The organism is Chitinophaga hostae (genome assembly GCF_018224885.1).
Taxonomy (GTDB): domain Bacteria; phylum Bacteroidota; class Bacteroidia; order Chitinophagales; family Chitinophagaceae; genus Chitinophaga; species Chitinophaga hostae.
This window is the reverse complement of the sequence record NZ_JAGTXB010000022.1, coordinates 1-57,671: the sequence shown is the minus strand read 5'-3', so window position 1 is coordinate 57,671 and position 57,671 is coordinate 1. Positions and strand designations below refer to the sequence as shown.

The window sequence follows — 57,671 nt, the reverse complement described above, 5'->3', positions numbered from 1 at the left end:
GGTTATACGCTGGAGATACCGGCCAAGGCTTTACAGGCCAATCCTGCCTTGCATCCCCTGGGTCTTGAAGCCAGGATACCTTATTAAATAACCAACAACCGCTTCTTCCAGGGAAAATTTAAATTGCAGCAGCAGTAATGCTGCCGCCTCTGTTATCAACCATATTCGTGATTTATGATGAAGCCACATGCATCTCCGGCAGTTACTGCCGGAGAAGTATTTCCTCATTAACACGATCCGCGCCGGCGGAATTGGTATAAAATGTTTTTATGTATATGCGCCCGCTTGCCGGGTCATAAGATTGGTCCAGTATTTTAAAGGAGCCTTCCTTTATCTGGCTCTGCATCACTGCATTGATAGTAATGGTGACGTCTTTAGTTGTGTTGTCTTTCACAAAAATGTTATACTGCCAGCCGGAGCCGCCAAGATCGCTGTAATCAATACTCACAGTACCTGCAAATTTCAGGGGATTGGCTGCTTTAACGTCGTCGAACTTCCAGGTATTGGCGATTATTCCCGCAGCTTGTGTTGTTTTGTACCCGGTACGTACTGAAGTTGACTTATAATTACCCGCCAGCAGATACCCGGGAAGAACGATGGCGCCGGAGGTATCTTTTGCTGCAGCCCGTGACATGGTGATATCAGATCCGTTATATTTCCCTTTTAACACAAAGCTGTCTGCGCTGCCGGAAATAATTTCAAGTTCAAAATCTGATTTCAGTCCTGTGCCAAGTTGTGCGCCGGGTACTTTTTGCTCCGGATCAGCCAACAGGTGCAGATAGGTATAAGTATCAAATATTAACTCGGGTTGCTGTAATGCTTTAAGCCGGTAACTGCTGCTTAAAGACGGCTGATTTTGCCAGCGGGAAACTACCCGGTTGCTATCATTGAACTTAAACCAGAATGCATACACATTGTTATTTTGTTCGGGATTGGGCACTACCTTTGCGACCCAGCCGTATGGCGCTGCTACCAGGATAGATTGATAATCTGCCAGGACTTTATTCAGCCGTTGGTCAGCAGATTGATCAAAAACGGATGAATGGAGATCCTTTTTACAAGAAGTAACGACCATCGCAACCAATAATATATATACCAGATATTTAATCATCTCTGTAAAATTTATAGTGTAAAAACTAACTGCCTATCGATGCAACACATTATAGATCTGTTGCTGTACGGCGGTTTGCAAACTATAGAAATCAAGGTTATAGGCATCTCTGAAATAATCCACTACAATCTTCTCCTTTGCTCTTAATAAACTGATGCCGGTTGGATTATTAAGGCTGTCGGGATATTCCGGGAAGGGGTGATAAAGCGTATAATCGTAACGCGCACGCCCCATTACCAACATGGTTGATACCAGTTCAGCAATATCTTCCCCGGGTTCTTTCCGGGCGTAGTTGGTCACAAATCCCCGTGTCCAGGAGTTATCCTCCGGAGGCAAAGCACTCCAGTTACCGGTATAACCATCCGGTGTTACCTTGTTAAACGCTATCGGGTAATTTTTCTTTTGATTTAAGATATGCGTGTATTCATGGTGGATCAGGTGCGCCATATCAGCCACTCTTCCGCTATCTTTACGGCTATATGAATTAATACCAAACAACAGGATTTTGAGTCCACCTTCAGCCAGTCCGGCTACGGCATTGCCGTTACTCTGCAAGGCAATACTTCCGGACAGCATGATCTGCTTCGGTGTATTTATTTTCATGAAGGTACTGTCGCCGGAAGTTTTGTTGTACGGAGTAATCCAAATACTGATGATATCCTGTGTTACCGGGATCACGGTATTCTCCGTGGGTGGCACCAGGATCAAACTCTTATCAAATTCTGACTGATCCCATTTATATTTCATTTCTATATTATAGGGCTTTATCATAGAGTCGTACAGCCACTTATCAATGGGGCTTTGTATCCAGGAATCACCGCCCAAACCGGTAATATTGGTGTCCAGCGTTTCCTTTTTGTTACAGGCAATAACCACACAAGCAATTATTACCAGCGATATGAATGACTTTAAATATTTCATTCTTAAAGATTTAATCAGTTGTATATATTATTTCAATACGCACCACATCGTCAGACAGGCATGAATCGTCATTGGCTACCTGGGATTAGGCGCCAATCCATTAGCTTGCGCCTCCTGTGGAATTTGCAACACTTTCCTCGGATCATCTGCGCTGATATTGATAATGGCGCCTTTATCATCTATATGTGTAAGCGGGAGCTTATTTCTGAGGATATCCATCCATCGCATTCCTTCCTGCATAAACTCGCTTCTGCGTACATCCAGGATTGCCTGGACAGTTGCGCCCAATGGATCTGCTGCCTTGTTATAATAAGCCGTTACTTTATCTAAGGTGACGCCGTTAAGAGCGGGATCATAGTTAATTACCCGTGTACTGTAATAGGTATTCAAATCTGCCATTGCGGTACTAAAATCACCGGTTCGTGCACTTGCTTCTGCATGGTTAAACAGTACTTCTTCTGCAGTAAACAACGGAACATATATATAAGGGTTGCCAACATCTGCGCTGGTATAAACAAAATTCTCCTTCCATTTTTCGTTGCCTTGGTCATTATTGTTAGATCCAAAATAAAACACATTATAGGCCAACGATCCCCTGGCAATATTCCCGGAAAAAAATATTTTACCTGAAATGGCAGCATTTAATCCATATTGATATCCGATCCAAGCTCGTCCCCATACGGAATTTGCAGTAGCTAACAGCAGGTTGGCTTTTGTGTCAGGGCTTGTAAACGCGGCTTCTCTTTCCGCGCGTGTAGCGATATTGAAAGTAGTATTCAGCGGGCGAAGATAGTCTCCGAAATTATTACCGGGAAAAACCTGGCTGGAATAATTCAGTACTTTGGCATAATCTTTCTTAAACAAATAGAACCGGGCGGCAAAAGCATTTGCGGCAGCTTTATTAAAATGGAAAGATGGTACTTTATATGCGCTGTTGTTGATTAACGGTAATCCTTCGGTCAAATCCTTTTCAATCATTTCGTACACATACTTCACTGTTTTTCTTTCATACTTTGCATTAATGGTTTTTTCAGGCGCCAGCATGTAAGGAATACCGGGATCAGTAGCAGCGGTGGCAACATCATAAGCTTTCGAAAAAAAAGTCACCAACATAAAATGCGCATAAGCCCTCGCCAACAAAGCTTCCGCTTTATAAGGAATATAGGCAGTCTGGTTAGTTGCTTTATTGATAGCATCCAACGCCTGGTTTGCAGCGGCAATAGCCTTATAACAACCTTGCCAGTAAACATCCGGAGAGCCTGGGTCAGTACTGGCATAGTCATTGAACTTGTAGGCATTTATGTTTACACGCAGATCACCACTATACTGGTTACCGGAATGTCCTCTGTCTCCAGCGTTATCAGACATCGACTCACTAAAACAAATATAGTCCTGATCCGGGTAGGCAGATGTTAGCATTTGCGCCACTTTATCGGGCGTATCGAGGGTGGTTCTGTTATCCGGGTCTACTTCCAGGTATTTATTGCACGCAGTCAGTAACACCATGCCGGTACACATCAATACACCTGCTTTTATAATATTTTTCATCATAATAGTTCTTTTAAGAAATCCTTACAAACCAACTTTTAATGACATCACCAATTGACGTTGCAGCGGCTGCGCAACACCTCCGGCGTTGAAAAACTCCGGATCCTGTCCTCTCAGTTTACTGTCGGAATACAACAACCAGAGATTGCTGGCCGATGCAGTAAGCGACAGGTTATTTAAACCGATATTTTTAATCATACGGGGAGGTAATACATAACTCAGCGCCACATATTTAACCCGTATAAATCCTCCATCTGCCACCCTTGCGGAAGAGTAGTTATAGTTGTTGTAAGGATAAGCATCTGTCATTCGGTAATTGGTGAGCGCATCAAGAATAGACGGCACGTTTGTTACTTTCTGATCACCCGATAGTGACCAGCGGTCCAGGAATTCCCGGGGAAATGCATCCAGATCGGAGTAAGTAGATTTAAATACAGGGTTCAGCCTGATTTTATTTCCGGCCTGGTAGGTAAGTAATACATTCAGCGATAAACTTTTGTAGCGGAATGTATTAGAGAATCCTCCTGTAACAGGCGGATCTACCGGTCCTTCATATACCAGGTATTTAGTTTCTATATCCTGTAAATTTACTTTACGGGAAACAACTCCCGCTTCATTTACAAACAATGGAATCCCTGTATTATTTTCCAGGCCTTTGTAGTTGAGGGAGAAAAGGCTGCTTACGGGATAGCCTTCTTTGTTCCCTCCTTCCGGTTTTACCTGGTCAAATATAATAGGGGTATTTTTGGCGTTGGTAATTTCGTTCTTGTTGTAGCCGAAGGTGAGGTTCGTTTTCCATCCTATATCCGTGCTACGGATGATGTCAGCACCGATGGTTACTTCTGCACCCTTTGAGCTCAGGTCAGCATAATTGGCTACTCTTACGTCCTGACCGCCTATGCCGGAAGTTTTTATTCCTGCAATCAGGTCGAACCCTTTTTTCCTGTAGAGATCAATGCTTGTGGTGAGCCTGTTATTAAAAAATGCGGCGTCTACCCCCACGTTCAGTGAGTATTGTTTTTCCCAGGTAAGATCAGCGTTCTCAAGGTCAACAATCTGGATACCTGATTCGATTACCCGCGCATACTGACGGTAAGTATTCTGGGCTTTCAGTATTGCCGCTGAATTGGTAGCAGATCCTAAATCTGCCGTCAGTCCGTAACTGGCGCGCAGCTTAAGCATGTTCAATTTCCCGGCATCTTTCAGGAAATTTTCCTGGTCCAGGTTCCAGGCGCCACTCAAACTCCAGGTAGGCAACCAACGGGCAGAGGGCGACTTTCCCAAACGATTGGAACCATCAGTGCGCACCGCTCCGGTAAAATTATAGCGATTATTGTAGGTATACCCGGCGGTGGCATAAAAGGCAGCATAGCGATCATACGTTTGCTGCATGCCAAAATACGGAAGGTTGGCTTCACTGGCCTGTTTAAACGCAAGGTAATTGGGGAGTACGCTGCCACCATAATCGTATTGGTAACCGTACCCGGTGTTTAACGCGTTCTGCCTGTTGGCGTATTTAACTTCCTGTCCTACCAATACATTCAGATCATGTTTGCCGAATGTTTCCGTATAGTTCAGGCTATTCCTAAAGTTATAGTTGGTCAGTGAATTTTCGTTCCTGTTATAAAACCCTCCTGCGGGTAATACAATCTGCGGGAAAGCGTTGGGGTTATCCGGATCCTTATACAGGAAGCGGTTGGCATTTGCAATAACAGCATTAGCCGCTGCCCTGTATGCCTGCGCCTTATTGGCATTTTCATTCACCAGGTCTTCCTGGCTGGTTTTGGCATACCTGATAGCGCCCAGGAAATCGTATCTAAGATGTTTGGTAATCTTGTAAGACAGGTTGCCTTGTAATTTCAGATCCAAGACGGAGAGCTTTAAGGTATTATTTTGCAGCTCATTGAGGATATTAAAAGGTGCGTAGTTTCGTGTAAAATATTCGAGGTCCCCGTTCTCCATATAGGCAGTCAATGCGCGACTGGTATTTAGTGCGTAGTTATATGGGTTAATGTCAAAGTCCCTGGTCATCTTTCCATAAAAAGCATCGGTGCTGCGCGCCACTGTACCGGGGGCTTCCTGCTGTCTGACAGATCCTGTAGCAATTAAGCCGGCAGATAGCTTATCAGAAAAAGTATAGTTGTTCTGGGAGTTAAACGTAAAACGTTTGACTTTATCTGCCACCGTCCAGCCATTGTCGTTATAGAATCCGGCAGAAAAATAAGACTGCATTTTTTCCGAGCCGCCGGAAAGACTGATCGTATGTTCCTGTATCAGGGAGTTGCGGAATAGGATATTAAACCAGTTGGTGTTCGCCAATGCGTAACGTTGTAAATAAGCACTTCTCCCTGCCTGTGTATTTTCGAGTAAGAATTTCCCAGTGGCAGGATCATACGTTTGCAGCTGATCATACATTTTGCCATATACGCCTTTGTTGGCGCTGTTGCCAATATCTGCCAGGTTGAACAGTCCTTTCCGGGCTATCTCTGCATCGACAGACATCTGTTCTGCCGAATTCATGATATTAAAATTGTTATAGCTGGGTCTTAGCTGCGTGCTGAAGTTGCCGGTATAGTTAGTGGTCATTTTCCCGGAGCGGCCTTTTTTGGTGTTGATTACCACCACGCCGTTCATGGCTCTGGCTCCATACAGGGAAGTGGCCGCTGCATCTTTGAGGATGTAAATATCTTCCACGTCGTTCATGTTCAGTCCTGCCACAGAAGACGCCAGTAAGGTAGAAGGGTCGCCGCTGGACAGCTGATCGTTTGACACATCAATTACGTCTTCCAGTGCAATACCATCCACTACCCACAAAGGTTTGTTTTCGCCGGTAAGGGAAGTAACACCCCTGATACGTACTTTGGGGGCGGATCCAAAAGTGGCTGATACGCTTTGTATACTTACGCCGGCGGCCTTCCCTTCCAGCGCCCGGCTGATATCTGTGGTACCATCCATCCGGATATCTTCTGCCTTCAACCTGGTAGAAGCGCCCGCAAATTTTCTTTTATCAATTTCCTGGAAACCGGTTACAATGACCTCGTTCAAGCCTTTTGCACCTTGTTTCATGACAACATCCAGGTGTTTGCTGCCATCAACATTCTTCACCACGGCTGCATAACCGATGAAGGTAAAAGCCAGTTTATCGTTCGGAGCAGCGGCGATGCTGAACTCTCCCAGGCTGCCTGTTACGGCGGCCTTTTTACTGTTTGCGGCCCTTACCACTACGCCAGGCAATGCATTTCCTTTTTCGTCCGATACCTTGCCTGAAACGATGATGGATGAATCCCTGGCCGCAGATACTGCCCTTCCCTGGTTTTGCCGGGCGGTGGCGACTCCGGCAACTGTTAAGATTAGCATAAGCGTTGTGGTGGTGACCAGTAATAACTGTTTGGCCATCAATGCCGGCCTCACAAATGATTTGGTTGACATGCACACGTTCCCTATACGGAACGTTCTGTAAAAGTCCATATTCATATTGTTATAGAATTATTTTAACTCCACCCTGTGGTCAGGAGCTGGTCAGGTTTAGTCTTTTGTTGTTATAGTGGGCCCACTACTTGATTCTAGTCGATTTTGTATTACTTCATGATTGGTTTCAGATGAATTACGGTTATACGACAGGCGGGAAATAAAAAAGGGTGACTCGGGGGAAAAAAATTCTTAGCGGGAGCAAAACCTGACTGATCGAAAGCGCCAGGCTGCTCAAATCCGGATTTGAGTATAATTATCAGATGGCGGTGCAGGTTATTATAGTTCCTATCACCTTTAACAGATTTTCTATTTTATCTGTTTAACCTATGCTTAACACCACGGTTTATAAAACGTGTTAGTTTTGCAGCCTTTATCATATCTCATCCGGTTTCCAAGTGACTTATGAGACTATGCAAGCACAAAATGTTTTTCAATGAGTACCCGGTTTGCACGTTTTCTCAATAACCAACTTCAAATAGAAGATTTCTTATCAGGCGCATTGAGCATGGATACCTCTAAATTACCAGAAGACGTGCCTCTCTATTCACCGGTACCTCTTCATTTCCTCTCAGGCAAGCTGATGCCTGCTATCAAATGCTTTCTTCATCTGCCATAAGTTTCACTACTTCTTCAACAGCTTATTATTCAATATCCGCTCCAGCACTTCCTCTTTCTGATACTTACTGATAGGCACGTCCTGTTTGCCCACATGCAGCATATTTCCTTCAATGGCGCTGATTTGGTTGATGTTAACCAGGTAAGATTTATGCGGCTGTAAAAACTGCCGGGGTGGTAGTTTTTCCTGTACGGATTTCAGTGTAGCGTGGGTCATAATTTTCCGGTCTGCGGTATAGAAGGTTACATAGTTACCCTGTGCCTCGGCAAACAGGATATCATTGAAGAGCACCTTTTCCAGTTTGCTGTCTGTTTTAATAAAAATATATGGTTGCTCACCGGGTTGCCGGGTAGAAAAATAGTCATAGGCTTTATTGGCTGCTTTGAGGAAGCGTTCAAAGGAAACCGGTTTTACCAGGTAATCCAGTACATCGAGTTCAAATCCTTGAATGGCATACTGTTCATAGGCTGTAGTAAAGATCACTTTGGGTGGGTTAGGATAGCTTTTCAGGAACTCGATGCCTGTCATATAAGGCATTTCGATGTCCAGGAACAACAGGTCGACAGGCTGTTGCTTCAGTATGGTATTCAGTTCTATGGCGTCTTCACAAACAGCTATCACTTCCAGGAAGCCGATTTTATCTGCGTATCCCTTTAGTCCTTTGCCTGCCAGAGGCTCATCGTCTGTAATGACGCATTGTATGGTCAGATGCTCCATTAGTTGAATGTTAGTTTTAATGCTGCTGAAAAACTATCTTCTTTTGTTTCGGTGGTCAGGGTGTGCATTCCCGGGTATAATAGTTCCAGTCGTCGTTTCAGGTTATCTAATCCAATACCGCCGTTACGGGCAAAACGTGTTTTATCGGGTATTGCATTTTCAACGATGAAAGACAGCTCGTTCCCCACCCTACTCATCTGCATACGAATATAAAAGCTGCCGCCCACATATTTAAAGGCGTTTTCCACCAATGGCAAAAAAAGTAAGGGGTATACCTGTTCGTTGTGCAGCTGCTTGTCGAAAACAACGGTTAATTGCAATTTTTGGGAAGATCTTATCTTTTGCAATTCGATGAAGTTCTGCAGATACTGTATTTCGGTGCGGATACTTACTGTTTGTTGCTGGTCGTATAACTGGTAACGCAGCAATTCCGAAAAGCGCTCTACTGTTTTTTTGGCAGCCTGTGTATCTTCATCCATCTGGAAATAAATCGTATTGAGTGCATTAAATAAAAAATGCGGATGATACTGCGCACGAAGGAACTTCAGTTCCGTCTGCAGTTTATCGTTTGTGATTTTTTCCAATTGCAGCCTGTTCTGCACATATGCCTGTAAAAAAAGATGGCTGCGCCTTACGCCATAGTAGATCAGGGCATATAACAGCGGAATTACATTGATATCCACAGCATCAAACCACTGCAGACCGTCGTCGGTGAAAGCGGCCATGGGCAGCATGGTCAGGTTCTGGATGAGGAAATTTATCACGAAAACGTAGCCCAGTTCAGAAGCTATTCTTTTATAAGAAAAATCAACCGGCTGTTTTTCGTCAAAATAGCGAAACAACTTATCGAATATCCACATAAAAGCATAGCCCATGATGGCGCTGCAGGCTGCCTCAACCGTATTCAACCCCAGTGACCGGTGCCAGAACCGCAGACCGCTGGAGCTGTCGGCCAACAAACGTATGGTGTAATACACCAGCAAACCATATAGTCCGGGGAAAATATATTTCCAGAATATCTTCATAATAATTAACGGAAGTTACAATTAATTATGCGGTTGCGGGCTGAGGTGAGGTCATCAATGGCAGGACGTCTTCTGCTGCCGGCTGTTTTACCGCCGGTTGCCGGGATCTCATCCCAAAAAGAAAGCGCATAGCACCAAAGGGCCGGATAAACAGGTGAAAAATACCCATGCTGATCATAAAGGTGACTACTACCGTAAATGAATACAGTAATCCAACGCCATCCCCTGTTTGCACAAGGTAATAAGTGATCAGCACAATCACCGTCTGATGTAAAATGTAAAAGGGATATACGGCTTCATTGATATATGACAACACCGGGCTTTGTTTATTAAGATATTTCTTTCCATATCCAACAATTGCCAACACCCACATCCAGGCGCAGATAGCGGAAATGGCCATAAAAAGGTAAGTTGCCGGCGCCAGTTTGAAGTCGGTGTACACCATCCATGGCTCCAGTTTATTCCAGCGCAGGTAGTTAATGAACAATATGCTGGCAAAAGCAATCATCAGTGAAGTTCGGCGATTGCGTTCCAGGCTGTCCATAAAGGCGGGATTGGCTATGCAGATAAAACCCGCCAGCACATAAAACAGCCAATAGGGAAGATAAGCATAGTCGTGTACCAGGTCGTTCGTTTCCGGGAACTTAAGTGCCATAAAAGTATAGACCAGCACACCCGGTATCATGAGCAGATAAATCCATTTCCCTTTGGCCATCCAGTTCATTTTCCCGATAAAAGCCTTTCCCCTGGGAGAAATGAGCCATACAAAGAAAGGAGCAAAAACGATATCATATACCAGCAGGTAACAGATAAACCAGAGATGATGCCAGCTGAGATTACCTTTGGGGTAAGCGCCTGTAGTAAACATGTGCTGGTAGAAGCTCCAGAAATTACCTTTAAATCCTTGCGTTAAGCGCTCCATATATACCTGTGGCGGCACAATTACCAGGATGCCCAGTAACAGCGGCACCAACAACCGCCTGACGCGGAGGCCAATAAAACCGCCACCACTTCTGCGCTGCAGCATATAATAGCTCACCGTACCTGAAATAAAGAACAACAGGGGCATCCGGAAACGATGGGCAAAATCATTGAACTCCAGTAACGCATGGCTGGTTTCCTTATTTTTTATATGCCAGGACCACTCGGCCACATAGGGCATGGCGGAATGAAAAAACAATACACCGATGATAGCGAAAATCCTTAACCAATCCAGATAAGCCTGACGGGCGGGTAATTGTGGTTGCATACAATATATTTTTTCACAAACCTACCGGTAGCGGGAGGTATGTAAAAAGATATTTGACGTATGGACGGATTCCGGTGATCAAAAGACGGGGAAAAAAGGGCTTTGATCAAATTTTTCTGTCTGCATGATCCATTGTACCGGAATGGTATGCTTGGGGGCAGACAACACAACTATGCTTCCAACGATAGCGGCAATTGTATCGCGGTCGCCAAGACCACTGACAGCTTTCCATAATGCTGCTTCAAAATTGGCGGTATGATGGGCCGCACACCACAAGGCAAAAGGCACCGTGTCCTGCGCAGTTAGCTGCATACCGTTACCAAGAACGGAAACGATTGTCCGTATATCATAATTTACCGGCAGCGTAGCGGCTTTCCTTATCTTGTACTTTACGTCGCTTTCCGGCGTGTGGCCAACAATGAAATCAAAAAACGATGCAGCGGATACTGCCGGTGTATTCGCACAAAATGCGGCTGCCAGGGCTACCGCAACTGCACCTGCCATTGCTTCGGGGTGAAAATGTGTCACCGCTGCCGCCAGGGAGGCCTGTTCTTTGATCTTTTCCACATTGTCCCTGAAGTAGGCACCAATGGGACCAGAGCGCATTGCCGCACCATTGCCCATAGAACCCATGCCATCAAATACACTGCTGCTCACCTCCTCCCAATGCCTACCTGCACCTATTGCCTTTAGAATGGCATGAGCCGTACCACCGTAGCCTCTGTAATCATCGAGCCGGTAATTCTCCGCAAATACCCGGGCCAGTTGATCCTGGTTTACTTCTCCATACTCCGATAAAATATTATAGATGCCAATCCCCATCACTGTATCATCTGTGAAAAGCCACTCGCCTTCCTGTATTTGCCGGCTGCTGATCCGGTCGGCAATCACCTCTTCTTTACCAAAAAATGTTTCGCCAAAAGCATCGCCAATGGATAAACCCAACAGTGATTCTCTTGCGGACTGAATCCGATCGATATGTGTCATATAAGCTGGATAAAAAGTTGTACAGGCAGATTATCTCTGCTTATTATTCTTTGCCCGTTGTTTATTGATTTCATCCATGATAAAATAACCAGGGTTTTCTACCTCATGTCCGATGTTAATAAAAAATCTCTTTAGCAGGTCATATGTCTCATAATCCCCTCTAATATGCTGAAACGCGGCAGTTTCCATGTACATGCACTCAAGGCAAACGTTCAGAGAGGATACCATTTTACCAGTGGCATCATAAAAAACAATCCCGTCACGATAAATTGGAGCACAAAGAAAGTGTGGTTCTTCTATTACCGCTGTTCTTAAAATTCGTTTCAGCAAATCTACCTTTTGATCATCGTGCCGGAAGCTATTTGTTCTGTTACTGGAAGAATGAAACTCTCCATTGTCATTTATAAGATATTGTGTACAACCTACGTGGGGAATAAGCCGCTGATAGGTTTCTTCCTCACCGGGGGACAGCCTCCTGCCCCTTTCTTTCCATGTTCTTAACCGCATATACATTTCGCTCTGTTGTTTGTACTGATTCTCATAAACAGTACCACGTTGCAAGGAATAGGTATCTATATAATCAAACTTCAACCGGTTAATATAGTCTGCGGCATCGGTGTATTGATGGGAATTGGGCATAGGCCTGATTTCAGACGCCAAATATACTTTGATGCCTGTTAAAATAAAATTTCTCCCTAAAAAACACATGAATACCCCCCACTCCTACGGCTTCAATAATTTAAACGCATGGTTCCAGCTGTTCCGCAAAAAGCCGGGTATACACCATAATATACAAAGGGGTTCTATGGCCTGGGCAGCAGCGGCAACGCCCATGTCCTCCGTTTCCCAGCCAAAATCCGTTAGTATACCCGTTACGGTTGTTTTGGCAGCGGTATCATTACCGCAAATAAACATGGTAGGCAGGCCACCGGACAATTGTGGCTTATACATCTGCATACTCCCCACGCTGTTAAAGGCTTTTACCACGCTGGCATCCGGGAGGAGGGCCTGGATCTTTTCCATGAGGGAGCTGTTTTGCGCTGTAAAAAATTTCAGCACCCCGTTTTCCGGTGGTCCGCCGGCAATAGGATTGGTAGTATCAATGACGGTCTTACCGGCGAAATTGGCCACTCCGGCCTGTTGCACGGCCGACTCGGCAGCGCTGCCAGCTACGCAGAGGATCAGCAGCTCACCAAATTGTGCAGCAGCATCGAAAGTCCCCGTTTGGCCTTTTGGATTTTCATTTTTCCAGGTTTGTACCTCTTCTTTGGCAGGGTTGCGGGTACCCAGCATTACATCGTGTCCTTCGGCTAAGAATGCGGTCCCCAGCGTTTGTCCTACTTCGCCGGAACCAATAACACCAATTTTCATGGTTAAATTGTTTTTGAAGAATTTATATAATAATTGTTGGTCATAATATGGGTATCATGAGGAGTGCCGGCCTGATGGTTTAGGAGTATAACTTACCAGAAGGTACGAATTTAGTGCAGATTATTGCGTGTTACGGCGGTCAAATTGATGCCTTTCCACCCCTGGGCCCCGAAAAAAACAGATTATTTTTCCTCCCAAAACCCGCCACTGTATTATATCAGCGATAAAAAAAATGATTTTTTTAGAAATTTTTCTTCCGGAGATGTCCAATTGGGAAAAGGTCAGTCATTATTGAAGTATAAACACAAACATTCAATCTTAAATAAAAAGAATCATGGAACAAAGAATTAACTATGTAGAAAAAGGTGCTAATGCGTTCAGAGCATTAAATGGTTTAGGTGCTTACCTCTCCAAATCAATTATTGAACAACCGCTTTTACACCTGATCTATTTCAGGGTATCACAAATTAATGGTTGTGCTTACTGCCTCGATATGCATTCCAAGGATCTCCGCGCCATCGGGGAAACGGAGCAACGTCTTTATATGCTGAATGCCTGGAAAGACTCGCCTGTTTATACAGCACGTGAACGGGCTGCATTCGCCTGGGCAGAAGCGGTAACAAAGGCGCATGTTCCGGATGAAATTTATGCCGCAGCACGCCAGGTATTTTCTGAAGAAGAGCTGGTAGATCTGACAGTGGCCACTATCGCCATCAACAGCTACAACCGTTTAAATGCAGCATTCCTGCCTGTGGCCGGCGGTTATAAACCTGGTATGTTTGCAACACAGGCAAATTAATATTTCTTACAATTGACCAAATTCGTACATTCATTCACTTATTTAAATCAACATCAAGATGAAAGAGTTCATGTTAATATTCCGTCAGCCAAGCTACGACTACAGTAACGCCACACCGGATGAAATGAAAACCATTGCTAAAAAATGGCAGGATTGGGTGGGAGGCATCGCTGCGCAGGGAAAGGTTTCCGCTCACGGCCGCCGTTTGGACACCGATGGTAAAGTACTGAAAGCAGGTGGAGTGGTAACAGACGGTCCATTCGTGGAAATCCGGGAGCGACTCGGCAGTTTTCTCATCGTGAAAGCCGACAGCCTGGAAGATGCTACAACGCTGGCTCATGGCTGTCCTGCGCTGGATGCCAACGGCAGCGTTGAGATCAGGGCTATTTTATAATTACTTATTATCATCACACAAAATCCACCTTTTTTACAAAGGTGGATTTTGCTATGACATATGGAAACAGGACACGCATCTCTGAAGCAATTATTCCAGCAGGAATTCTCCAAAATGGTGGCGGTAATCAGCCACATGTACGGGCTAGAGCATATCGAAACCGCGGAAGATATTGTCAGCGAAACATTTTTGACGGCAACAGAATCCTGGAATGAAAAAGGTCTGCCCGCTAATCCAACGGCATGGCTGTATATGGTCGCCAAACAAAAAACACTGTATCATTTCAGGAGAAACAAAATCTATGAACAAAAAGTAATGCCGGAATTAACTGCCAGAGAAGAAAAAAGTGCAGAAATGGACGACCTTAGTTTTTCTCCGCAACAGATTAAAGACAGTCAACTGCAAATGCTTTTTGCCATCTGCAACCCCGCTATTGCCAGCGAAGCGCAGATAGGACTGGCACTGCGCATTCTTTGCGGTTTTGGCATCGACGAAATTGCAGAAGCCTTTTTATCCAATAAAGAAACCATCAACAAAAGACTGTTCCGCGCAAAAGAGAAATTGCGGACAGAAAATATAAAAATGGAGCTGCCGCCGGAACATGAAATCGTTAACCGGCTCGACAATGTGCTCCATATCATCTACCTGCTGTTCAGCGAAGGCTATTATTCGCAAACACAAAACCAGATATTGCAGAAGGACCTGTGTATAGAAGCTTTGCGGCTGGGCCTCATGCTCACCGAGTACAATAAAACCAATCTGCCAAAAACAAATGCCCTCATTGCCCTGATGTGTTTTCATGCTTCCCGCTTTAATGCACGGCAAACAAATGATGACACCATGGTGCTTTATGAAGAGCAAAATGAAACATTGTGGGATAAAGCGCTGATCAACCAGGGCCAACATTTCCTGGCTTTATCCGCCGCCGGCGATGAAGTCAGTTCCTACCACCTGGAAGCCAGGATTGCCTATTGGCACTGTATAAAAGAAGATACCCCGGAGAAATGGGAAGATATTTTACAATTATACAATGAACTACTGATGATTAACTACTCTCCCAGCGTAGCGCTGAACCGGACCTTTGCCCTATATAAAGCCAACGGTCAACAGGCAGCGCTCATAGAAGCGGAGAAGCTGAAACTGGAAAACAACCATTTCTACTTCCTATTGCTGGGTGAACTTTATAAAAACATCGATCCTAAAAAAGCGATGGCTAACCTCCAACGGGCCTATGATCTCGCGAAAACGCAGGCAGAGAAACAGGGTATCAAACGAATGATGGAGCGATTTTAGCGAGTTTTGTCTTGCCCAGGATTAAACTGATTTTGTTGATTAAAATGATTTTTTTTTGATTTTTGAAAGATGGAAAAGATTTTAGAAGATGAAAAGGAAGTTGCCTGTTTATATCTTTCGTAAAATCTTTTCCATCTTTCAAAAATCAAAAAAAAATCATTTTAATCAACAAAATCAATTTAATCCTGGGCAAGACAAATCCTGGGCAAGAAAATCAGCGGTTAAAAGCTGAAACCATGCACAAGTGTCATAGTGCAATTGGCAGTAGAATTCCACCGGATGGCCTTTAATGGCTGGTATTCCGGGTCATTGTAACATTGCAGTGCAGCCTCTTCTGACGGGAACCTGATCACTGCATTCATTTTCCTCAAAGTTCCTTCCATCGAAATGGCCTTGAGATCTGATGCCAATACTTCAGCCCCGTATTTTTTCAGCAACTGCATTACCGGCGGTCCATACTTCGCGTATTCTTCCTCATCAATAATGTCATAGGTATTGATATAATATACTGGCATGTTATTATTTTAAGATTAGTAAACATATTCCGGTGGGATAATCCCATTCATCCGCAGGTATATAGTAGCTTGCCCGCGATGATGTGTTATATGATCCAATGTAGCATAAAAACCAGACAGTACCTCATCGGATAAAGGAACTTTCTCCATGCTCTTTTCAAGTGATGCAAAAGCTTTTTTCAGGTAGCTGACAGCAGCTGCTTTACCGGCTTTGGCAGCAGGTGGGTTCCAGTCGGCCGGTTGTTGCCGGATATAATTTTCTTTCCACCAGCCAATACCATAGCCGATATGGTGCAACAGTTCTCCGAAATTCCACACAGCGGCAGTGGGCTTAAAGTCATAATGTTGTTCCGGCATTGCTTCGGCTACACCCAGGGTGTAATTCTTTGCATTTCCAAGGGTCGTTAATAATTGCGTTTTCATGATATTAAATTTGATACCACAAAACTAAAGGGGTGGATAGGCATTCATTTAAGGAAAATTGCTCTTTTTAGCCGCGCATCGCAGAAGGTGATTTTCCAAACTGTTTTTTATAGGCAGCCGAAAAATGTTCGAGGCTGTTAAAGCCCGTGTCGAAAGCGATGTTGGTAACCGGAAGCCGGGTATTACAAAGTTGCAGGTGGGCCTGTTTTAATCTTACCTGCAACAGGTAACGGTAAGGTGCGGCAGCGGTGATCTGTTTAAACAGGCGGTTAAAATGAAACGGGCTCATATTGCCCAACGACGCCAACTGTGGCAAAGACACGTTATCTGCATAATTTTCATTGATAAACTCTTTTACCTGTTCTATCACCGGCAGGTAATTTCTTTTTTGTTTATCATTTAATTGCGGCAATGGCTGTTGAGGATTACCGGCCGATAGTACCATAAGGAATAGTTCCGTCATCAGTTGTTCCGCCCATAGTTGCTGGTAACGGGTTTGCTGCAGCAAACGGAAAATACGCTGGTGCATAAACTCCATTTCAGGAGTGGCTTTTACCAGGATGGAATGGATATCGGGATTATTAAAAAACCAGGAGAAGCTGGCTGCGTGTTGTAACAGCAGCTCCACATTTTCTTCCGGGAAAGAGAAAATGGTGCACTGATCCGGAATATCATGAACATGGGCTATCTGGTGTTCATAGCCAGGTTTGCAGATCAGGAATAAGCCGCTGTAGGCATCCAGTTCATTCCGGAAAACACGGAAACGGAAATTGCCACTGCGGATATAGGCCATAGAAAACGTTGACTGGTATTCCTTTTCAGATACAGAACACTCCCTGCACCGGCATAAAAAATTATGGACCGTGCACATCGGGGACTCGTAAAGTGTATGTATATCCGCCTGCATATGATTTGAATTACTAAGGCGCAGAAGGCAATTTACTCATATCCAGTTTCTCGTTTCCAAATCCTACCACCACGCCAAACAAAGCGAGGATACGTGATTTATCCAGGCCAAAATCGTTGCCAAATGCACCGTTAATATACAAATCTTTTGCCACCCGGTAATTAACGAATCCTACTACGCGCTGGGATTTCAGGTTATCCCCCACCGCATAGTTCCGGTAAATCGCTTCCATGCCAAAGCTGACAGGATCGAACTCTAACGACAGGCGGCCACCTACGTCCACGCTATTGGAATGCGCAATCATTCCTTTTTCGATGGCGTAAGCATCGTACATATAGCGGGCATAACCGGCAATACTGAGATAGTTGGTAGTAATCGCTCCGGTGCGGTGGACATTCAACGGCGCATTGAATACCACGGTGCTCCAGATGCCCGCCCTGCCAGTTTTCCAGGTGGTATCAGCGATACCATAAGTGGCATAGGCGCCGGAAACATCCCACTGAAATACGGGCTTTTCTACCAGTTGGCTTTTTACCCGGTTCATCAATGCGGATAAGGCCTCATTTTTCCGGGCGGTATACTGACGGATAATGCGGGCGGTAGTGGCCGTATCTCCGCTTAGTACTGCCGCGCTGTAGGCCGGATCTGAGCTTACCAGGTCCAGGATATCCGCCTGTTGTTTTTGGGTTAGTGTATCCACAAGGGCATGCAGTCGCTCGGCATATCCCCTGCCATAGGCGCGGATTACCGTGGTACGAAAGCCGGCGGAAAAAACTTTCTGTGATGTGGTAACCGTGTCGGGTACCATGTCTTTTTTTATAAACGCAATCGAAATATTGGTGAATTTAAGCGCAGAAAATGGGTTTGTTTTCCAGACCTCTGGTGATGCGCCATTTTTATATCGTTTTACCCCTATAAAGTTAAACACATCCCTGCCTTTGGGGAGTGCCCACCAGTAGGGTGTAAACTGGGCGGTATAATTCTGCGGCCACCCATCGCCGCTAAAACTTTGCAGTACGCCTAATCCAAAAGCTTTTGGGGTGGCGGGCGATTCTATTAAAGTGGGGGAAATGTCTACCAGTTTGAATGCGCTGGATTGTGGCACACTCAGTTTTTCTGCATTGGTCATTTGCTGTGCATATAATTGCTGACCGGACAACAGGATTAATAATCCCGACAGGATACGTATAACTTGTTTCATGATCAATCCAGTTTTACGGTCATCAGTAAATAAACTACGCTAAAATCACCGCTGGCATTGATCACCTGGTCAGGTGTGGTGAATTCTTTATGACCATCTGTACCATCGTCAAAGATGTAGCGGGCGCCTATCTTCTTAAATTCTATTTCGCGGGTAGTAATATCTTCCCAGAACAGCTCTATTTTGGTAACGATGTGAATGCTTTTCCGTTGCAGGTTTACAGCGCGCCCCAGGGGCATCAGCCTGATATCGCCGGAGGCATCAGATACGCCGTTGGGTATAGGCATCTTGGTACCATCTTCCTGTATGGTAAAACCTCTTGTCCACGCAAATCCATTGGTAGAAATGTCAACAGCCATTTTTATCTGCTGCTCTCCGTTTCCGGCTACATACTGGTTCATAGGGTAATAAATTTTTTCATGGTTTAAAAGCCTGGCAATGCACCTATACCGGGGGTTATACGCTCTTTTGGTTTTTCAATCCGGGTATGTAGGTTGATGCAAAACTAATCAAAAATGATGATCATTTAGCTTTTAGCCATTAGCTGTTAGCTTTTAGTAAATGCAGCGATAATCAACATCATCATAATATGATTTCCGCTGCATTTACTAAAAGCTAACAGCTAATGACTAAAAGCTTAAAAATAACGATCTGTTAATTTTTTTCTAAACTGAAAAAAAATTCTAACCTTTGTATCATTGTTGAAATTTATATCAACCAATTGACTTTAGGAACCGATTTTTTGTTACGAGAGCAAGTCTGGACCGATTTACACAGATTAACTTCATTTTAGCTATACCTCCCCTGAATCTCCTCTTTTAGCTATATTCTTGAATCTCCCACTATTCAACATATCAGGCAGATGATATACCTGTATGGCGCTGCTGTACTATTTGTGGTATTAGTCTTCCCTCAAAAAACGCGTGTTCCTTACAGCACGGGGTGTATTTCTTTTGTTCACAAAAAATTTGTGTTTTATGAGCGCAACAGATCTACGCAACCATTTTCAACTTACTCCACGTTCTTACCTGAGATGCCTGTTCCTTCTTTTATCCCTCAATACCTTTACCGGCACTATCACACAAGTCCATGCTCAATCAGCCAATTTAGACCAGGGCGCCAACGGCAAATCCACGGCGCCCCTGTCTCCTGTGGATTGGGTGAATGGTAACCTGAACGACCAGCAGGCGCATTTCCTGGAAGGGTATTCCGTTCCCTATCGCGCCATATTAACAGACCTGGTAGTCAATAAAACATATACCCTTGTTATTGGATTGGATGTCATGAACGGCGGAAAACATGCATTGGACTATATCACCCAGTTCCAACGACTGGAGCCGCACGGCGTATTCCTGCATACAGCCGAAACAGTAAATCCGCTGTTGAACATCACGGGGTTTCCGCCCGGCTATTTTACCTCTACAGATGTTGAGCCCATCCCAACGCCATCCAGCGCGGGCTCGCCTGTTACAGGGCAACCCTCCGCCAGCTTCAGTGACTTGACTGCTGCTGAAAGGGTGATGACGGGCTACAACGCAAATATCACGAGCGTTGTGTATGCATCTGAAGGCAGTCTTACTGCCTCCCAATCTGAAACCGTGATCAACATAACTTTTACCGCATTAAAAGAAACAGCTGTACTGGCATGGGGAGGTCATATTGCCAGCGTGTTTGACTGGGGAAAAGATCCTGTCACCGGGGAAACCAACTCGGCTTCTGCTATTAATGGTTCCCCCTATCACATGAGATTGAAAAACTGGATCATTGACGGAGATGTGGTCAGCATTGGCAATCAGGACAGATCCCTGAAAACCAATGCTGTTTTTATTCCCCCCAAATGTACCGTTAGCGGGCCTACCACCGCTTGCCTGGAAACTACTTCTCTTAGCTATACCTCAACGGTAGATGACCCCATGGGGCTTACCTATCTCTGGAGTATTACCGGCGCCAATACGGCCAATGCCAAGATTGTCAATAACACCGTTGCCAACATACAGGTAGTACCTGTTGGTTCAGCATTTACGGCGGGTTCCTTCACGCTTCAGCTGATCGTAACCCGTAACGGGCTTTCTGATACCTGTTACCTCAACTCACATACTGCCCCCGGCGATATTGTCAATATCTCAAAAGTATTGGCAAATGCCGGTGCAGATCAAACGATCACCCACCTGGATACGGCTTACCTGGGCGCATCTGCAAGCGGAGGCGCCGCTCCATATACCTTCAAGTGGAGTCCTGTAACCGGCCTTTCCGATCCTAACATTTTTAATCCCGAATTCGTTCCAACATCCACCGGAACATTCCAGTTTGTGGTGACCGCTACAGATAATGCCGGCTGTTCAGGTAAAGACACGGTAGTAATCACCGTTATCCAACACCCGGTATCGCCTTGCCTGATAGATGGTCCTGACCCTGTTTGCCCGGGTTCTGTAAACGTTTACCAGGGTCCTCCGGCATCCGAAATTGGTTCGTATAAGTGGAGCATCACGGGCAACGGCAGCATAACAGGCGCCACCAACAAAGACACGGTTACCGTAATGGCAGGAAGCGTTTGCGGGGCATATACGCTGCAACTGATTACTACTACCCCCGACGGCAAAGTAACCAACACCTGCGAGCATACATTTTATGCCAAAGATACCATCGCACCGGTACTATCCGGCGCCGCAGCCGATGCAACAGTCAGCTGCGCGAAAGATCTGCCGCCGGCACCGGTTATCACAGCTTCGGATAACTGCCTGGCAAATGTACAGGTGCAGATGAAGCAATATACTACAGACAGTACCTGCGTGAACAAGTACAAACTGGTACGCAAGTGGTGGGCAGAAGACGCGTGCGGTAATACTTCTGATACGCTGACACAAACCATCACCGTAAACGATGATGTTAAGCCAGTGATCACCGCAGATTTTGACAAGGAAGTGAACGTACAGTGTATAGGTGATATCCCGGCGCTGCCAGCTCCTACGGCCACCGATAATTGCGATGTAACACTGACACCGGTGTATAGCGAAACCGGCAGCGGCACCGCCTGCGATTCTACGATTGTGCGTACCTGGGTATTTATGGATGTTTGCGGCAACAGCGACTCTGTGAAACAAACCGTTCACATAAAAGACAACACAGCGCCGGTACTATCCGGTACGGTGACCGATCTGCAACTGAGCTGCGCCAAAGATATACCTGGCCCGCAGACTATTACAGCCAAAGATAATTGCGGCAATGCTACTGTTTATTACTCCGCAGTAACAAAAGACAGCACCTGTGTGAACAAATTCACCGTAGTGCGCAAATGGTGGGCAGTAGATGCCTGTGGCAACAAATCAGATACGCTTAAACAAAATATCGTGGTGAATGACAATACTGCTCCTGTAGTAGTAACCAAAGCGAATGATAAATCAATCAGTTGTTCAGCAGCCATCGTATTTGATGCCCCAACTTTTTCAGATAATTGTGGCGGCACAGTCGATGTAGTGACCAAAGACAGGAAAGAAGGAAGCGTTTGTCCGTTTACCTACATCAGGCGCTGGACAGCAACAGATGCCTGTGGTAATTCAACTTATGTAGAACAGGCCATTGCTGTTAGCTGCTGCGCCAGCTACTGCACCTACACCCAGGGATTTTATGGTAACAAGGGCGGCGCAGGATGCACTCCGGGAGGCAGAAGCTTTACCGCCAAACAAATGATGACACAGGTGACAGATGCACAGGCAGGTGATTCCGTTATCTTCGGCCTGAAAGCAACGGGTAAATTCTTTACCCTGTTCCTGAGCGATATCACCAGCGACAACATATTCGCCATGTTGCCCGGCGGAGGTACACCGGTTGCACTGAAAGGATATGCAACTTACAGCAAATCGGCCACCTGGCCTAACGTGCCTGTTTCAATTGCGAAATCCAATTATGGTAAGATCAGCAATGTATTGCTGGCGCAAACAATGGCATTGTTCTTCAACATGGGTGTTACGCCTACGTTGTCAGGATTGACCATCCAGGGCGATACCCTGTTCACTGCCAAACTCACCACCTGCGGCAGCAGTACGCCGGTATCCACAATAAATACCTACATCCTGCCTAAGAATGTGGTGGATTATCTGTCGTCTACCGGACAGGCTACCGTGCAAGGCTTGTATGCACTGGCCAACAAATACCTGGGAGGCCAAACCGTTAGCGGTGTCAGTATCTCTGATGTAAACGCCGCCGTTGATGCCATCAATAATGGATTTGATAAATGTGCTGCGTTGATGGGCTGGGGTAAATCTGTGACCGCGGTGAGCAACGTTACCAAGGTGATGAACAGCGAGCCGGATCACGCAACATTCAATCCGGAACCAGCGCCGGCTAAGTTGACTGTCAACGCCTTCCCGAACCCTTACACTGATATGATCACATTCCGTTATGTAGCGCCGGAAACCGGTAAAGCACAACTGGAACTTTATGATCTGCAGGGACGCCGGTTAGCCGTGGTGTTTAGCGGCGAAGTCAGCAAGGGCAGTGTACAACAGGTACAGTACCGCGTGCCGGATCAGTACAGGATGTTATTCATTTACAAACTAACCGTGGGACAGTCGACCGCTACAGGAAAAATGGTCCCTACAAAATAGATTGCTTTTATAATGATAGATAGATGAAAACAGGCCGTCTCATAATGAGGCGGCCTGTTGTTTTTTGGCGGATTTTTATCCGCTGGAGATAAAGTAAAGATGAATCATTGTTCACCTTCGCTCATCAGTATAATCATATTAATTACGCAAATCAAAATCATGCTTTATTCACCGGGAACAGCGCGCGCAGTGCGGGAATACGCAGGTATAATCCGACCCATACCAGGATACCGAAAATAATCGGGAAGTAGTATGGTTCATTTACCCGTACCATAATAGCTACCGCTCCGCCCAGGTAGCAGCTGATGAATACAGCGCCCAGTATTGCGGTACGTGGTATGGCATACAGCAGGGTGCAGATCAGCAATACAACACCGAGGCCTGGTACCAGTTCTGCCGGCCAGCCCAAATGGGTGCTGCCTTTTACAGATTCAGCGGCATTTACCACTTTCATACCCCCGTCTACCACCAGGAAAAGGAGGCAGAGAATAGAAATCACCCAACCGGTGATTCTTGCACTTTTAGAAGGATTTACAGTTTTCATATAGATTGCTTGCGTTTCCATAAAGGTTGTTTTTTATGTTTGATTGATGATACAAACTTAGCAGGATTCTTCCTGATTCGTCGTGGGTGAATCCGACTTTCTTGGTGGCCGATTGCGACAAAAGCAGAACACCTTACCTTTGCGCCATGGATTATTTCAAAAAGCAGCTTGATTTACTCAAAACAGAGCGGGAAACAGACCGGAAAAGCTATCAGCAAATGACAGAAACCTTATCCGTGGCTGAGCGGCGGGCTAACGGACTTACCTGGTACCCGATTGCCATCCGGGGATCAGAAATGAGCCGGGGCGACTATCTGACCGTGGAAGTAGAACGCACCACGCACCAGGATATCCCTCATCAACTGCGTTTTGGCGCTGCTGCCGTACTATTTTCCAACCACGACCGAAAACAGGATCACCTGGACGGTACCATTTCCTACCAGGGTGGTAACCGTCTTAAAATAACCCTGCGCACCGACGAACTGCCCGACTGGGCCAGCGATGGTAAGCTGGGCATAGATGTGTTATTTGACGACAACAGCTATGATGAAATGCAAAGCGCGCTGAAACAGGCCGACGCATTACAGGATAAAACACCCGAAAACAAGCTGATAAAAATACTGACCGGAGAAAAAAAACCGGCTTTTCACACCGGTCTTCCTCCATATGTAAATCCCCGGCTCAACGCCTCGCAACAGGCTGCCGTCAGCAAGATCCTCGCTGCCAATGACCTGGCCATTGTGCACGGTCCTCCCGGCACCGGGAAAACTACCACGCTGGTACAGGCTATCAAAGCGCTTATTCAACAGGACCGTAAACAAATACTGGTGGTGGCGCCGAGTAACACCGCCGTGGATTTACTCAGTGAAAAATTATCGGATGAAGGATTGAACGTATTAAGAGTAGGCAACCCGGCACGTGTATCAGAAAGATTAATGTCCCTTACACTCGACAGCAAGATATCAGAGCATAGCAGTATCAAGGAAATCAAACGGCTAAAAAAACAGGCCAACGAATTCCGTGATATGGCGCATAAATACAAACGTAATTTCGGGAAAGCAGAAAGAGAACAACGAAAAGCGTTGTTTGACGAGGCGCGTAAAATTATGAAAGAAGTAGGCAACACAGAGCAATATATTATTGACGACCTGATTGCCAAAGCGCAGGTGATTACCGCCACCCTGGTTGGTGCTAATCATTATACCGTTAAACACCTGCAATATGATACCGTGGTAATAGATGAAGCCGGACAGGCCCTGGAGCCGGCCTGCTGGATCCCTATCCTGAAAGCGCAAAAAGTGGTATTGGCAGGAGATCATTGCCAGCTGCCGCCCACAATAAAATCGGATGAAGCCGCCCGGAAAGGACTGAGCACTACCTTGCTCGAAAAGTGCACGGCATTGCATCCCGAAAGTGTTACCCTGCTGGAAGAACAATATCGCATGCATGAAACCATTATGGGCTATTCCTCGGCTATTTTTTATGCCGCCAAACTGAAGGCGCACGCTTCCGTAGCACAGCACCTGTTGTTTTCTACCGATAGCCCGTTGTCTTTTGTAGATACTGCCGGCTGCGGGTTTGATGAAAAATCAGAAGGCACCAGCACTACCAATCCCGAGGAAGCTGCTTTTTTATTTAAGCATCTGACAATGCTGGTTACCGAGCTGGGTGCTCATTACCAGCCGAAAGATTTTCCTACAGTAGCAGTGATATCTCCCTATAAACAACAGATACAACTTTTAAAAGAACAGCTGCTGCATTCACCGGCATTACTGCCTTATGCGGACAGGATTTCTGTGAATACCATCGATAGTTTCCAGGGGCAGGAGCGCGATATTGTATACATCAGTATGACGCGCAGCAACACAGAAAATAAGATCGGCTTTTTATCCGATATCCGGCGTATGAACGTAGCCATGACCAGGGCGCGGAAAAAGCTGGTGATAATAGGCGACAGCGGAACCCTTTCCCAGCTGGGATTTTACGCTGACTTTATCAGTTATGCAGAAAACAACAACGCCTACCAGAGCGCCTGGGAGTTTATGGATATGTAGCCATTACGGACAACAGCTGTTTATTAAAAGCAGCCTGTTGTTCAAACATGGGAAAATGCCCGGATTCCTGTATCCAGCGGAGTTGTATTCCGGGATGGATCATTTTCAGCTCATACGTATAAAACGCCAATGGATCCTGGGCGCCGGCAATAATAGTCACGGGGCCTTTATAGTGAAATAAATTTTTACTGAGGTCGTAGTGTACCCGCCGCAGATCACTCACCATCAACTGCTGCATAGTCTGGTTGGGTTTTGCCACATAGATCTTCGCCATAAAACTATCGATCAGCGCCTTATTGTAAATGTAGGCCAGTCGTACGGTTTTGTTATACAACGCCGAATCAGCTGCTGTTCCCCTGCCCTCGCTTGTTTTTTTATCCAGCGAATCCATTAACACCACCTCGGCTGCTCCCAAATGAGAACGGAGGTTATTGACATGGGTAGTCAGCAGCTCAGGAGAAAATTTATAGTAACCGGGGTTGGCCAATACCAGTGCGCGCACCTTATCGGGGTACTTTGCGGCAAAGCTCATGGCCAACATAGCGCCCCAGGAATGACCGTAAAAAATAGCCTGTTTTAAATGGATATGCTGCAACAGGCGATCCAGATCTTCCACTGCAGATTGCAGCGTTATAGTAGTAGAATCAAATGGTACAGGAATCGACAACCCCGTGCCACGCTGTTCCGGTAAAATGCTGCGGTATTTTTTGCTGAGTGCAATGGCCACTTCTTCCTGCTGCATACAGGAATTGCCGGGGCCTCCGGAGAGTATAATCACCGGTGTTCCGGTTCCATAGGTATGAAAATAAAGATAGCCGTTCGGGTACCTGACAGAGTCCAGTTGTTGCGCGCTGCCTGTTATTACAAAGCATAGCAGTATGGTTAACAAGGCGGGTGTTTTCATATAAGACCAGGTTGAAAAAGTAAACAGGCTGTTAAAATACTGCTATTTCCTGATCCGGCATGGGGTTACAATAATTTATTTACCGCTACCAGCACCAGCAGCAGTTCACAATTGGTGATGAGGTCATTTTTCAGCAGGCGGATTGCTTTGCTCATGTGTTTTTCCACCATACTAACGGAAATGGACATACGAAATGAAATTTCCCGGTATGACAATCCTTCCTCGCGGTGCAGCAGGTACACCAACCGGCAGTTGTCCGGTAGTTGGGCGATGGCCGCATCAAGTGCCTGCAGCGATGCGCGGGGGCTTTCGGCCGGTGTTGCCAGCAGCTGGGTTACTTCTTCCTTCATGGTTTCCAGCCACGCCATATCTTCTTTCATCCGTTTACGGATCACATCTATCAGTTGACGGCGGGCAATTGTTTTGAGCAGGGGTAATGCATTTTCCACATCGTAGATCCCGTCCATACGTTCCCATACTTTGAGGTAGCATTGTTGCATCAGGTCTTTCAGCAAATGAGTATCACGGGTATAATTATGCAGATAGTTATACAGCCTGTCGCGGGAGGCATGATATAACCGGGTAAAGACAAGTTCCTTATCATACGTAGCTGTATCCGACATAAGTGGTACAAATATAGGATGCCCCGCAGGGAAATGCAGTATTACCAAATTGTTAATTGCGGTGTTATGGTGTTTTACGGATTGAGGTAGATACCGGTTGTTGCGTGTTGATAGTAGTACGTAAACAGATGTGTCATGATAGATCCGCAAACCTGGCAAAGATATATAGATAACACGGGAACTGCCGAAGAGCGAAAGGCAGTACTGCAATGGCTGCAAATGCAGGATGACCCGGCACTGGAGTCGCTGCTGGAGCAGGACTGGCAACCGGATGCCGCTCCTATGCCGGCAGCAATAGCGAAGGTACTGGACCAGCAACTATCGCACCTGATGCCATCGCGGCGGCCCCGTACACTATTGTATTTAAAATGGCTGAGCGCCGCTTGTATAGCCCTGCTGGCAGGAGGTTTATTATGGCTGCAGCGGCCTGCAAAAACAGCTTTGCCATTGGCGCCTCCTCAGCGGATTACGAACATGCTGACCCATGTACGAAAACTTACGCTTACCGATGGCAGCCTGGTATGGCTGGCGCCTGGCTCCTGCATTGAGGTGCCCGATAATTATAATGTTACCGCCCGTCATATTACCCTTACGGGAGAAGCCTACTTTGAGGTGGCGCCTCATGCCGCTCCTTTCCAGGTGGATGCAGGCGGCCTGACGGCCACTGTATTGGGCACACATTTCAACATCGAAGCCTATGAAGACGAAAATACCACGAGACTGGCCTTGTCTGCCGGTAAGATATCGGTACGGCTGTCGCTCCAGCAGCAGCGCGACAGTACCCTGGTGCTGACACCGGGTATAAAACTCTCCTACAAGCGATCACTGCAAAGCTTTAATACCCGCACATTCTCCCCGGAAAAAGAAGCTGACTGGAAACGGGGCGCCTTCGTACTGGAAGATGTGCCGCCGGCAGCAGTTTTTGGCAGGCTTGAAAACCGTTATCATAAAAAGATCATGGCTGGTTCCCGCGACTTCAAGGCGGCCCGTTTCACCGCCACTTACAATCAGGAAACGTTAACAGACATACTCCGCAACATGTCCTTCATATATGGTTTCACTTACCGGGAAACCCGCGATACGGTATTCATTTATTAGTCACAAAAAATGTCCCGCCTGGCAGCGGGACATCAAAAACAATTGTTTTTAAAGTTTACGTATGAACAAATTTAAACAAAGCAGGCCAATCCTGCTGAAAAGAAAATCATGGCTGGTATGGTGCTTACTATCGCTGCTTACCGTGGGCTATGTCCATGCCCAGTCGCCGGCCATGAACGAACCTATCACGCTCACGCTTCGCAACACCAACCTCGCCGCTGTGATGGCCGAAATAGACCTGCAGAGCAATTTCAGCTTTTCTTACGACCGCTCTTCCCTCAGCGCAGTAAAACTCCCGCTGGTACAATGGAAATCGGTGTCTCTAAAAAATGTGCTGACAGAATTAACTCAGACCTATGGCATTTTATACCAGGTAAGCGCCAACACCATTGCCGTAAAAACAGGTCCGGCTACCAGGAAAGACGCAGGTAATGGCGCCCTGCGTGGCCGGGTGGTAGATTTTGAAACGGCCACTCCCCTGCCTGGCGCTACTGTACAACTGGAAGGCACTTCTATTGGCACGATCACCGACAGCAAAGGTTTTTATCAGCTGCCCAACGTGCCCGTTAACACCTATACGTTGCTGGTTACTTTTGTAGGCTATCAGCGGAGTGTGGTTAACCGGGTGCAGGTGGAGAAAGATAAGTCGGCCTCTTACGATATCAAAATGCAAACAGGTGGCGCATTAAAAGAAGTAGTAGTAGGCAGCGGCCCCCGGAAAGTAAGGGCGGTTACCCACAGTACCGAGCGACAACTGTTACAGGAAATAAAAAATGCGACCGGGGTAGTTTCCGGTATTTCCAGCGAGCTCATTTCCAAAACAGCCGACCGCAACGCCGCTGAAATCGTAAAACGCATTTCGGGTATCACCGTAGTGGATGATCGCTTTATCGTGGTTCGCGGTATGAATGAACGGTATAATCTTACCTATCTCAATGGCAACGTGGCGCCTTCCACCGAACTGTATACCAAAGCATTTGCCTACGATCTGCTGCCCAGCAGCGTCATTGATAAGATACTGGTTCATAAATCGCCGGTGGCCGACCTGGTAGGCGATTATGCCGGGGCTGCTATCAGGGTATACACAAAAAATGCGATGCCGGTCAAACATTTTGATATCGGCGTACAGGTAGCCTACCGGGAAGGCTCCAGCCTGAAAACGATCGACAGCTACAACGGCGGCAAACTCGATTTCCTGGGTATGGATGACGGTACACGGAAGCTGCCATCCTTTTCACCCGGCGTGTTTCAGAGTAACCACCGTGTAACCAATTTACCGCCATCGGAATGGTTGAAAGGCTTTTCGCCCACGCTGGCTACCGGCACACGCCACAGCAACCCGGATATGCAGTTGTTTGGTAACTATTACAATAGCTGGCGCCTGGGAAAAGCAAGATTATACGATCTGACCTCCGTGACCTATACCCGGGAAACAGCAGCCGGTAACGTTTACCGGCAAACCGGCAATACAGACGCGTGGCAGCTGAGCGATATAGACGGGCAATACAGTGGCAGCAACAACCGGATCACCAGGGGCACGCAAACTACCGAAACCGGTAAGATAAATGTGCTTGAAAACCTCACGCTAAAACTGAATGAGCGTCACCAGCTTTCCTGGCTCAATTTTTTTGTGAACGACGGGAAACGGTTTACCAGCAGTACAGAAGGAGTACCCAACTCATTGCCGGTGTATTTTGACAACAGCACCGGCCGGTTCAGAAAAGATGCGGTCCTCTCCTTCCAGCAACGACTGCTCTATTCGGGCAATATCAGCGGTACCCATTCGCTGGCTGCTAACGGGCTTCATCAGCTTACCTGGAATATAGGTTATACACATGATCTGCAAAATGTACCGGATCAGCGACTGGTACATTTTCTCGGCACCACTCCTAAAAACATCGATTCATCCATCTGGGTTCCTGCCGGCTCCAATGGAGATGTTAACAGTACCAAATCCGGTATGCTCACCCGGATTTATATTAAAAACCTGGAGCAGGTATACAATGGATCACTGGATTATACCTTCCAGGTACATCCCGCATTTTATATCAAAGCAGGCGGATACCAGCTATTTAAAACAAGACAGGTGGGGCGGCGAACCTTTCGTATAAACCGCGCAGGACTTGAGCCGGATGAACTGGAAGCCAGGCAGAACAGCAACAACTACCTGAAATGGGGAAATGGATATGATGTCAACAATATTAATTTACTGTATTATCGCCCGGAGGATGTATCAAAATTATGGAGCAATACTTATTTCCCCAATGATAATACAGGACTGGCAGTATACGACATTACATCTCCCGTAGACGCCTATACGGCCAGTGAACAGTACAATAGTTTTTATGTTATGGGCGATTGGAAAACGGCCGCAGAGAAACTGACCCTGAATGCCGGGCTTCGCGGAGAATACGACCGGCAAAGACTTTCCGGCGCCAAAGAAGGACCTACAGGCAAACAGACTATTGACTTTGTATATGTAGATCATAAGAAAACAGTGCTGCTGCCTTCCCTTAACATTGGCTACCGGCCCGACAGCAACGTGGTAATACGCACGAGCTATGGCAGAACGGTAAACAGACCCGACTTCCGGGAAATCACGCCTTACAACGATTTTGACTACCAGCGAAACGAAAGGATAAAAGGTAATCCGCGGGTAGTAACAGCCGTTATTGACAACTACGACCTACGCGCAGAACTCTATCCCCGCAATGCCAATGAAGTAATTAATATCGGCGTATTTTATAAGCACTTAGCGCACCCTATTGAAAGAACCCGGGAAGAAACCACCAATAATGAATATAGTGACGGCTGGAGCTACACCAACATATCCTACGATAACTCTGTATATGCAGAGATCTACGGTGTGGAAGCGGAAATAAAGAAAAGTCTTGCTTTTATTCCCGGTAACATTTTCAGGCATCTGTCGGTAGTACTGAATGGCTCCTATATCCAGAGTCATACCGAAAGACGCAAAGAGAACAACGATTATGCTTCGGACACCGCGCATAAGCCAGGCGGGCCTTTACAAGGCCAGGCCCCTTACATCGCCAATGCCGGATTGTTTTATGAAAATGTGGCTACCGGTACAAAAATGGGGCTGGTATACAATATCAGCGGACCCAGTATCTATGCCAAAAGCATACGCACACTGGCCGATTCCAGCAGAAATGATTCCTACTATCGCCCTGACCTGTTGCAGTTACCGATGCACTTACTGGACTTCTCCATTACGCAAAGACTTATCAAATCGCTGCAGCTAAAACTCAGTATACAAAACATACTGGATCAGCAATACCGGATTGCAGAAGATATGAATTTCAACCAGCGGTATAACAAAGAAGAAGCTGTTGAAAGACCGGATGGCAGGAGATTCTACAAAGGTGATAATATCTACATGAAATATAAGCCGGGCAGGTATATCCTGTTACAGTTCACTTACGCATTTTAAAACATCTTTTATCGAGGTAAAACGTACGCTACATGAAACAGTATAAAAAAAAGGGGTGGCAAATATTGATGATACTGGCAGTACTTTTTGCGGCTGCCTGCAACAAGGAAGTAACCATGCCGGAGGAAACTGCGATGGGAGAGGTTAATTTCTTCTTTGCTTCCACCGCGGTTGTGGATGGCGCTAATTCGGCCGGTTCAAAAGGATACATGGTACTGATTGATTCCCGTGACAGCACCTACCAGCCTGTTCCGGATCTCTATCATTCCATTTATCCCTATATCTGGCACCCCGATAAAACGTTGCCGGCCTATCCGCGCGCCGGAACAGAATGGATTAAATTTATGCGCCTGGCAGCCGGTCCCCGGCAATTATACCTGGTAGATACAGCCCATCATATAGTGGACAGCGCACAGGCAGATCTTTCCCCCGCCCATCCTACCATGGTTTTTTGGGGAGACAACCGGGGTCAGTTCCGGCATATCATCGCGGCTGATCCATATACCCCTGAAGCTGGAAAAATAGGTATCCGCATTGTGAATCTTAGTCCGTTTACCGGTGCGGTGTTTGTGACGCTGAACAAGCAGGTGCCTGCCGGGCTGCCCGCCAGTACCACATTTATGGACCATACCGGTTTCATCCCGGTGGAGTTCCCTGCTCCTGCTTCCGTTAACGTGAAAGTATACGCCGTATCGGATGCTGGCCAATCAATGGCACGGGCGGTATCGGACATGATTCCCGGTCACGCCTATACGCTGCTGATCACCGGCTATACCGATAGCGACGCCGGCAGCTATACCGATCCCTATACCGGGAAAACCATTTCCATTAATACCAACTTTGCCGTCACTGTCTTAAAAAATTTCTAGGTAAAATATTTACAGATGAAAAAAACATTTCTTCCGTTAGCACGGTTATGTCTATACGCGATTTGCCTGTTAGTATTGCCCACTGCCTGTAAAAAAGTGGATGATCATTCTACCATGGTATTATCGCAACCGTGGCTGGCCGACTACTACACACAGTTGTCCGGTTCGAGGCTGGCGCCCATTACCTGGACTTATCCATCTACCCTGCTCGTAGATGATACCGCTGTGTTGATAGGCAAACTATTTCCTTATAGCCCCGGTACCAGGATTATGATTGGTGATGCCGAAGCAAAAATTATCGATACTGCGCAATTTGCCCAGAACTACACCACCTACACCCCGCAGGGGAAACTGGATGCTGTGCGTTTTCTGATCACCAAAGAAATGGGTGTGGGCAATAACCGGCCTGTAACCATTACTGCCAATGGCATCACCATACATGGACCTGCTATTAACATCAGGCGAACCGCAACCGGAGCAGGCCGCACCGATACTACGCTATGGGTAGACGAAATAGCGCAATGGAAACCGGATAACATGAACGACTATACGAGTAAAGGTAATTACCTGGCATTGCAGCTGAGCAATGACAACGGCGGGAATATTTATTTCAGCAACCGCCTGGCGATACAGGCAGTAAACAACGGCCATAGCAGTACGCTGCTAAAAAGCGGCGACATCGTGCATGAGGACAAGGGTAGCGATTTTAAGATCGGGCAAATATTCGGCAGTGCTGTTACTTTTGAAGGAAATGCGTTGTTCTTTTCTGCTGAAGTAACAGATAACCCTGCTGATGAAAAGACAGCCTATATTTTCAGGCTTTGTAAAATGGACCTGGCCACCAAAACAGTGACCACCATCAACCGCACACTGGTGGCGCGTGGTTTCGCTGCCGACGAAACCGGCGCACCTTTCCAGGGCAGTATTTCGCAGTTGAAAGTAGTGGCGCTTACACTGCATACAGATATCAACGACAATCTTTATTATACAAACGCTTACGCGCCGGGCAGCAGTACCGGTAACCACCAGGGATGGTACCAGGGCCTTTGTGCCGGCACCCCCACCTATGAATCCTTTAATTGCATACTCCTCATTTCCAGGTTAGATGCCAGCGGTAAAGTACATGGGCTCATGTATTATGATCTGGGCTACGGCGCCACCGGGTTCCCGGTCTTTTCCGGCAACTATTTACCGGATCCTTCCGGCAAATCTGTTTATGGTTATTTTACCACCACCTATGTACGGTATGATATGTTGCAGTATAATGTAGAAGATGATGACAAGGGCGCTCTCTTCAATACTTACGGAGATACCTACATCTTCCATTCCTATGAAGATAACCCGTTGTATAAAAAATTGTCGGGCAACGGTTTTATTACAGATCCCTATGCTCCGCAGATAAATCCCGTACTGCAACTAACAGATGGTACCATGCTCGTCAGCAGTAACAGTTCACTTGCCAGCTATGACCTCCGCAACAAGATCCAGTTCTGTTATGCCGGTACGGAAATTGGTTTGGACGCCCCTCCTGCGGAACAAAACAAAAAAACGGGGCTGGCCAAATGGGTGGATTTTACCGGTGTGACCTTGATTGGCCAGGATAAAACCGGTGCGGTGTATTACTGTTCCGGGATCAGTGACTATGACAATGGTATCACGTTCTACAAAATGTATCCTAAGAAAAAGTAACCGCTTCAATCATTGGATTGTCCTCCCGGCGAAGTTTACCGGGAGGACTTTTATTTTTTAAAATGGCTTACCTTGTGCCATCTCTCCATAAAATTTAATAACAATGATACCGGTTAGCCAACTACTGTTGTTTGCATTTGCGGCATTGCTCATGGTATTGGTACCAGGGCCGAATATGATTTACCTGATCTCCAGGTCTGTTACCCAGGGCAGGAAGGCGGGTTATATTTCGCTGGCGGGGGTAGCCTGCGGATTTCTTTTCCATATTACGCTGGTATCTTTTGGACTGACAGCCATCCTGATGGCCGTTCCTTACGCCTATACGGTGCTGAAAATGACCGGCAGCGCCTATTTGCTGTACCTGGCCTGGCAAACCGTGAAACCGGGCGGGAAAGGCCTGTTTGACACCAATACGCAGCTAGAGGCCGACAAACCCTTGAAACTTTTCAGCATGGGCCTTTTCACTAATATGTTAAACCCGAAGGTGGCGGTATTTTACCTGTCATTTTTCCCGCAGTTTATAAAGCCGGCGTATGGATCTGTACTCGGGCAGAGCTTTCTGCTGGGGTTGACGCAAATAGCCGTGAGCTTCACCGTTAATTTTTTAATTATATCCTTTGCTGCGGGTGTTACCCGCTGGTTTTCAGCCAATCCTAAATGGGTCCGTATCCAAAAATGGGTAATGGGAGGCGTTTTCGGTGGATTAGCCTTGAAAATGGCGCTGGACAAGGGCAAATAAAATACTTGCCGGGACCTTAAAATGACGTACCTTTGCCGGTTTTTCGGGTAAGATAAATGGTAGTCTGCTCATAGTGATCAGCCTGTTTATTTTTGAACAAATACATTATGAGTAAAATAGTTGACTACCGGAAGTTGCTGGGTGTTACCAAAACTACTGAGTTAAAAGAGTTAAAAACGATTTACAGGAACCTGATGAAGGAGTGGCACCCTGATAAATTTGAGGGTGTTGAAGAGGAAAAGAAACTGGAAGCAGAAGTAAAGAGTAAGGAGCTGATTGAAGCCTATCATTTCCTGGTGAGCATTGCACCGGAAACCATTGCGGCGGCGCTGCCTGAATATACGGAAACGATATCTGCCTCTACGATCGTAGATTTCTCTTATCAGAAACAGACATTGCAATTGCATTTCCAGGATGGCAGCAGCTACGAATACCTGGAGGTACCTAAAACCTTATATGTGAAGCTTATCAACTCCGACACACCGGGAAGATTCTGCCGCAGGCATATCTACCATGAGTTTGTGTATCGTAAGGTGAGCAAGGCCGTAGAAGCCTAAATAGCGTATCACAAAGGGGTTCAATGTGTTAGCATTACCGGCAGGCCGTCATTTTTTTGAAAAAAATTGAAAAATAATTTGGTGAAATGCTTTGTCTGCTTATCTTTGCAACCCCTGACACGATATCAGTTGCCCAGATGGCGAAATTGGTAGACGCACTGTGTTCAGGTCGCAGCGCCTGCAAGGGTGTGCTGGTTCGAATCCAGTTCTGGGCACTAGAAAGGACAAACTTTGGTTTGTCCTTTTTTATTTTGAGGAAGTTCTGTGTCTGGTGTATATATCAGCTTAACAGCTTTAGTCTTCTTACATTATCTGTATATTTACCATATAACGTTACATATGGCAGACTTTAAACTTGATAAAACAGCATTTAAAATCAGAACTTTCGAAGAAGCGGATGCGGCAAATCTATTTGGCAAAGATGTGCCATATATTGAACGTTTGCGGCAGGCATATTACCTAGTATCGCAGGCATACGGATTTTCAATGACCAATCAACCAAAATTAGATAGGGAATATTTTACTTGTAGAAAACTCAATAAGTAAATGGGAACTATTTTCAATGATGATTTCAGAGAATTTATTCAGGCAATGAACAACCATGATGTAGAGTACATTCTTGTTGGTGGTTATGCTGTGATTCTACATGGTTACCGGAGAGTAACCGGGGATATGGATATTTGGGTTAACAGAACAAAAGAAAACTATCTGAAACTAACCCAGGCGTTTCAGGAGTTTGGTCTGCCCATTTTTGATATGACCGAATCAAAATTTCTTGATGCCGATACAGCGGATGTTTTCTCCTACGGACGCCCTCCGGTGAGTATTGACATTATTACAAAACTTAAAGGTGTTGATTTTGACAATGCCTACCCTCAAACTCAAGTTTTTAATGAAGAGGGATTGATGATCAGATTTCTACACCTGAATAATCTTATTGAGGCTAAAAAAGCTGCGGGCAGGCATAAAGACCTGGACGATATTGAGAAATTAACTTTGGGAGAGCAGTAAAACAACATTTAATTTAATCCCCGTAACTACAATAAACGATATCAATCTGCCCTCTAACGGAATATTTCCTGAGAATGCGGCAGTCCGAATACCTTTCGAATAAATGGTATAATCCCTGTCTGGATCGCATACCTGAATATAAATACCCCCTGCTTAAATTTGTTTTTGCTAAACATAGCCAACATAACCTTCAATGCATTGGGCTGGTGCATCCATTTTGTATTGAATAAGGTAACCTGGCCGATGTTGGCGAATCTGGCAAACATCTGTTTTTCATAGTAAGCGATGGCTTGCTTAGCATCACTAAATGCGGGGCTGGTAAGCGCTTCACTAAGCTGCAGCGCATCCAGCATAGCCATATTCACCCCCTCACCTGCAAAAGGCGGCATCCAATGGGCAGCATCACCCAGCAGTGTGATGTTGGCGTTGGCTTCCCATTTTTGATCCAGGGGCATGCAATATTGCGGCCGCGGGATGAAAATGGTATCTGGACTTTCAAAGAGCTCCCACCAGGCCGGACTCCATTCTGAAAACGTTCTTTTGAACCAGGCGAGCACCTGTTGATGATCGTTGAAGTCGATGCCGCTTTCTTTGGCCCAATGTTCATTGGATTTAAAACTGGCTGCAAACCCGAAACTGCCGCCACCTTTTGCACTGACGATCAGTGTTTTTTCTTTCCCATAACCAAACAACTTCCCTCCCTTCAGTAATTCATTGATTACGGGGGCAGTTTTTGCACCATCTTTCAGCGATCCTTCCAACATAGTAATCCCTGTCCAGTAAGGTTTGATTGCGGTAACAAAGGGCCGGACCTTAGAATTAGCACCATCCGCACCAATGATCAAATCTGCTATAGTGCTGGTCCCATTTTGAAAATCTAATTTCCAGGCGCCTTGTATTTTTTCGATTGATAACACGTGGCTGTCCCAAACAACGGTATCTGCTTCCAACGAATTCAAAAGAATTTGTCTTAACGGTCCCCGGTCAATCTCCGGCCGATGATTATTATCACCAAAATCTTCCTTTTTACCTTCCTGGTGATCATCATGATGAATTTTCAACTGGTCGTCTACCACCCGCATTAATCCCGCGTCTGGCCGGTACTGTGCTTTAAATTCTTCCATTAACCCGGCTTTGGCCAACGCTGCCAAACCTGATTCAGTATGCAGGTCCAGTGCGCCGCCTTGCAACCTGACATCTTTATTGATATCCCGCTCATATACCTTTACGTTTGCGCCTTTTAGCTGTAAAAGTCTTGCTAAAGTTAAACCACCGGGACCACCGCCGATGATAGCGATCTTCTTGTCTTGAATCTTCATGACCGCAAAATTATTACTGCGACAAGTCAGATAATAGTATAAATCGGCCGTTTTGATTTTTAGCTAATTCTTTCGGGGATACCCCGGAAAATCTTTTGACTTCCTTAATAAAATGGGTTTGGTCAGCAAAGTTCAATTCAGGGAAAAGCCTCCCCTCCTTAATCTGTTGTAAGGACGACTTGAACCTAAAAATATTGCAGTAGGCTTTTAAAGAAATGCCAAACTGCTCATTAAAATACCGGTTAATCTGTCTTCTGCTCCACGCTACACGGTCCGAGAGGTCGTGAACGGTCAGCGAACCATTGGAGGTATAAATCAGCTCAAATAATTCTTTTTTACGGTTGTCGATGCCCGGTTTGATCAGGGCAAGCATTGTGGTGGAAATTTTTGCGCAAAAGCCTTGAAAGTCCTCCAGATCCTGCGGCCCTATATTCCAAAACCCATCCGGCAACTGCTCTCCGTTATTTAATATCGCTGCCATTTTAATATCTAGTAAATATTCGACAGCCAGTAATTTAAAGCTCACTGCAAACATGATCGTGCGCCCCGGGATAGCTGCCTGCTCAGGATATGTGTCCAGGCCCCGAAGTGTGGCATGAAAAGAACCGTTAGCGAGAAAAAAAATAATATCGAACCGGCCATCGGGCAGCACAATAATTTCTTTCTCCGCTGCTAAATCATTCCGGATCATCCAAAAGCTTTCAACAAAGCCGGCAAGACTTTTATCCGGTTGTATGCTTTTTATTTCCATGCTGCTATCTGTTTTACCTTGACCTAAAACATAATTGGTTCTTAAGCGGCCACTACTCATTTACACATTTATGAAACTACGTTTTTATTTCCTTACAAACAGTCCTGTTACATATCTTTGTGGATTGAATCGGTAAAAATATGCCTAAAAGAACAACATCCATCCCAGTAAATATTATGGCGAATGAGTTTGGTTTGGGTATCGTCATTGAAAGAATTTTTGTGAAAGATTTATCCACAGCTGGTATCGACGATGCAAGAAAATCGCATCGGGAGGATGGTCATTCTTTCTTTTTGCTGGAAAAGGGAACTGTTTCCATTGAAATTGATTTTAAAAGGTATGAAATCAAGCCCTGCTCTGTCATCTACCTGCATCCTGACCAGGTACACCGCATCATAACATTTGAAAATGTAACCGTCAGCAGCTGGTCTGTCAATGAGGAAAATCTACATCCCGGATATCTCAAATTACTGAAAAGCATTACCCCCGCAGCACCGTTGGCCTTAAACAAAGAAACGTTTTCGCTTATTTCCGAAGCCGTATCACTGGGTTTACAATTTTTCAAACGAAAAAGCGACAAGCTATATCACCCGTTACTAAGGGATAGTTGCAATGCATTGGTTGCATTGGTAGTTTCGCAATATTTGGAACAATCAAAGCCGGCAGACAAACTTTCACGGTTTGAAATTATTACCAAAGCCTTCAGGGAGCTATTGGATGCTGATTATACCACGGCTAAACGCCCTGTAGCGTATGCCAGTAAATTAAACATATCTGCACATTACCTGAATGAATGTGTTAAAGACACAACAGGATATCCTGTTTCATATCACATACAGCAGCGTGTAATTTTAGAAGCAAAACGCCTGCTGCAGCATTCCGATAAATCGGTAAAAGAAATTGCGGCCGAATTAGGCTATGATGACTATCCTTATTTCTCGCGGTTGTTTACCAAAGTTACCGGCATGACTGCTTTGGCTTTCCGCAACAAAAACTCCGATTAGTCCAATACTTAATCAGTATTGGCATTTTCCATTCCAGCCACACCATGTTCCTTTGCCGGATAAAAAATAAACCGTGCAAAATGGAATCATTAAAAGCAAATAAAGTACTCGTTTCGGGTGCAAGTATAGCAGGGCTTTCAACAGCTTACTGGATGAATAAATCAGGTTACCAGGTAACGGTTGTTGAAATTGCAGACGTGCCCCGCATGGGTGGTACGGCTGTTGATTTTCGTGGAACAGCAATTGATATCGTTAAGCGGATGGGAATTTTTGAACAATTGACATCAAACGCTTTGAACCTGGAAATGATCGAATTTAAAAATGCGGACGATATAACGGAAAATTCGATCAGGATTAAGAAAGATGCAGCTTCCGGCGACGAGATAGAAATTGAACGGACTGCATTGATAAACATCCTATTTAATGAAATTAAAAACGATGTTACTTTTATCTTTAACGACAGTATTACTGCGCTAACCGAAACAGGGGATGATATAAAAGCTACTTTTAAGAATGGCTGCAGCAAGTCATTTGACCTGGTTATCGGATGCGATGGCACACATTCCAATGTGAGAAAAATTTGCTTTGGTGCAGAAACTGCCTATACACATTTTTTGAAAGCCTATTTTTCTATCTCAATTATAAACAAATCCCTGATACCACCGAATACCATGCAGTTTTATAATGTTCCGGGAAAGGCTTATATGCTTAATGCCTACAAGCATAAAACCGACATTGTTTTTTGCTTTCTTTCCGAAAAAGAAATTCCATACGATTATCGTGATATGAGGCAACAAAAAGACATCATTTTGGATCAGTTTGTTGGACAGGGATGGAGAACTGAAGAACTATTGGAAGAAGTAGCCCATTCAGAAAATTTTTATTTCGATAAATTTTGCCAGATAAAAATGCCATCGTGGACAAAAGGCAGGGTGGCCCTGGTAGGTGATGCGGCGTACTGTGCTTCACCAGCAGCCGGCATGGGCGGTTCGCTGGCGATAGAAGGAGCTGCCGCGCTGGCAGATGCTTTAAAGCAGCATAACGGAAATTTTGAGTTAGCGTTCCCCGAATACAACAAAAAGCTACGCCCTCTTATTGAAGCCGTTCAGGCCGAAGCCGAATTTAATGCAAGAGAGCATTTTATCCCGGCAACGGAAGAAGCTATTCGCAGAAGAAACGCAGCTGGATTTTAGCCATGGCTCGTGTTCAGCAGCGCAAGGTGCCGGCAAAAAAACCAGGCAATTTAACAACAGTCATGAAGAACACGGTCATGTACGATTACAAATGTCATCCACAACACCACCAGGATTGACAACAAATTAATAAAGGTGAACGTGGTATAATAACGTTTCCGGAAATCATTGGACCTGCTGCCAATTCTTTTTGCGTAAAACCTGGAAGCTATTGGAATCAGCGCCACAAACAATAACACAAAAAACCCGGGATAAAGACCGGTGACGGCAATACCAAGAATGCTGAGTACTGCTACCAAAAGGGTTAAAACCATTGCTATGGAGGTAACAACGCTAAACGTTTTCGTTTCCATTTTGATAATAGTTTAGGATTGTAAAATCATTTGAGCAATTAAAGATACAAATTAACTTTGAATTACAAAGTACTTTGAATTTATTTTTTCGGCTTTTTGAACCCTGACCCGGGTTCATTGATATTCTACTGCTGCTGGGTACTAAAGCAGGGATATTGAGTAAATTGTACATAAAAAAATGACCGATGTAATAAATACATCGGCCATTTTTATTCAGAATTGTTCAGCAGGGGGTACTTAAAAACAATCCTTTCTCTTTTATTGAGCGCTTAATGCCTCATGGATTCTTGCAGGTGTTTTATCTTCGCTTGGTCTGGAAGCATCGCTGTCAAATATTTTTCCGTCTCTTCCAATGATTACATACCGGGGAACACCCATGATATTAAAGGCTTTAGCTACCTCGCTGTTCATACCACCGGCAGACAACAGGTGGATACCTTCTATTTTATCATCTGCAATGGCTTTTTTCCAGGCGGCTGCTTTATCATCTACACTGATGTAGAGGAAAACCACATCCTTATTGTCTTTAAATTTCTCATGCAGTTTAGGACTGCCATTTTTCATTTCATAACGGCAGGGAGCACACCAGCTGGCCCAGAAATCCATGTAAATTACTTTACCGGAAAAATCCTTTAACGTAACTTCTTTGCCATTAATATCTTTCAGCGTAAAAAAGGGCGGTACTTTTCCAGCGGCCAGGCCCAACGTCTTACTATAGGATTCCTGTATTTTTTTAGCGTCCAGCGGGCTGGCATACTTCGCTACATAGTTATCTATCGCCGGTTTCAGGGTAGTCACGTCTTTGGTCATTCCTATGAGGGTATTCAGCGTAATGCTCATGGCCATGCTGCGCATCTTTCCAGTATAACGCTGTTCTATCAGCTTTAATCGCTGCATTAATACCTGGGGATACTCATAAGTACTGTCCAGCTTTCCCTGTTCGAACAATTCACGCCAGCCCAGGAAAGCAGGATAGGCTCCTCTTATAAAAACATTATAGGACTCATTGCTGAGCAGGTGATCATTCATTTCAAGATTATCCGCGAGCTTCCAATAATCATCCGGTAATACTTCAGACATTTTCTTTTTAAAACCAAGATGATAAAAATACGGCGCCAGTATTAAGGAGCTTAATTTCCGGTATTTAAGGGTTACAGACTCCTCTTTATAAAAAGCCGGCGTCACTTTTTGTTTGCTAGCCTCCAGTATATCGATCGATTGCTGCTCTACCCGGTTGATCATATCGTAATACTCCTTCATCGTCATCTTAGTAGCGTCTGACTTCGTATTATCCAGTATATATGCATAGGTGTATTCCCACAGTACTTTTGCATTTGCCGCACCAGGACCAGAAAAGGTGGTATTGGCCTCAAAGTCTGTTTTGATATTGAGCTTATCACCAGGTTCCAGGAACAACGACATCTGTCCTTTCTTAGGTGTACTTATACCCAACTGTATTGATTTTGGAAAGGTTCCGGTAAAGTGATGTGTGAATTTCCCTTCTTTATCGGGTCCTATCATTAATGCGTTTTCCCCCTCGGCCAGCCATATGGAATCAACTTTCAGGGGGGCGACATCTATTACGATGGCTGCTTCTTTCTTTTGTCCAAAGGCCATAGCTGCATACAGGCAGCATAATGCCATTATGATACGCTTTTTCATCATTTTTGTTGCTTTTTAATTTTTATAGAAATTATTTTACTTAACATACCGTCCGTTCAGGCAAAACGATTCCGGGACTGCCGCCTTACGCAGACAATCGGTAAACAACCGGATCAATTATTTAAAAAATGTGGTTACGGATTTTGCGGAATATCCGGGTTAGCATTAGCGATATACAACGGGATGCGGAATACCAGTCGTTCCGGACGCAGTGTATACGTTCCTTTCACGGTACCGTTCATATCATAAACGGTATGGGTGGTGCCTACGGTAGATTTATACACCGGATCTACAGAAAGACGACGCATATCAAACCACCGGTATCCCTGTATGGGGAATTCGCGGATTCTTTCATTGAGAATAAATATTGTTAACGTTACTTTATCCGCAGCAATGGCCGCCGGTATTACTGCTTCTCCGGCAGGCATTCTCATTTTCCGGAACGCTTCCATGTCTGCAACAGCGCCGGCCAGATCATTCCCGCGCGACTTACATTCAGCCCTAAGCAGGTAGATATCGGGGACACTTACGCCCACATTATTTACCGCACCACTTCCCCAGGTTCTGAGCATACCATTGGGATAAACATTTGCAAAATCTGCAAAAGGGTTCGGCGTCAGAAATGCACGCCGGTAATCGCCCGGAAGGTAAAGACCCACTGCTTTTGTATTCAGTACAACGCCTGAAAATAGAAAGTTAAAATAGTTGACGGTTTGCCTGAGAAAGAGCACTTCCTGATCAATATTCAGATTTCCCCTGGAAGGCCCTGTTATCGGGCTTATAGGTGTAAAAGCTCCGCCAGGTGCAAGCTCCTTCTGGAAATCGTATAGCCCAACCGGTATACTGGCGCCGGGCAGGTCATTTATGGCTGCATTCAACTGAGGCAGGGCTTTGTCGTATTGTCCCATGAAAGCATATACTTTACCCAACAACCCTTCTGCAGCAGGTTTCGACATCCTGAGACGGTTGGTCAGCGCGGTAGGTAAATAGGGTAAAGACGCTGTAAGATCATCGATAACGAGATCATAGATTTCTTTTACCGTGGCACGGGTAAATTTTGTTTGGGAAACATCAGAGATAAGTACTTTCGGTACTGCCAGATCAGCAGCAGCTGTCGCTTCGTTGTATGGTTTCCCATAGAAATTAACCATCATAAAGTATCCCCAGGCGCGGCATGCGCGAGCTTCGGCCATCAGCGATTGTTTCTGTTCCTCACTCCCGTCTTTGGCATCCATCACTTCATTGATGACTTTATTATACTGGTATATCATCTGCATAATCATGGTCCATTCCATTGATGTTGCATCCGGCAGATAAATATCATTCTCCCATCTGAAGGATTTCTGGTTCTCTGGTAATGTTTCCCCCGTAAAGTAAGGTTCTATGCCCGCCGCCTCATCACCGGATACCAGGTTAGGCATGACTGCAGTAGAGAGCGAATTCAGCAGCTGGTTATAATCTGATACTTTTTCTGCCACCAGCACCCCTTTGGGAGTCACTTCCAGGAAATCCTTTTTACAGGCTTCGAGGGTGGATATGGCCATTAATGCTATAAAAGAATAGATAATTTTTCGATTCAGTAACCCCATTTCATTAATTTTTAAAGTGTTAAATGAGCACCCAAAGTGACAGCACCCTGGTTCACCGGCATGGCAGACCGGTAACCATACCTGGCATCCTGGAATTCCGGATCAATATCATCATGATTGGCTTTCCACAGCATCAGGTTGGATACCTGGAGCCGGAACGTGAGTTGTTCCGCATGGATCTTTCTGACAACGGCAACAGGCAGTGCATAAGACAGTGAGACATCGCGGACCTTAGCATAGGAGGCATCCACCACATTGATATTACCATACACATAATAATCGGTATTACGCCGGGTATTACTTTCCATGGTGCTCACAAAAGAAGGAATATTCGTATGCGCTTCATCTCCCGGCTGTTTCCAGCGATTGGCAAAATCTGTGTGCAGGTTACCAGCTGTGAAATCCTGGGCTCGAATAAAACTATAACCGGTGTAGGTGCGGTTCACATCACGGAACATCTTGTTGCCGAGGTTGTAAATAATATTAACATTCAGTGAAAATGATTTATAACTGAAAATGTTAGATAATCCCCCACTCCAGGGCTGTTGATAAACACCCATGTATACAACATCCCCTGCTTTTACCCCAACAGGATCTTTCGTAATACTTTTATCATTCAATTTCACCAACGGGTCACCCATATTATCCAACCCTGCAAAATTATAAGCCCAGAGGGCAAAGGCAGGGCGACCTTCGAGATAATTTGCATCATGAACCATCTGACCACCTGTTGTATACGGAAATCGTTGCGCCAGTTTATCTATCTTATTCCTGTTATAAGACATGGTCAGCATGGTGATCCACTTAAAATTTTTCTTCAGGATATTACCGGAGGAAAGACTCAGTTCAACCCCTTTGTTGGTAATATCCCCGGCATTACCGAATATCGTTGTAAACCCCGTGAGTGGATTGACAGGTACACTTCCCAACAGGTTAGATGTTTTTTTCCGGTATACATCGAGAGATCCTGTGAGCCGATCTCCAAGAAATGCGAAGTCGATTCCCAAATTGATGGTTTTGGTGCTTTCCCATGTTAGATTTGGGTTGGCGGGTGCTGAAATGTACAGGCTTTTCCCTCCCGGTGAATTGGGTGAATTAATGGCTGTCAGTACATCAAAAGAAGCAGCGCTGCCCGGTATAGGTGAAATTCCGGTAACACCATAGGTAGCTCTTAGCGCCAGGTTATTAACTCCCCTGACAGATTCAAAGAATGATTCATTGCATATATCCCATTTACCTCCTACGCTCCAAACCGGTTTACTCTGTGCTGCTTTATTTTTGCCAAACAGATTGCTCTGGTCTTTACGCCATGATGCATTGAGGGAATATTTACGGTTGTAGGTGTATGCTGCATTCAGGTACCAGGAAGTAAAACGGGACATTATTTCTGTTTGGGTAAAAATAGAATCCGCGTTTAGAAATGAACCATTGACGGAAGATGGCATGACCGGGCTTTTTACCCCGGCAGAAGTTAATAGCTGATAGTTGATCAGTGAGTAGGTTTGTAATCTCTGGTCGTAGCCGTATTGTTGGTTACTGTTATAAATACTTTTCTGTTCCTGTGCTTCCTGCCCTGCCATTGCTGTAAACTGATGCAGGCCTTTCATAAAGCTGCGGTCATATATAAACTGGTTTCTGACCACCCAGTTATCCTGATTCGAATTCATCACCCGGTATTGTCCGCCGGTGGTGGGCAGATTATATACCGGGATATTACTTGTTGTAGGAACTTCTGTAAAATTTACCACCTGTACCCGTTGGCGATAATTTGTATTATCATCATATACGGTAGTCCGGTTGTTACCCTTTACATATCCATACATCCCCTCAAAGCGCAGGTCTTTCAGCAGGTTGATGGTCATACCGGTATTAATACGGGTGAGCAATCCATTACTTTTTGTGGCGCCGGTATTGATATCTTCAATGGGATTATAATTCAGGTTGATTTTACTGGCGGCTTCCATACCTGCCCTGGCTTCTTCGCTCAGATAGCCCATGTATGGCATATCAATACTTTTACCGGAGCCGTCTTTGAATAGCTGGTAAGGCAGAAAGCGGGCATCAGGAGAAACAGCACGATTGGAAGAAGCTACGGTATTGGTGATATCTGCCAGGAAAAAAACTTTCAGGTATTTATTAAACTTAAAATCCTGCCGGGTATTTACCTTATATACGTTATTGGAATTACCGGGTGTATAATCTGTGGCGCCGGTATATGCCAATGATCCGTAAAAAGAATATTTGCCGGAGCCGCCAGCAACTGACAGGGTATGGTTCGTTAACCTCGCCGGGCGATACCAGTTGTCTTTTATCTGGCTGAGGTTATTGATATGGGATAGGCTATCCAGTTTAGCGTTGCCCTGTGCAGCACTCAACACACCTCTGTACATATCGTACAGTATTTGTCTGTCGGGCGACAGGCCCGTGGAATTACCGGTTCCCGGATCATAAGCAGTAGCTACGCTGTATGGACGGTTTACCGGATCAAAAGTTTCTTTAGCGGCCTGGATATATTGCTGACTATTTAACACCGGAAAATAGCTGATATCAGGCTTTCCCCGGAAGCTGATAAATCCGTCGTAGTTTACGCTGAGGCGCTCATTTACTGCTCCTTTTTTTGTGGTGATCACGATGACGCCATTGGAGGCCCTGGCTCCCCAGATAGAAGCTGCCGTAGCATCTTTTAACACGCTGATGCTTTCTACATCCTGCGGATTAATAGAAGACACATCATTGACCGGCATACCATCTACCACGTACAGCGGGTTTTTATCCGCGTTGATGGTGCTGAGTCCGCGAATTTGAAAGGTAGTCCCGTCGGTAACGGCGCTTGGAGCGTTATTAATTACCAGTCCGGGTACGAGGCCTTCCAGCCGTTGCAGGATATTCATGCTGGCGCTGCGATCTTTTATCACACCCATATCCGGATTGGAAAAGGAGCCTGCACTTCGCTCTTTTGAAATCTGCTGATAGCCTGTATTTACGGTAATCGCCTCCAGTTCCGTGGGATCTGCTTCCAGCTGGATGATAGCGCCATCTGCGGTGTTGAGCAATGCCTTTGAAGTTGTTTTTTCTCCGGCAACCACCAGTGTCAATGCTCCCGAGGCATTCACCGTCGCTGTAACAGGGCGGAACCCCAGGTAGGTAATATTCAGCAGATCATTTTCCTTTACAGTAATGGTGAACTTTCCATTGGCATCTGTGATGGTACCCTTATTGGATCCCACTACCCTGACAGATACGCCCGGAAGTGGGGCACCATCGGCGCTTCGCACGGTTCCCTTCACCGGTGGCACCGGCAGTAACGGCGGGAGTACCCGCTCCGGGAGTACGGCTTTCCGGCTGATAATGATGGAGGTGTTTTTGATGATGAATCCCAGTGACTGCTCCCTGAAGATTTCTTTCAGAAATGTTTCCAGTGGTTGGTTGTTGGCGGTAATCGTAACAGGCTGGGCATTTCTTAATACTTCCTCGTCGTATAAAGCCACGAAACCGGTTTGTTTTTCCACTGCTTCCAATACTTTTTCCAGTTTTATTTTGCTCCCGCTAAAAGTTATTTTCTGGGCGAAGCTCCTGGCAGAGATGTGCAGGCAGCAGACAAGTATGATGATCGTGGTCAGTTTCATTACTCGCAGCATTTGGTTGATGAACCAGCGGTTTGTTAAAACAACACGCTCCTGGTTACAATAAGTACTTAATTGCATACATTTGCATCAGTTTATGGTTGATAATAAAGCAGTCCTGTATTGAGCAATACAATTGTTTTTGGGATCAGCCAGAACATTATACCGGAAGTGGTGCAAACACTTCCGGTTTTTTTCTGCTGTTATCCGTGGTCCGGATCATCAGTGCATAGTTGATTTTTTAATGGTGGATAAATTCTTTGAATGGCGGTTTATTCTATCGTTAATACTTTTCCTTCCAGTTTATATTGTATATTAAATTGAGAGAGTACTTCGAGCACCTGCGACAATTGCAGATCCCTGCCTAATTTCCCGTGAAACTTCTTTTCCGGCACCGGTCCATGGTATACTATTTCCAGGTCGTACCACCTGGCCAGCTGGCGTAAAAAAGCGGCGGTCCCCTCTCCTTCCGCATCGAATATTCCTTTTTTCCAGGCCATTACTTTTGCGATGTTGGCCGGCTGTACCCGGATATCTGTGCCGGATGAGGTAATGGCTTCCTCTCCCGGTTTCAGTATATTGGCTTTCTTTTCTTTTACTATTCTCACACTACCCTGCAGCAGGGTAGTTTTGATTGCCGGTTCATCCGTATAGGCGTTGATATTAAAACTGGTACCCAATACCTGTACGGTAGTTTGTTTGTTGATACTAACGTAAAATGGTTTCGCTGCATTGGCTGCTACTTCCAGGTATACTTCTCCCGTAACTTCCACTCTCCTTTCCCTGCCGTTAAATGCGGTAGGATAGGCCACAGAAGATGCAGCATTCAGCCATACTTTGGTGCCATCGGGCAATACTACACTAAACTGCCGGCCCCTGGGAGTAGACAGGACATTCAAAGCAGGCGTACCTGAGCTCAGCTTGCCGGGAGCGTAGGTGATGGCATCGTTTTGCAGCATGACCTTTGTGCCGTTCTGGTTAGCTACTTCGCCATTGTGCATACTATCCAATACTACCGCAGACCCGTCGGAAAGGGTTAAAACAGCGCCATTCCTGCCAGGGCTGATGTCGGGATGCTTTATCACCTGTTGAGCCATTTCTGGCGCTTTTTTCTGACCGGCAGGCAGCAGGAAATAAATACCTGCAGCCAGCAACAGCAATACCACCGCCGCTGCCGCCCACATGTAGCGGTATAACGGGCGTACCCGGGGCACTGTAACAGCCTCCTGTTGAAGGTGTTGTAGTCTTTCCTGCAGCGCCAGCAGGTTTTTCTCCCGGCGATTCACATCTTCCGCTCCCACCAGGAGCCCTGCTGCTGCCTTTTCCGCTATGACGCGATCTAATATATCGCTGTTGGTTTTATCCTCCAGCATATATATAAAAGCAGCTTCCTGTTCCGGAGTCAGTGAGTCGGTCAGATAAGCTTCAATCAGTTCAACAAATGGCGTGTTCATGAACATACTTTTATGGATCGGGCGCATATGCTTGTATAGATAAGACGTAAAGCGAAAATGATACTCCCGAAAAAAAACAATTTATTTTTGAAAAAACAGGCAGATAGCCACCAGTAACAGTTCTGTGAGATAGCCTTTCTGATTCAGATAATCGCGGATCTGGTTCAGGGCGAGGGTAATCAGGTTGGCCACTGTTTTTTTAGACAGCTGCATTTGCGCCGCAATCTGATCATGCGTAAGTCCGTTGGTACGGCTCAGGAGAAAAGCCTCCCGCTGTTTTGCGGGTAAGGTATTCAACGCTGTTTGTATGAGGGCCACCGTTTCCTTGCTGTGCAGTAATGCTTCCTGGGGAGAAGTGCCGGTTGCATCAGTACCCGGATCGAGGTCACGAATCAGCAGCTGGCGCTTGCCCTGCCGCATCGTATTGATAATTTCATGACGCACCATGGTCATAAAATAAGCCCTGAAATCCTTCCATTCATGAATACTTTCCCTTTTCAGCCACAGCTTTACAAATACTTCCTGGATGGTATCCTCGGCGAGGGCAGGAGATTTTAAAAACGATAACGCAAGCGAGTACATCTCATTCCAGTAATGCCTGTATAATTGCGCATAGGCGAGTTCATCGCCGCCCGCAATAGCATCAAGGAATTCCTTCTCGTGGTATGAAGAAATATCCGGCAAATAAAGTTGATTTAAAAAAATTTGATAACTGACTGTTCTTATCCCCGATAGCTGTAGTTCACATCATTGTAATGAACGCATCGTTCGGTTTGCAATATAATAATATCGGGCTGATAAAATAAAATGTGTTGTTATTAAAAGTATAAAGCAGTCCTTTACGGTTACTATTGAAAATATCTATCCAAACTTTTTCTTTGATCACTTGCGACAAAGGACAAATGACTGGGCTCCAAAACGACCCTTCCATTGTTCATCAAAAATATTTTTAAAATTATTCCCAAAAATCCCGATCGTTTTGCGCGGCCCAATCGTCAAAAGATAAAAGCAAAACAACATGCATAATTTAAAAGACAAAGTTGCTGTGATATTTGCAGCATCGGGAGAAGTTGCAGGAGCCGTGGCCCGTTCATTTGCACAACATGGGGCGAAGGTGTATGTCACCGCCCGGAATCTGGATGCCGTAAAAACATTGGCCGGAGAAATCGAAGCCCATGGCGGTCACGCAGAAGCAGGCAAAGTGGATGCATTGAATGAAACAGAGATCAACAGTTACCTGCAAAAAGTGGTGGCTGATAACGGCAGACTGGATATGGTATTCAACGGCATCGGGAGCTATTACAGGGACGCCGGTAGCGGTACTCCTACCACGATAGCCACTTTCGAGCAATTCCTGAACCCGCTGCAAAGGATTTGCGGCTCCCAGTTCCTGACTTCCAGGGTAGCAGCCAGGTATATGATCGAAACAGGATCGGAAGGCACCCTCCTGCTGTTCAACGCGTCAATGGCGAGGACCAAGACACCCAATATGGCGGGATTTGCTTCTGCCTGCGCAGCCATTGAAGGATTAACAAGGGTAATGGCCGCTGAGTTTGGCCGGCATGGTATCAAATCGATCTGCATCTGCTCCGGCGCCCTGCTGGAAACAAAAAAGATCCAGGAAATGATCACTGATTTCTCCGGGAATGCGGGTATACCCCGGGAAGCGATGGCATTGAATTACACCAGGTTCAATATCCTGAAGTCCGGACCCACCCTGAAACAACTGGGCGAAACCGCTGCCTTCCTGGTTTCTGAGCATGGGGCAGCCTTTAATAGTCATATTGTAGATTTTGACTGTGGAAAAATAAATTTATTGTAATATGTTTACCGGGCGGCAGGGTTCCTGCAAAAGTCTGTAGCCCACGGTATGATGAAATTAAACTGCTTACATGGAAAGAGAAGAAATACTGGAAAATGCTTTGAACGGAGATATTAACGCATTCCAAACGTTGTTTGCCGGATTTCAGCACCAGCTGAAATCATATCTCTATCGTTTGCTGACCGATCGTAATGACGTGGATGACCTGACGCATGATACTTTTATCAGGGCATTCGACAAAATATCCTCCTTCAGGCAGGACTCCTCTCTCCGGACATGGGTATTTAAAATAGCGACCAACCTGGCTTATGATCATTTAAAAAAATTAAAGAGATGGCCGGCCGACGCACAGGATCAGGGCGCCGCTTTAGCCATCGGGTCAGGGAAGATCGCGGAAACATTCAGGATTGTTCACCAGACCAGCAACGCCGGGGCCTATGATATGATGGAGCATATCGATTTTTGTTTCACCTGCATCTCGAAAACTTTACCTATCGAAAACCAGGTAGCATTGATTTTAAAAGATATGTATGATTTCCAGGTAAAAGAGATCTGCCTTATCCTGGATAAAACAGAAGGTATAGTAAAACATCTGCTGCACGACTCCCGGGATACGATGACGGAGATCTTCGATAACAGGTGTGCGCTGGTAAACAAAAATGGCATCTGCGATCAATGCAGCCAGTTGAATGGCATATTCAATCCCAAACAGGATCAACAGGAGCAGCGGATGAAGCTTGAACTGGTGAAAGCGTCGAAAAAATTTGACAGGGCGGCGCTTTTTAACCTGAGAACAATACTGGTAAAAGGCATTGATCCCCTGCACAGTTCAGGCACAGATCTGCAGGATATTATTATGAGATGTACCAGGACCTCCATCGGTGATGTAAGTGATTTTTTTGAACCATCTCTTCGTAAAGCGGATTAAAACCCACGGTCAATCATCTGAAGCATCACAGTTTCGTACCTATTTTATCGTACTATAGTAAATCAATTCCACAAAATTCAAACCCAGACAAAAAATGAAAAAAGTACTCTTTCTAGCTGCGTTTTTCTCTGCTTATTTTTCTGTGCAGGTACATGCGCAGGAGCTAAAATCAGAATTTTTATTTGACCTCGAAATCACGGTCGACCCACCGCAGGCAATCGGGCCTGTACTAACGGGTACACGACTCATTTTTCCATTTAAGGAAGGCGCTGTAAAAAGTGATAAAATAAACGGGAAAATATTAAACTGCAGCGGAGAATGGGGGCTGGTTACAGATCCTACAACATTTAAGATGGATGTCCGTGCTACTATTAAAACTGATGATGGTGCGCTCATTTACATTGCTTATACCGGGTATAACTATGCAACCGCAGAGAAATCAGCTTTAATGCGTGCCGGAAAAGGCAACGAACTTTCACCTGATGAATATTACTTCAGGTCAGTTCCTGTATTTGAAACCAGTGCTCCCAAATACGCCTGGCTTAATCATACCATTGCCGTTGGCGTAGGTCGTTTTCCATCACCGGGCAAATTAATCTACCGTATATACGCTATTAAGTAATAAAATGTAGGTACGGATAGAAATAGTGCTGTTACAGAAAAAGGTCAGCGATCATGCTGACCTTTTTCTGTATATCAAATGTGTGAAATCGTTTAAGACCGGGTCGAAAGGAAGAGCATATACGTTTTTCCTGCCCTGGTAGCAAATGAATACTTTTCTCCTGCATTGCTGACCTTAACCGGCACCCCATTTTCAGTTACCCGGATGCCATATCCCTTCCAGGGATTGTTCAGATGGCAAACATTGCCTTTTTCGCTGCGTATTTCCAGGTTCAACACCGATTCCCCATCGTAGCCGGCCGAAACGGGGACCCTCGCGATGCTATCCTTCCCTGAACTGCGTTGGAGTAATGCCTGACTGGGCTTTAAAAAAATTGGAAAAATAGGCATGGTCAACAAACCCGAGTTCAAATGCAATTTCCTTTATAGAGAGATCTGTTGTTTGCAGCAGCCGTTTTGCTTCCAGCAGCACACGTTGTTGTATTAACTTAGTTGCGGATACATGGAGATGATTTTTACAAAGAATATTCAGATAGTTTGCGGAGATGTGCAGCTTTGAAGCATAGAATCCAACCAGTTTTTCCTGCTTGTAAAATTTATCAATCAACATATTGAATTTCGCAAGCCTCGGATTAGATTGGAACACTTTCAGATCCGTAAAAATATTCTCCGCTTCCTTGCTTACAATGGCAGCAATAACAGCCGCCCTTGCGCTGATAACCTCCTGCACGGAATCAGGCGAATTCAGTTCATCCCTGATGGCGTCAAATTCATATTTCAGCAATTTGAAGTGATCGTTGGTCAGCGGAATAACCGGGTGGTTAATATAATTAGAAAACGAGAAACGGAAGAAGGAGGCAAAGCGTTCGAAAAAATGCTGCTGTATCATCAGCTGGTAACCCGTTGTGCCCGGCTTGATGCTCCAGGTATGCACCTGTCCGGGAAACAGTACATGAATTTGTTTATTCCCGATCGGGTAGTCGTGAAAGTCGATATTATGTACCCCTTTTGCCGATTCAAACAGGTTGATGATAAAAAAATCATGCTTATGCGGCCGGTCAATATGCCGTTCGCCATGCAATTCGTTGAAGAGGAATTCCTCCCTGCCTGCCAGCTGGCCTTTCCTGAATTCATGGATACCTAAGACAGGGATGTACCCTGTATCGTCATAAATCTTCATACCAGTAGATTAAGTTGGGAGTTCAACTTCTAAAATATGAAAATTTATGGCAAAAAAAATGGATTGGCACTGAATGTTTCAGCGCCAATCCATCCTGCTAATAAGATCATCCTGCTATTGCTTAGGTTCCGCGTGGGTAGTTGGTGTATGAATAATGTCGAAGTATACCGTTTTGTCGTTACTGTTGGGGTAAATACGGTAGGTAAACTCCTGTTTTGTGAGCACGGTGATATCCACCACACGGGTAAACAACACTGCACCGGCATCATTTTTTGCTACGATAGTACGGGTTTTCCCATCAGCGGAAACGGTCCAGTCGCCATGCATCTTTGGTGAATCATCCAGGTTGTACATAGTGAATGTACCATCTGCTTTGAAATAAGCAAAGCCTACAAAGTTAGATACATTGGCGTCGTTCAATGCCACATTTTCGCCTTTGTTATTTTTTGCGTTTGTTGTTTCCCAGGGGGTGCCGGACAGCGTTTCACCTGGCGTAAGTTGTTTCGGTTCCGGATCTTTATCTTTGCTACAGCTAAAGAAAAAGACGCTGCATACCGCCAGCAAAAGAACGGTGGTTACTTTTTTCAGATTCTTCATACAAATGAAATTTTAAGCACTACAAAGGTACCGGCCCCGTATAGGTTACCTTTGCGTTTTTCGTTACAAGTCTTGAAAAATTTATAACGGGGCAGATAAACTTACATTTATCAGAATACAATATTTCCATTATGCACGAGCGATCTAACCGGTGAAACCCTTGCCACCGCTTCAGCAGAGTAGGATGCTTCCAGGAATACCAGATTGGCATCATTGCCGGCTTTAGGCCATTGCTGGTTCCCTTTATCATCCAATGGAAGTATATACCTGGTAGCAAAGCCCAGTGTTCTTGACAGCGCCCATTCGGAGCTATAGCCATACAGCCCTGCGATGAGTTTCGCCTTTTGGAGCATATGCCCGGGTCCGAACGTGTTCCAGTGATCCTGGATATTATCGTTACCCACCAGTACTTCCACACCATGCTTTCTCAGCAGCGGAATTGGCATAATAGTACTGCCGAAAGGCACGGAAGAAACAATGCCTACACCGGCTTCGGCCAAACGTGCAGCCAGGCGCTCTGTTTCCAAAGCAGGAAGATGCCCTAATGCGAAGGCATGGCTCACAAAGGTTTTGCCCCGAAGCGCAGGGGTTTCATTTGCCTTGCTGATCAGGTACTCAATTGTTTTTACACCGGTTTCTCCTCTTTCATGCAGATGGATATCAATTCCCTTATTGTTATCAATAGCCAGTTGCGTGATCAGGTCCATTGGTTTTTCTATGCTTCCATCAATGGAAAAGGGATCCACCCCGCCAATGAAATCGATATTCATTTTTACCACTTCTTTCAGCAGGGGCGCTGTGTTGGTGTAAAACAACCCATGCTGGGGGAAAGCGACCAGCTCCGCTCCCACTGTCTTTTCCTTGTTTTTCAGCGCTGTTTCCAGGTGCTTTAATGAATCAAAGCCAGAGGTAGGGTCGATGTTGAAATGAGAACGGATATAGTGTGTACCGTTTGACTGCAGAAAGCCGACCAGTTTTTCTGTTCGCGCTACAGATGTCTTCAGCCATTCAGGGATCATCTTCTGCTCATAGGCAATCTGATCCTTCACTGTTTTCCTTTTCGCCGAAACAGCCTGCCATGGGAGGCCATAGAGCATTTTATCCAGGTGGGCGTGCATATCCTTAAATGCCGGAAGCATCAGCCATCCTTTCGCATCAATGGCATCACTGCCAGGATCATTAGGTGTGATAGCTTTGATTTTACCGTCCGCTGTTTCAACACAGAAGAGCGCGGTCTTCGTCTTTACAACTTCCGTTCCATCATACTCAAAACCCGTTTCCAGCAATACATTTTTAAATGTATGGCCACTATCGTTTGCTATTTTATCCATTTGTTCCATTTTTATTCCCGGTTACTACAGCAAAGTAAGCGGTAAATATCTCCGGAACTTTGTATTATCTATACGGATACTTGAAAGATTTATAACTAGCCTGCGGATTATTGATAAATCTTTCAAGGCATATCACGAATCCTTCACATAATAGATGGCGCTGAAGGTTAATTTTGTGAAAAATGATGGGGACTATGAAGAAAACAGCAATATCCCGCAAGGAATTTATAAGGATGTCCGGGTTAGGACTGGCAGGTGCAGCCTTTGCAGGCGGTTTACTGGGCGCTACAGAAGCGATGGCCGGTGATACAGCAGGCGATAACGGAAAAAGCTACCTGTTAAAGAACGTGCGACTTGAAACAGGATTTGTTTATGAAGAAGGAGAGGTAGTCCACACAAATACTGAATTATACTGCGTAGAAATCAACGACGGGAAAATCAGGCATATTTCCGCCAATAAACCAAATGCCACCAACGCTATTGATGCGAAAGGCTGGCTGATGCTCCCTGCTTTCAGGGATATGCACATTCATCTCGACAAAACATTCTACGGTGGCCCATGGCAGGCCACCAGGAGAGGCCCCGGCGGTGTAAAAGGTATGATAGCACTGGAACAAAAAATTCTTCCGGAGATGCTGAAAACCTCCACTTACCGTGCAGAAAAGCTGGTGGAGTTACTGCAGTCTAAAGGTACGAACTTCGCCAGGAGCCATGTGAATATTGAACCTACGTCAAAACTCCAATCGCTGAACCACCTTTTGAAAGCACTCGAAAACAAGAAGCGTTCCTTTGGCGCAGAGCTGGTAGCATTTCCTCAGCATGGCGTTTTCTATACCGATGCTGTTCCGTATCTCAAGGAAGCAGCAAAGATGGACATCGATTTCATCGGCGGTCTTGATCCCTATAGCATTGACGGCGCCATTGAAAAAACGATAGATTTCACCGTGCAACTGGCGCTGGACAACAAAAAAGGAATCGATATCCACCTGCATGAATCAGGAGAATCCGGGTTAAAAACAGTGGAATACCTGATTAAAAAGGTAAACGAAAATCCTTCCCTGCAGCACAAAACATTCTTAAGCCACTGCTTTGTATTGGGAAAGATCGATAAAGTGAAGCAAGAGGAAATTGCGGAGCAATTGGGCGCTGCAGGCATAGGTATTATTTCCACCATTCCATTCGGAGGGCTTGTTATGCCGATACCGATACTGTATAAGCACAATGTAAATGTGATGACAGGAAACGACAGCATCATTGACCATTGGAGTACGTTTGGCTCAGGAAGCGTATTAGAGAAAGCTAATTTGATGGCGCAGTTATACGGCTACTCTACTGAGTTCCTATTATCGAGAAGCCTGAAGCTGGCCACCGGCAACGTACTGCCGCTTGACGACAAAGGCGTGCAGCAGTGGCCCAAAGCCGGGGATGCCGCTAACCTGGTACTGATAGATGCCAGCTGTTCTGCAGAGGCGGTATCAAGAATTTCACCGGTGAAATCGCTTATTAACAACGGGCATATCGTTTATTAAATATTCTATGTAGAAACTGGGTAT

The 57,671-nt window shown here is 45.5% G+C and carries 50 protein-coding genes and 1 tRNA gene (1 of these 51 running past the window's edge); 21 read left to right on the top strand and 30 right to left on the bottom strand.

Annotation, left to right across the window (positions count from 1 at the left end; all coding sequences use genetic code 11):
• On the top strand, positions 1 to 87 hold the 3' end of the coding sequence (locus KE626_RS29135) for a RagB/SusD family nutrient uptake outer membrane protein (RefSeq protein ID WP_211976592.1). The gene continues 1,383 nt to the left of window position 1, outside the view; the window shows 87 of its 1,470 coding nt (coding positions 1,384-1,470); its start codon lies beyond the left edge, outside the window; the stop codon is at positions 85 to 87.
• A 115-nt stretch (positions 88 to 202) separates the two neighbouring features.
• Here the strand turns inward: KE626_RS29135 and KE626_RS29130 are convergent, their stop codons facing one another.
• The 10 genes from KE626_RS29130 to KE626_RS29085 form a co-directional block, all read right to left on the bottom strand.
• The gene (locus KE626_RS29130) at positions 203 to 1,111 is read right to left on the bottom strand and encodes a DUF4302 domain-containing protein (protein ID WP_211976591.1); all 909 of its coding nucleotides are present in this window, start codon (positions 1,109 to 1,111) and stop codon (positions 203 to 205) included.
• A 33-nt stretch (positions 1,112 to 1,144) separates the two neighbouring features.
• Positions 1,145 to 2,032, bottom strand: a complete 888-nt coding sequence (locus KE626_RS29125; protein ID WP_211976590.1) for a substrate import-associated zinc metallohydrolase lipoprotein — start codon at positions 2,030 to 2,032, stop codon at positions 1,145 to 1,147.
• Between the two features lie 75 nt (positions 2,033 to 2,107).
• On the bottom strand, positions 2,108 to 3,583 hold the full coding sequence (locus tag KE626_RS29120) for a RagB/SusD family nutrient uptake outer membrane protein (protein WP_249207780.1): 1,476 nt from the start codon (positions 3,581 to 3,583) through the stop codon (positions 2,108 to 2,110).
• Positions 3,584 to 3,604: 21 nt separating this feature from the next.
• Positions 3,605 to 7,054: a SusC/RagA family TonB-linked outer membrane protein gene (locus tag KE626_RS29115; protein ID WP_249207778.1), complete on the bottom strand. Its 3,450-nt coding sequence runs from the start codon at positions 7,052 to 7,054 to the stop codon at positions 3,605 to 3,607.
• 619 nt (positions 7,055 to 7,673) lie between these two features.
• Entirely contained in the window at positions 7,674 to 8,384 is a 711-nt protein-coding gene (locus tag KE626_RS29110) for a LytR/AlgR family response regulator transcription factor (RefSeq protein ID WP_249207775.1), read from the bottom strand.
• Positions 8,384 to 9,409, bottom strand: coding sequence for a sensor histidine kinase (locus KE626_RS29105; RefSeq protein ID WP_211976589.1), 1,026 nt, complete (start codon positions 9,407 to 9,409; stop codon positions 8,384 to 8,386). The genes KE626_RS29110 and KE626_RS29105 overlap by 1 nt, the downstream gene beginning before the upstream one ends.
• A gap of 25 nt (positions 9,410 to 9,434) precedes the next feature.
• Positions 9,435 to 10,658 (bottom strand): acyltransferase family protein, encoded by a 1,224-nt coding sequence (locus tag KE626_RS29100; RefSeq protein ID WP_211976588.1) that lies wholly within the window; start codon positions 10,656 to 10,658, stop codon positions 9,435 to 9,437.
• Positions 10,659 to 10,736: 78 nt separating this feature from the next.
• Positions 10,737 to 11,645 (bottom strand): ADP-ribosylglycohydrolase family protein, encoded by a 909-nt coding sequence (locus KE626_RS29095; RefSeq protein WP_211976587.1) that lies wholly within the window; start codon positions 11,643 to 11,645, stop codon positions 10,737 to 10,739.
• 30 nt (positions 11,646 to 11,675) lie between these two features.
• On the bottom strand, positions 11,676 to 12,284 hold the full coding sequence (locus KE626_RS29090) for a hypothetical protein (RefSeq protein ID WP_211976586.1): 609 nt from the start codon (positions 12,282 to 12,284) through the stop codon (positions 11,676 to 11,678).
• An 84-nt stretch (positions 12,285 to 12,368) separates the two neighbouring features.
• Positions 12,369 to 13,016: an NADPH-dependent F420 reductase gene (locus KE626_RS29085; protein WP_211976585.1), complete on the bottom strand. Its 648-nt coding sequence runs from the start codon at positions 13,014 to 13,016 to the stop codon at positions 12,369 to 12,371.
• Positions 13,017 to 13,350: 334 nt separating this feature from the next.
• Between KE626_RS29085 and KE626_RS29080 the strand changes: the two genes are divergently transcribed.
• The 3 genes from KE626_RS29080 to KE626_RS29070 are packed head-to-tail and all read left to right on the top strand — an operon-like array spanning position 13,351 to position 15,502.
• Entirely contained in the window at positions 13,351 to 13,815 is a 465-nt protein-coding gene (locus KE626_RS29080) for a carboxymuconolactone decarboxylase family protein (RefSeq protein ID WP_211976584.1), read from the top strand.
• Between the two features lie 58 nt (positions 13,816 to 13,873).
• Positions 13,874 to 14,209 (top strand): YciI family protein, encoded by a 336-nt coding sequence (locus tag KE626_RS29075; protein WP_211976583.1) that lies wholly within the window; start codon positions 13,874 to 13,876, stop codon positions 14,207 to 14,209.
• 60 nt (positions 14,210 to 14,269) lie between these two features.
• On the top strand, positions 14,270 to 15,502 hold the full coding sequence (locus KE626_RS29070; RefSeq protein WP_211976582.1) for an RNA polymerase sigma factor: 1,233 nt from the start codon (positions 14,270 to 14,272) through the stop codon (positions 15,500 to 15,502).
• A gap of 221 nt (positions 15,503 to 15,723) precedes the next feature.
• Here KE626_RS29070 and KE626_RS29065 read toward each other — a convergent pair whose 3' ends face one another.
• The 5 genes from KE626_RS29065 to KE626_RS29045 all read right to left on the bottom strand — a co-directional run bounded on the left by KE626_RS29065 (position 15,724) and on the right by KE626_RS29045 (position 18,949).
• Positions 15,724 to 16,017 carry a DUF1330 domain-containing protein gene (locus KE626_RS29065; protein WP_211976581.1) on the bottom strand — a complete coding sequence of 98 codons (294 nt, stop codon included), beginning with the start codon at positions 16,015 to 16,017 and terminating at the stop codon, positions 15,724 to 15,726.
• Positions 16,018 to 16,032: 15 nt separating this feature from the next.
• Positions 16,033 to 16,440, bottom strand: coding sequence for a DinB family protein (locus tag KE626_RS29060; protein WP_211976580.1), 408 nt, complete (start codon positions 16,438 to 16,440; stop codon positions 16,033 to 16,035).
• A 67-nt stretch (positions 16,441 to 16,507) separates the two neighbouring features.
• Entirely contained in the window at positions 16,508 to 17,233 is a 726-nt protein-coding gene (locus KE626_RS29055) for a helix-turn-helix domain-containing protein (protein WP_211976579.1), read from the bottom strand.
• Between the two features lie 127 nt (positions 17,234 to 17,360).
• Positions 17,361 to 18,548, bottom strand: a complete 1,188-nt coding sequence (locus KE626_RS29050; RefSeq protein ID WP_211976578.1) for a hypothetical protein — start codon at positions 18,546 to 18,548, stop codon at positions 17,361 to 17,363.
• A gap of 2 nt (positions 18,549 to 18,550) precedes the next feature.
• On the bottom strand, positions 18,551 to 18,949 hold the full coding sequence (locus KE626_RS29045) for a hypothetical protein (RefSeq protein ID WP_211976577.1): 399 nt from the start codon (positions 18,947 to 18,949) through the stop codon (positions 18,551 to 18,553).
• 576 nt (positions 18,950 to 19,525) lie between these two features.
• Between KE626_RS29045 and KE626_RS29040 the strand changes: the two genes are divergently transcribed.
• Positions 19,526 to 23,152: an HYR-like domain-containing protein gene (locus tag KE626_RS29040; RefSeq protein WP_211976576.1), complete on the top strand. Its 3,627-nt coding sequence runs from the start codon at positions 19,526 to 19,528 to the stop codon at positions 23,150 to 23,152.
• 157 nt (positions 23,153 to 23,309) lie between these two features.
• On the opposite strand, the gene KE626_RS29035 is transcribed toward KE626_RS29040, so the two are convergent.
• Positions 23,310 to 23,717: a DoxX family protein gene (locus KE626_RS29035; RefSeq protein WP_211976575.1), complete on the bottom strand. Its 408-nt coding sequence runs from the start codon at positions 23,715 to 23,717 to the stop codon at positions 23,310 to 23,312.
• A gap of 125 nt (positions 23,718 to 23,842) precedes the next feature.
• On the opposite strand from KE626_RS29035, the gene KE626_RS29030 reads away from it, so the two are divergent.
• Complete coding sequence (locus KE626_RS29030; protein WP_211976574.1) at positions 23,843 to 25,750, top strand: AAA domain-containing protein; 1,908 nt, start codon at positions 23,843 to 23,845, stop codon at positions 25,748 to 25,750.
• Here the strand turns inward: KE626_RS29030 and KE626_RS29025 are convergent.
• Positions 25,737 to 26,654, bottom strand: a complete 918-nt coding sequence (locus tag KE626_RS29025) for an alpha/beta fold hydrolase (RefSeq protein WP_211976573.1) — start codon at positions 26,652 to 26,654, stop codon at positions 25,737 to 25,739. The two genes, KE626_RS29030 and KE626_RS29025, sit on opposite strands and share 14 nt — an antisense overlap.
• Before the next feature lie 65 nt (positions 26,655 to 26,719).
• On the bottom strand, positions 26,720 to 27,277 hold the full coding sequence (locus KE626_RS29020) for an RNA polymerase sigma factor (RefSeq protein ID WP_211976572.1): 558 nt from the start codon (positions 27,275 to 27,277) through the stop codon (positions 26,720 to 26,722).
• 135 nt (positions 27,278 to 27,412) lie between these two features.
• Here KE626_RS29020 and KE626_RS29015 point away from each other — a divergent pair, with 135 nt between their 5' ends.
• The 9 genes from KE626_RS29015 to KE626_RS28975 all read left to right on the top strand — a co-directional run bounded on the left by KE626_RS29015 (position 27,413) and on the right by KE626_RS28975 (position 36,691).
• The gene (locus tag KE626_RS29015; RefSeq protein ID WP_211976571.1) at positions 27,413 to 28,375 is read left to right on the top strand and encodes a FecR family protein; all 963 of its coding nucleotides are present in this window, start codon (positions 27,413 to 27,415) and stop codon (positions 28,373 to 28,375) included.
• 61 nt (positions 28,376 to 28,436) lie between these two features.
• Positions 28,437 to 31,826, top strand: a complete 3,390-nt coding sequence (locus tag KE626_RS29010; RefSeq protein ID WP_211976570.1) for a TonB-dependent receptor — start codon at positions 28,437 to 28,439, stop codon at positions 31,824 to 31,826.
• A gap of 32 nt (positions 31,827 to 31,858) precedes the next feature.
• Positions 31,859 to 32,695: a DUF4397 domain-containing protein gene (locus KE626_RS29005; RefSeq protein ID WP_211976569.1), complete on the top strand. Its 837-nt coding sequence runs from the start codon at positions 31,859 to 31,861 to the stop codon at positions 32,693 to 32,695.
• A 15-nt stretch (positions 32,696 to 32,710) separates the two neighbouring features.
• Entirely contained in the window at positions 32,711 to 34,384 is a 1,674-nt protein-coding gene (locus tag KE626_RS29000; RefSeq protein WP_211976568.1) for a hypothetical protein, read from the top strand.
• A 103-nt stretch (positions 34,385 to 34,487) separates the two neighbouring features.
• Positions 34,488 to 35,123, top strand: coding sequence for a LysE family translocator (locus KE626_RS28995; RefSeq protein ID WP_211976567.1), 636 nt, complete (start codon positions 34,488 to 34,490; stop codon positions 35,121 to 35,123).
• Positions 35,124 to 35,230: 107 nt separating this feature from the next.
• A complete protein-coding gene (locus KE626_RS28990) occupies positions 35,231 to 35,680 on the top strand; it encodes a KTSC domain-containing protein (protein WP_249207773.1) in 450 nt (149 codons plus the stop codon).
• A gap of 131 nt (positions 35,681 to 35,811) precedes the next feature.
• Positions 35,812 to 35,895: transfer RNA gene (locus tag KE626_RS28985), tRNA-Leu, on the top strand.
• A 124-nt stretch (positions 35,896 to 36,019) separates the two neighbouring features.
• Positions 36,020 to 36,226 (top strand): hypothetical protein, encoded by a 207-nt coding sequence (locus KE626_RS28980; RefSeq protein ID WP_211976566.1) that lies wholly within the window; start codon positions 36,020 to 36,022, stop codon positions 36,224 to 36,226.
• A complete protein-coding gene (locus tag KE626_RS28975) occupies positions 36,227 to 36,691 on the top strand; it encodes a DUF6036 family nucleotidyltransferase (protein WP_211976565.1) in 465 nt (154 codons plus the stop codon).
• 53 nt (positions 36,692 to 36,744) lie between these two features.
• Here the strand turns inward: KE626_RS28975 and KE626_RS28970 are convergent, their stop codons facing one another.
• Together KE626_RS28970 and KE626_RS28965 are read right to left on the bottom strand one after the other, a co-directional pair.
• Positions 36,745 to 38,010: an FAD-dependent oxidoreductase gene (locus KE626_RS28970; protein ID WP_211976564.1), complete on the bottom strand. Its 1,266-nt coding sequence runs from the start codon at positions 38,008 to 38,010 to the stop codon at positions 36,745 to 36,747.
• A gap of 13 nt (positions 38,011 to 38,023) precedes the next feature.
• Positions 38,024 to 38,761, bottom strand: coding sequence for a helix-turn-helix domain-containing protein (locus tag KE626_RS28965; protein WP_249207766.1), 738 nt, complete (start codon positions 38,759 to 38,761; stop codon positions 38,024 to 38,026).
• A gap of 140 nt (positions 38,762 to 38,901) precedes the next feature.
• Here KE626_RS28965 and KE626_RS28960 point away from each other — a divergent pair, with 140 nt between their 5' ends.
• A complete protein-coding gene (locus tag KE626_RS28960; RefSeq protein ID WP_211976562.1) occupies positions 38,902 to 39,765 on the top strand; it encodes a helix-turn-helix domain-containing protein in 864 nt (287 codons plus the stop codon).
• An 80-nt stretch (positions 39,766 to 39,845) separates the two neighbouring features.
• Positions 39,846 to 40,958 carry an FAD-dependent monooxygenase gene (locus tag KE626_RS28955; RefSeq protein WP_211976561.1) on the top strand — a complete coding sequence of 371 codons (1,113 nt, stop codon included), beginning with the start codon at positions 39,846 to 39,848 and terminating at the stop codon, positions 40,956 to 40,958.
• 50 nt (positions 40,959 to 41,008) lie between these two features.
• Here the strand turns inward: KE626_RS28955 and KE626_RS28950 are convergent, their stop codons facing one another.
• From KE626_RS28950 to KE626_RS28925, 6 genes are all read right to left on the bottom strand, one after another.
• Positions 41,009 to 41,311, bottom strand: a complete 303-nt coding sequence (locus tag KE626_RS28950; protein ID WP_211976560.1) for a hypothetical protein — start codon at positions 41,309 to 41,311, stop codon at positions 41,009 to 41,011.
• Between the two features lie 258 nt (positions 41,312 to 41,569).
• Positions 41,570 to 42,976, bottom strand: a complete 1,407-nt coding sequence (locus tag KE626_RS28945) for a TlpA family protein disulfide reductase (protein WP_211976559.1) — start codon at positions 42,974 to 42,976, stop codon at positions 41,570 to 41,572.
• Between the two features lie 131 nt (positions 42,977 to 43,107).
• A complete protein-coding gene (locus KE626_RS28940; protein WP_211976558.1) occupies positions 43,108 to 44,562 on the bottom strand; it encodes a RagB/SusD family nutrient uptake outer membrane protein in 1,455 nt (484 codons plus the stop codon).
• A gap of 11 nt (positions 44,563 to 44,573) precedes the next feature.
• On the bottom strand, positions 44,574 to 48,188 hold the full coding sequence (locus tag KE626_RS28935; RefSeq protein ID WP_211976557.1) for a SusC/RagA family TonB-linked outer membrane protein: 3,615 nt from the start codon (positions 48,186 to 48,188) through the stop codon (positions 44,574 to 44,576).
• Between the two features lie 269 nt (positions 48,189 to 48,457).
• A complete protein-coding gene (locus tag KE626_RS28930; RefSeq protein ID WP_211976556.1) occupies positions 48,458 to 49,639 on the bottom strand; it encodes a FecR family protein in 1,182 nt (393 codons plus the stop codon).
• An 81-nt stretch (positions 49,640 to 49,720) separates the two neighbouring features.
• Entirely contained in the window at positions 49,721 to 50,323 is a 603-nt protein-coding gene (locus KE626_RS28925; RefSeq protein ID WP_211976555.1) for an RNA polymerase sigma factor, read from the bottom strand.
• Positions 50,324 to 50,657: 334 nt separating this feature from the next.
• Here KE626_RS28925 and KE626_RS28920 point away from each other — a divergent pair, with 334 nt between their 5' ends.
• The 3 genes from KE626_RS28920 to KE626_RS28910 all read left to right on the top strand — a co-directional run bounded on the left by KE626_RS28920 (position 50,658) and on the right by KE626_RS28910 (position 53,011).
• The gene (locus tag KE626_RS28920) at positions 50,658 to 51,461 is read left to right on the top strand and encodes an SDR family NAD(P)-dependent oxidoreductase (protein ID WP_211976554.1); all 804 of its coding nucleotides are present in this window, start codon (positions 50,658 to 50,660) and stop codon (positions 51,459 to 51,461) included.
• Between the two features lie 70 nt (positions 51,462 to 51,531).
• Positions 51,532 to 52,389 (top strand): RNA polymerase sigma factor, encoded by an 858-nt coding sequence (locus tag KE626_RS28915; protein ID WP_211976553.1) that lies wholly within the window; start codon positions 51,532 to 51,534, stop codon positions 52,387 to 52,389.
• A 94-nt stretch (positions 52,390 to 52,483) separates the two neighbouring features.
• Complete coding sequence (locus tag KE626_RS28910; protein ID WP_211976552.1) at positions 52,484 to 53,011, top strand: DUF3237 domain-containing protein; 528 nt, start codon at positions 52,484 to 52,486, stop codon at positions 53,009 to 53,011.
• A gap of 92 nt (positions 53,012 to 53,103) precedes the next feature.
• Here KE626_RS28910 and KE626_RS28905 read toward each other — a convergent pair whose 3' ends face one another.
• The 4 genes from KE626_RS28905 to KE626_RS28890 all read right to left on the bottom strand — a co-directional run bounded on the left by KE626_RS28905 (position 53,104) and on the right by KE626_RS28890 (position 56,118).
• Positions 53,104 to 53,289 carry a hypothetical protein gene (locus KE626_RS28905; protein ID WP_211976551.1) on the bottom strand — a complete coding sequence of 62 codons (186 nt, stop codon included), beginning with the start codon at positions 53,287 to 53,289 and terminating at the stop codon, positions 53,104 to 53,106.
• A 43-nt stretch (positions 53,290 to 53,332) separates the two neighbouring features.
• A complete protein-coding gene (locus KE626_RS28900; RefSeq protein ID WP_211976550.1) occupies positions 53,333 to 54,190 on the bottom strand; it encodes an AraC family transcriptional regulator in 858 nt (285 codons plus the stop codon).
• A gap of 114 nt (positions 54,191 to 54,304) precedes the next feature.
• Positions 54,305 to 54,787, bottom strand: a complete 483-nt coding sequence (locus KE626_RS28895) for a DUF4822 domain-containing protein (protein ID WP_211976549.1) — start codon at positions 54,785 to 54,787, stop codon at positions 54,305 to 54,307.
• 110 nt (positions 54,788 to 54,897) lie between these two features.
• A complete protein-coding gene (locus tag KE626_RS28890) occupies positions 54,898 to 56,118 on the bottom strand; it encodes an amidohydrolase (protein ID WP_249207765.1) in 1,221 nt (406 codons plus the stop codon).
• 194 nt (positions 56,119 to 56,312) lie between these two features.
• On the opposite strand from KE626_RS28890, the gene KE626_RS28885 reads away from it, so the two are divergent.
• Positions 56,313 to 57,647, top strand: a complete 1,335-nt coding sequence (locus tag KE626_RS28885) for an amidohydrolase (protein ID WP_211976547.1) — start codon at positions 56,313 to 56,315, stop codon at positions 57,645 to 57,647.
• The last annotated feature ends 24 nt before the right edge of the window (positions 57,648 to 57,671 follow it).

What these genes read in the sequence shown, in the direction of transcription:
- KE626_RS29130 (WP_211976591.1), bottom strand. Translation starts at nt 1,111, where the DNA reads ATGATTAAATATCTGGTATATATATTATTGGTTGCGATGGTCGTTACT.
- KE626_RS29125 (WP_211976590.1), bottom strand. Translation starts at nt 2,032, where the DNA reads ATGAAATATTTAAAGTCATTCATATCGCTGGTAATAATTGCTTGTGTG.
- KE626_RS29120 (WP_249207780.1), bottom strand. Translation starts at nt 3,583, where the DNA reads ATGATGAAAAATATTATAAAAGCAGGTGTATTGATGTGTACCGGCATG.
- KE626_RS29115 (WP_249207778.1), bottom strand. Translation starts at nt 7,054, where the DNA reads ATGAATATGGACTTTTACAGAACGTTCCGTATAGGGAACGTGTGCATG.
- KE626_RS29110 (WP_249207775.1), bottom strand. Translation starts at nt 8,384, where the DNA reads ATGGAGCATCTGACCATACAATGCGTCATTACAGACGATGAGCCTCTG.
- KE626_RS29105 (WP_211976589.1), bottom strand. Translation starts at nt 9,409, where the DNA reads ATGAAGATATTCTGGAAATATATTTTCCCCGGACTATATGGTTTGCTG.
- KE626_RS29100 (WP_211976588.1), bottom strand. Translation starts at nt 10,658, where the DNA reads ATGCAACCACAATTACCCGCCCGTCAGGCTTATCTGGATTGGTTAAGG.
- KE626_RS29095 (WP_211976587.1), bottom strand. Translation starts at nt 11,645, where the DNA reads ATGACACATATCGATCGGATTCAGTCCGCAAGAGAATCACTGTTGGGT.
- KE626_RS29090 (WP_211976586.1), bottom strand. Translation starts at nt 12,284, where the DNA reads ATGCCCAATTCCCATCAATACACCGATGCCGCAGACTATATTAACCGG.
- KE626_RS29085 (WP_211976585.1), bottom strand. Translation starts at nt 13,016, where the DNA reads ATGAAAATTGGTGTTATTGGTTCCGGCGAAGTAGGACAAACGCTGGGG.
- KE626_RS29080 (WP_211976584.1), top strand. Translation starts at nt 13,351, where the DNA reads ATGGAACAAAGAATTAACTATGTAGAAAAAGGTGCTAATGCGTTCAGA.
- KE626_RS29075 (WP_211976583.1), top strand. Translation starts at nt 13,874, where the DNA reads ATGAAAGAGTTCATGTTAATATTCCGTCAGCCAAGCTACGACTACAGT.
- KE626_RS29070 (WP_211976582.1), top strand. Translation starts at nt 14,270, where the DNA reads ATGGAAACAGGACACGCATCTCTGAAGCAATTATTCCAGCAGGAATTC.
- KE626_RS29065 (WP_211976581.1), bottom strand. Translation starts at nt 16,017, where the DNA reads ATGCCAGTATATTATATCAATACCTATGACATTATTGATGAGGAAGAA.
- KE626_RS29060 (WP_211976580.1), bottom strand. Translation starts at nt 16,440, where the DNA reads ATGAAAACGCAATTATTAACGACCCTTGGAAATGCAAAGAATTACACC.
- KE626_RS29055 (WP_211976579.1), bottom strand. Translation starts at nt 17,233, where the DNA reads ATGGCCTATATCCGCAGTGGCAATTTCCGTTTCCGTGTTTTCCGGAAT.
- KE626_RS29050 (WP_211976578.1), bottom strand. Translation starts at nt 18,548, where the DNA reads ATGAAACAAGTTATACGTATCCTGTCGGGATTATTAATCCTGTTGTCC.
- KE626_RS29045 (WP_211976577.1), bottom strand. Translation starts at nt 18,949, where the DNA reads ATGAACCAGTATGTAGCCGGAAACGGAGAGCAGCAGATAAAAATGGCT.
- KE626_RS29040 (WP_211976576.1), top strand. Translation starts at nt 19,526, where the DNA reads ATGAGCGCAACAGATCTACGCAACCATTTTCAACTTACTCCACGTTCT.
- KE626_RS29035 (WP_211976575.1), bottom strand. Translation starts at nt 23,717, where the DNA reads ATGGAAACGCAAGCAATCTATATGAAAACTGTAAATCCTTCTAAAAGT.
- KE626_RS29030 (WP_211976574.1), top strand. Translation starts at nt 23,843, where the DNA reads ATGGATTATTTCAAAAAGCAGCTTGATTTACTCAAAACAGAGCGGGAA.
- KE626_RS29025 (WP_211976573.1), bottom strand. Translation starts at nt 26,654, where the DNA reads ATGAAAACACCCGCCTTGTTAACCATACTGCTATGCTTTGTAATAACA.
- KE626_RS29020 (WP_211976572.1), bottom strand. Translation starts at nt 27,277, where the DNA reads ATGTCGGATACAGCTACGTATGATAAGGAACTTGTCTTTACCCGGTTA.
- KE626_RS29015 (WP_211976571.1), top strand. Translation starts at nt 27,413, where the DNA reads ATGATAGATCCGCAAACCTGGCAAAGATATATAGATAACACGGGAACT.
- KE626_RS29010 (WP_211976570.1), top strand. Translation starts at nt 28,437, where the DNA reads ATGAACAAATTTAAACAAAGCAGGCCAATCCTGCTGAAAAGAAAATCA.
- KE626_RS29005 (WP_211976569.1), top strand. Translation starts at nt 31,859, where the DNA reads ATGAAACAGTATAAAAAAAAGGGGTGGCAAATATTGATGATACTGGCA.
- KE626_RS29000 (WP_211976568.1), top strand. Translation starts at nt 32,711, where the DNA reads ATGAAAAAAACATTTCTTCCGTTAGCACGGTTATGTCTATACGCGATT.
- KE626_RS28995 (WP_211976567.1), top strand. Translation starts at nt 34,488, where the DNA reads ATGATACCGGTTAGCCAACTACTGTTGTTTGCATTTGCGGCATTGCTC.
- KE626_RS28990 (WP_249207773.1), top strand. Translation starts at nt 35,231, where the DNA reads ATGAGTAAAATAGTTGACTACCGGAAGTTGCTGGGTGTTACCAAAACT.
- KE626_RS28980 (WP_211976566.1), top strand. Translation starts at nt 36,020, where the DNA reads ATGGCAGACTTTAAACTTGATAAAACAGCATTTAAAATCAGAACTTTC.
- KE626_RS28975 (WP_211976565.1), top strand. Translation starts at nt 36,227, where the DNA reads ATGGGAACTATTTTCAATGATGATTTCAGAGAATTTATTCAGGCAATG.
- KE626_RS28970 (WP_211976564.1), bottom strand. Translation starts at nt 38,010, where the DNA reads ATGAAGATTCAAGACAAGAAGATCGCTATCATCGGCGGTGGTCCCGGT.
- KE626_RS28965 (WP_249207766.1), bottom strand. Translation starts at nt 38,761, where the DNA reads ATGGAAATAAAAAGCATACAACCGGATAAAAGTCTTGCCGGCTTTGTT.
- KE626_RS28960 (WP_211976562.1), top strand. Translation starts at nt 38,902, where the DNA reads ATGCCTAAAAGAACAACATCCATCCCAGTAAATATTATGGCGAATGAG.
- KE626_RS28955 (WP_211976561.1), top strand. Translation starts at nt 39,846, where the DNA reads ATGGAATCATTAAAAGCAAATAAAGTACTCGTTTCGGGTGCAAGTATA.
- KE626_RS28950 (WP_211976560.1), bottom strand. Translation starts at nt 41,311, where the DNA reads ATGGAAACGAAAACGTTTAGCGTTGTTACCTCCATAGCAATGGTTTTA.
- KE626_RS28945 (WP_211976559.1), bottom strand. Translation starts at nt 42,976, where the DNA reads ATGATGAAAAAGCGTATCATAATGGCATTATGCTGCCTGTATGCAGCT.
- KE626_RS28940 (WP_211976558.1), bottom strand. Translation starts at nt 44,562, where the DNA reads ATGGGGTTACTGAATCGAAAAATTATCTATTCTTTTATAGCATTAATG.
- KE626_RS28935 (WP_211976557.1), bottom strand. Translation starts at nt 48,188, where the DNA reads ATGAAACTGACCACGATCATCATACTTGTCTGCTGCCTGCACATCTCT.
- KE626_RS28930 (WP_211976556.1), bottom strand. Translation starts at nt 49,639, where the DNA reads ATGAACACGCCATTTGTTGAACTGATTGAAGCTTATCTGACCGACTCA.
- KE626_RS28920 (WP_211976554.1), top strand. Translation starts at nt 50,658, where the DNA reads ATGCATAATTTAAAAGACAAAGTTGCTGTGATATTTGCAGCATCGGGA.
- KE626_RS28915 (WP_211976553.1), top strand. Translation starts at nt 51,532, where the DNA reads ATGGAAAGAGAAGAAATACTGGAAAATGCTTTGAACGGAGATATTAAC.
- KE626_RS28910 (WP_211976552.1), top strand. Translation starts at nt 52,484, where the DNA reads ATGAAAAAAGTACTCTTTCTAGCTGCGTTTTTCTCTGCTTATTTTTCT.
- KE626_RS28900 (WP_211976550.1), bottom strand. Translation starts at nt 54,190, where the DNA reads ATGAAGATTTATGACGATACAGGGTACATCCCTGTCTTAGGTATCCAT.
- KE626_RS28895 (WP_211976549.1), bottom strand. Translation starts at nt 54,787, where the DNA reads ATGAAGAATCTGAAAAAAGTAACCACCGTTCTTTTGCTGGCGGTATGC.
- KE626_RS28890 (WP_249207765.1), bottom strand. Translation starts at nt 56,118, where the DNA reads ATGGATAAAATAGCAAACGATAGTGGCCATACATTTAAAAATGTATTG.
- KE626_RS28885 (WP_211976547.1), top strand. Translation starts at nt 56,313, where the DNA reads ATGAAGAAAACAGCAATATCCCGCAAGGAATTTATAAGGATGTCCGGG.